The organism is Bacillota bacterium (genome assembly GCA_030019365.1).
GTDB lineage: Bacteria > Bacillota > Sulfobacillia > JACIYH01 > JACIYH01 > JACIYH01.
On sequence record JASEFA010000012.1, the window covers coordinates 1 to 57,365 of the forward strand.

General features: G+C 68.3%; 60 protein-coding genes and 3 pseudogenes (1 of these 63 running past the window's edge). 15 read left to right on the forward strand and 48 right to left on the reverse strand.

All coding sequences use genetic code 11. The features are described 5' to 3' along the window. The 26 genes from QME70_12570 to QME70_12695 all read right to left on the reverse strand — a co-directional run. A partial coding sequence (locus tag QME70_12570; GenBank protein ID MDI6895400.1) for an FAD-binding protein occupies positions 1-533 on the reverse strand: 533 nt, incomplete at its 3' end. Between the two features lie 35 nt (positions 534-568). After that, positions 569-1,276, reverse strand: coding sequence for an ABC transporter ATP-binding protein (locus QME70_12575; GenBank protein MDI6895401.1), 708 nt, complete (start codon positions 1,274-1,276; stop codon positions 569-571). Between the two features lie 14 nt (positions 1,277-1,290). Further along, positions 1,291-2,031 (reverse strand): ABC transporter ATP-binding protein, encoded by a 741-nt coding sequence (locus QME70_12580; protein ID MDI6895402.1) that lies wholly within the window; start codon positions 2,029-2,031, stop codon positions 1,291-1,293. A 55-nt stretch (positions 2,032-2,086) separates the two neighbouring features. After that, positions 2,087-3,040, reverse strand: coding sequence for a branched-chain amino acid ABC transporter permease (locus QME70_12585; protein MDI6895403.1), 954 nt, complete (start codon positions 3,038-3,040; stop codon positions 2,087-2,089). Positions 3,041-3,042: 2 nt separating this feature from the next. Continuing rightward, entirely contained in the window at positions 3,043-3,918 is an 876-nt protein-coding gene (locus QME70_12590; protein MDI6895404.1) for a branched-chain amino acid ABC transporter permease, read from the reverse strand. Between the two features lie 45 nt (positions 3,919-3,963). After that, positions 3,964-5,196, reverse strand: a complete 1,233-nt coding sequence (locus tag QME70_12595; protein ID MDI6895405.1) for an amino acid ABC transporter substrate-binding protein — start codon at positions 5,194-5,196, stop codon at positions 3,964-3,966. A gap of 133 nt (positions 5,197-5,329) precedes the next feature. After that, positions 5,330-6,046: a GntR family transcriptional regulator gene (locus tag QME70_12600; protein MDI6895406.1), complete on the reverse strand. Its 717-nt coding sequence runs from the start codon at positions 6,044-6,046 to the stop codon at positions 5,330-5,332. A gap of 181 nt (positions 6,047-6,227) precedes the next feature. Further along, complete coding sequence (locus tag QME70_12605; protein MDI6895407.1) at positions 6,228-6,650, reverse strand: secondary thiamine-phosphate synthase enzyme YjbQ; 423 nt, start codon at positions 6,648-6,650, stop codon at positions 6,228-6,230. A gap of 9 nt (positions 6,651-6,659) precedes the next feature. After that, on the reverse strand, positions 6,660-7,367 hold the full coding sequence (locus QME70_12610; GenBank protein ID MDI6895408.1) for a 5-formyltetrahydrofolate cyclo-ligase: 708 nt from the start codon (positions 7,365-7,367) through the stop codon (positions 6,660-6,662). After that, entirely contained in the window at positions 7,324-7,671 is a 348-nt protein-coding gene (locus QME70_12615) for an RNA-binding protein (GenBank protein MDI6895409.1), read from the reverse strand. The genes QME70_12610 and QME70_12615 overlap by 44 nt, the downstream gene beginning before the upstream one ends. Before the next feature lie 94 nt (positions 7,672-7,765). Continuing rightward, positions 7,766-8,293 carry a biotin/lipoyl-binding protein gene (locus QME70_12620; protein MDI6895410.1) on the reverse strand — a complete coding sequence of 176 codons (528 nt, stop codon included), beginning with the start codon at positions 8,291-8,293 and terminating at the stop codon, positions 7,766-7,768. A gap of 16 nt (positions 8,294-8,309) precedes the next feature. After that, the gene (locus QME70_12625; protein ID MDI6895411.1) at positions 8,310-8,588 is read right to left on the reverse strand and encodes a hypothetical protein; all 279 of its coding nucleotides are present in this window, start codon (positions 8,586-8,588) and stop codon (positions 8,310-8,312) included. A gap of 15 nt (positions 8,589-8,603) precedes the next feature. Further along, positions 8,604-10,154, reverse strand: coding sequence for a carboxyl transferase domain-containing protein (locus tag QME70_12630; GenBank protein MDI6895412.1), 1,551 nt, complete (start codon positions 10,152-10,154; stop codon positions 8,604-8,606). 54 nt (positions 10,155-10,208) lie between these two features. Beyond that, entirely contained in the window at positions 10,209-10,625 is a 417-nt protein-coding gene (gene mce, locus QME70_12635) for a methylmalonyl-CoA epimerase (GenBank protein ID MDI6895413.1), read from the reverse strand. Continuing rightward, positions 10,622-11,029, reverse strand: coding sequence for a cobalamin B12-binding domain-containing protein (locus QME70_12640; protein ID MDI6895414.1), 408 nt, complete (start codon positions 11,027-11,029; stop codon positions 10,622-10,624). The genes mce and QME70_12640 overlap by 4 nt, the downstream gene beginning before the upstream one ends. 70 nt (positions 11,030-11,099) lie before the next feature. Further along, complete coding sequence (locus QME70_12645; GenBank protein MDI6895415.1) at positions 11,100-12,800, reverse strand: methylmalonyl-CoA mutase family protein; 1,701 nt, start codon at positions 12,798-12,800, stop codon at positions 11,100-11,102. 294 nt (positions 12,801-13,094) lie between these two features. Beyond that, positions 13,095-14,348, reverse strand: a complete 1,254-nt coding sequence (locus QME70_12650; protein ID MDI6895416.1) for a Glu/Leu/Phe/Val dehydrogenase — start codon at positions 14,346-14,348, stop codon at positions 13,095-13,097. Between the two features lie 14 nt (positions 14,349-14,362). Then, entirely contained in the window at positions 14,363-14,926 is a 564-nt protein-coding gene (locus QME70_12655) for a 2-oxoacid:acceptor oxidoreductase family protein (protein ID MDI6895417.1), read from the reverse strand. After that, complete coding sequence (locus QME70_12660) at positions 14,916-15,746, reverse strand: 2-oxoacid:ferredoxin oxidoreductase subunit beta (protein ID MDI6895418.1); 831 nt, start codon at positions 15,744-15,746, stop codon at positions 14,916-14,918. Before QME70_12660 ends, QME70_12655 begins: the two co-directional genes overlap by 11 nt. Before the next feature lie 2 nt (positions 15,747-15,748). Next, positions 15,749-16,846, reverse strand: coding sequence for a 2-oxoacid:acceptor oxidoreductase subunit alpha (locus tag QME70_12665; GenBank protein ID MDI6895419.1), 1,098 nt, complete (start codon positions 16,844-16,846; stop codon positions 15,749-15,751). Further along, positions 16,818-17,099, reverse strand: a complete 282-nt coding sequence (locus QME70_12670; GenBank protein ID MDI6895420.1) for a 4Fe-4S binding protein — start codon at positions 17,097-17,099, stop codon at positions 16,818-16,820. Before QME70_12670 ends, QME70_12665 begins: the two co-directional genes overlap by 29 nt. 102 nt (positions 17,100-17,201) lie before the next feature. After that, positions 17,202-18,200, reverse strand: coding sequence for a GntR family transcriptional regulator (locus QME70_12675; protein MDI6895421.1), 999 nt, complete (start codon positions 18,198-18,200; stop codon positions 17,202-17,204). 149 nt (positions 18,201-18,349) lie between these two features. Further along, on the reverse strand, positions 18,350-18,661 hold the full coding sequence (gene yajC / locus QME70_12680; protein ID MDI6895422.1) for a preprotein translocase subunit YajC: 312 nt from the start codon (positions 18,659-18,661) through the stop codon (positions 18,350-18,352). Between the two features lie 2 nt (positions 18,662-18,663). Next, positions 18,664-19,791, reverse strand: coding sequence for a tRNA guanosine(34) transglycosylase Tgt (gene tgt / locus QME70_12685; protein ID MDI6895423.1), 1,128 nt, complete (start codon positions 19,789-19,791; stop codon positions 18,664-18,666). Between the two features lie 194 nt (positions 19,792-19,985). After that, positions 19,986-21,032, reverse strand: a complete 1,047-nt coding sequence (queA, locus tag QME70_12690) for a tRNA preQ1(34) S-adenosylmethionine ribosyltransferase-isomerase QueA (protein MDI6895424.1) — start codon at positions 21,030-21,032, stop codon at positions 19,986-19,988. 71 nt (positions 21,033-21,103) lie between these two features. Beyond that, positions 21,104-22,783, reverse strand: coding sequence for a SpoIID/LytB domain-containing protein (locus tag QME70_12695; protein ID MDI6895425.1), 1,680 nt, complete (start codon positions 22,781-22,783; stop codon positions 21,104-21,106). Between the two features lie 162 nt (positions 22,784-22,945). On the opposite strand from QME70_12695, the gene QME70_12700 reads away from it, so the two are divergent. Both QME70_12700 and QME70_12705 read left to right on the forward strand, forming a co-directional pair. Then, complete coding sequence (locus QME70_12700; GenBank protein ID MDI6895426.1) at positions 22,946-24,076, forward strand: 2-hydroxyacyl-CoA dehydratase family protein; 1,131 nt, start codon at positions 22,946-22,948, stop codon at positions 24,074-24,076. Next, entirely contained in the window at positions 24,073-25,290 is a 1,218-nt protein-coding gene (locus QME70_12705) for a 2-hydroxyacyl-CoA dehydratase family protein (GenBank protein ID MDI6895427.1), read from the forward strand. The genes QME70_12700 and QME70_12705 overlap by 4 nt, the downstream gene beginning before the upstream one ends. Here QME70_12705 and QME70_12710 read toward each other — a convergent pair. The 15 genes from QME70_12710 to tyrS all read right to left on the reverse strand — a co-directional run bounded on the left by QME70_12710 (position 25,280) and on the right by tyrS (position 36,594). Next, positions 25,280-25,900, reverse strand: coding sequence for a L,D-transpeptidase (locus QME70_12710; GenBank protein MDI6895428.1), 621 nt, complete (start codon positions 25,898-25,900; stop codon positions 25,280-25,282). The genes QME70_12705 and QME70_12710 overlap by 11 nt on opposite strands. Before the next feature lie 29 nt (positions 25,901-25,929). Beyond that, positions 25,930-27,402, reverse strand: coding sequence for an anti-sigma factor domain-containing protein (locus tag QME70_12715; GenBank protein ID MDI6895429.1), 1,473 nt, complete (start codon positions 27,400-27,402; stop codon positions 25,930-25,932). 13 nt (positions 27,403-27,415) lie between these two features. Further along, on the reverse strand, positions 27,416-28,141 hold the full coding sequence (gene sigI / locus QME70_12720) for an RNA polymerase sigma-I factor (protein MDI6895430.1): 726 nt from the start codon (positions 28,139-28,141) through the stop codon (positions 27,416-27,418). A gap of 74 nt (positions 28,142-28,215) precedes the next feature. Continuing rightward, positions 28,216-28,437: a DUF2905 domain-containing protein gene (locus QME70_12725; protein MDI6895431.1), complete on the reverse strand. Its 222-nt coding sequence runs from the start codon at positions 28,435-28,437 to the stop codon at positions 28,216-28,218. After that, positions 28,434-28,988 (reverse strand): epoxyqueuosine reductase QueH, encoded by a 555-nt coding sequence (locus tag QME70_12730; GenBank protein MDI6895432.1) that lies wholly within the window; start codon positions 28,986-28,988, stop codon positions 28,434-28,436. The genes QME70_12725 and QME70_12730 overlap by 4 nt, the downstream gene beginning before the upstream one ends. A 5-nt stretch (positions 28,989-28,993) precedes the next feature. Continuing rightward, on the reverse strand, positions 28,994-30,034 hold the full coding sequence (gene ruvB, locus QME70_12735; GenBank protein ID MDI6895433.1) for a Holliday junction branch migration DNA helicase RuvB: 1,041 nt from the start codon (positions 30,032-30,034) through the stop codon (positions 28,994-28,996). 7 nt (positions 30,035-30,041) lie between these two features. Continuing rightward, on the reverse strand, positions 30,042-30,752 hold the full coding sequence (ruvA, locus tag QME70_12740; protein MDI6895434.1) for a Holliday junction branch migration protein RuvA: 711 nt from the start codon (positions 30,750-30,752) through the stop codon (positions 30,042-30,044). Continuing rightward, positions 30,749-31,306, reverse strand: coding sequence for a crossover junction endodeoxyribonuclease RuvC (ruvC, locus tag QME70_12745; protein MDI6895435.1), 558 nt, complete (start codon positions 31,304-31,306; stop codon positions 30,749-30,751). Before ruvC ends, ruvA begins: the two co-directional genes overlap by 4 nt. Positions 31,307-31,369: 63 nt before the next feature. Beyond that, entirely contained in the window at positions 31,370-31,891 is a 522-nt protein-coding gene (locus QME70_12750) for a BofC C-terminal domain-containing protein (GenBank protein MDI6895436.1), read from the reverse strand. 52 nt (positions 31,892-31,943) lie between these two features. Beyond that, positions 31,944-32,693 (reverse strand): YebC/PmpR family DNA-binding transcriptional regulator, encoded by a 750-nt coding sequence (locus tag QME70_12755; GenBank protein MDI6895437.1) that lies wholly within the window; start codon positions 32,691-32,693, stop codon positions 31,944-31,946. Positions 32,694-32,711: 18 nt separating this feature from the next. Then, positions 32,712-32,867, reverse strand: coding sequence for a hypothetical protein (locus QME70_12760; GenBank protein MDI6895438.1), 156 nt, complete (start codon positions 32,865-32,867; stop codon positions 32,712-32,714). 2 nt (positions 32,868-32,869) lie between these two features. Beyond that, a complete protein-coding gene (locus QME70_12765) occupies positions 32,870-33,598 on the reverse strand; it encodes a ThiF family adenylyltransferase (GenBank protein ID MDI6895439.1) in 729 nt (242 codons plus the stop codon). A gap of 60 nt (positions 33,599-33,658) precedes the next feature. Next, complete coding sequence (locus tag QME70_12770; protein ID MDI6895440.1) at positions 33,659-34,378, reverse strand: HesA/MoeB/ThiF family protein; 720 nt, start codon at positions 34,376-34,378, stop codon at positions 33,659-33,661. A gap of 61 nt (positions 34,379-34,439) precedes the next feature. Continuing rightward, positions 34,440-35,147 carry a sporulation protein YunB gene (gene yunB / locus QME70_12775; GenBank protein ID MDI6895441.1) on the reverse strand — a complete coding sequence of 236 codons (708 nt, stop codon included), beginning with the start codon at positions 35,145-35,147 and terminating at the stop codon, positions 34,440-34,442. A gap of 154 nt (positions 35,148-35,301) precedes the next feature. After that, positions 35,302-36,594, reverse strand: a complete 1,293-nt coding sequence (gene tyrS / locus QME70_12780) for a tyrosine--tRNA ligase (protein ID MDI6895442.1) — start codon at positions 36,592-36,594, stop codon at positions 35,302-35,304. A gap of 304 nt (positions 36,595-36,898) precedes the next feature. On the opposite strand from tyrS, the gene QME70_12785 reads away from it, so the two are divergent. From QME70_12785 to QME70_12815, 7 genes are all read left to right on the forward strand, one after another. After that, a complete protein-coding gene (locus QME70_12785) occupies positions 36,899-39,148 on the forward strand; it encodes a penicillin-binding protein 1A (protein MDI6895443.1) in 2,250 nt (749 codons plus the stop codon). Between the two features lie 39 nt (positions 39,149-39,187). Beyond that, positions 39,188-39,916 carry an ATP-binding protein gene (locus QME70_12790; protein ID MDI6895444.1) on the forward strand — a complete coding sequence of 243 codons (729 nt, stop codon included), beginning with the start codon at positions 39,188-39,190 and terminating at the stop codon, positions 39,914-39,916. A 5-nt stretch (positions 39,917-39,921) separates the two neighbouring features. Continuing rightward, positions 39,922-40,962 (forward strand): glycosyltransferase, encoded by a 1,041-nt coding sequence (locus QME70_12795; GenBank protein MDI6895445.1) that lies wholly within the window; start codon positions 39,922-39,924, stop codon positions 40,960-40,962. Positions 40,963-40,993: 31 nt separating this feature from the next. Further along, positions 40,994-43,141 (forward strand): putative glycoside hydrolase, encoded by a 2,148-nt coding sequence (locus tag QME70_12800; GenBank protein MDI6895446.1) that lies wholly within the window; start codon positions 40,994-40,996, stop codon positions 43,139-43,141. A gap of 18 nt (positions 43,142-43,159) precedes the next feature. Beyond that, positions 43,160-44,200, forward strand: a complete 1,041-nt coding sequence (locus QME70_12805; GenBank protein ID MDI6895447.1) for a hypothetical protein — start codon at positions 43,160-43,162, stop codon at positions 44,198-44,200. A gap of 105 nt (positions 44,201-44,305) precedes the next feature. Beyond that, entirely contained in the window at positions 44,306-45,199 is an 894-nt protein-coding gene (locus QME70_12810; protein MDI6895448.1) for a class A beta-lactamase-related serine hydrolase, read from the forward strand. Between the two features lie 128 nt (positions 45,200-45,327). Then, positions 45,328-45,750: a PaaI family thioesterase gene (locus tag QME70_12815; protein ID MDI6895449.1), complete on the forward strand. Its 423-nt coding sequence runs from the start codon at positions 45,328-45,330 to the stop codon at positions 45,748-45,750. Here the strand turns inward: QME70_12815 and pheA are convergent. Beyond that, positions 45,711-46,628: a prephenate dehydratase gene (gene pheA, locus QME70_12820; GenBank protein MDI6895450.1), complete on the reverse strand. Its 918-nt coding sequence runs from the start codon at positions 46,626-46,628 to the stop codon at positions 45,711-45,713. The genes QME70_12815 and pheA overlap by 40 nt on opposite strands. A 193-nt stretch (positions 46,629-46,821) precedes the next feature. Here pheA and QME70_12825 point away from each other — a divergent pair, with 193 nt between their 5' ends. From QME70_12825 to QME70_12835, 3 genes and pseudogenes are all read left to right on the forward strand, one after another. Beyond that, entirely contained in the window at positions 46,822-48,342 is a 1,521-nt protein-coding gene (locus tag QME70_12825; GenBank protein ID MDI6895451.1) for an aminotransferase class I/II-fold pyridoxal phosphate-dependent enzyme, read from the forward strand. A gap of 483 nt (positions 48,343-48,825) precedes the next feature. Beyond that, positions 48,826-49,335: pseudogene (locus QME70_12830) on the forward strand (N-acetylmuramoyl-L-alanine amidase). A gap of 72 nt (positions 49,336-49,407) precedes the next feature. Further along, positions 49,408-50,034 carry a coenzyme F420-0:L-glutamate ligase gene (locus QME70_12835; GenBank protein MDI6895452.1) on the forward strand — a complete coding sequence of 209 codons (627 nt, stop codon included), beginning with the start codon at positions 49,408-49,410 and terminating at the stop codon, positions 50,032-50,034. A 130-nt stretch (positions 50,035-50,164) separates the two neighbouring features. On the opposite strand, the pseudogene QME70_12840 reads toward QME70_12835, so the two are convergent. Both QME70_12840 and QME70_12845 read right to left on the reverse strand, forming a co-directional pair. Then, positions 50,165-50,266, reverse strand: a pseudogene (locus tag QME70_12840) (hypothetical protein). Positions 50,267-50,280: 14 nt separating this feature from the next. Continuing rightward, positions 50,281-50,409, reverse strand: a pseudogene (locus QME70_12845) (type II toxin-antitoxin system RelE/ParE family toxin). Between the two features lie 242 nt (positions 50,410-50,651). On the opposite strand from QME70_12845, the gene QME70_12850 reads away from it, so the two are divergent. The 3 genes from QME70_12850 (at position 50,652) to QME70_12860 (ending at position 53,147) form a co-directional block, all read left to right on the forward strand. Beyond that, a complete protein-coding gene (locus QME70_12850) occupies positions 50,652-51,092 on the forward strand; it encodes a NapC/NirT family cytochrome c (protein MDI6895453.1) in 441 nt (146 codons plus the stop codon). A gap of 82 nt (positions 51,093-51,174) precedes the next feature. Beyond that, entirely contained in the window at positions 51,175-51,855 is a 681-nt protein-coding gene (locus QME70_12855; protein MDI6895454.1) for an NAD(P)/FAD-dependent oxidoreductase, read from the forward strand. After that, complete coding sequence (locus QME70_12860) at positions 51,852-53,147, forward strand: ammonia-forming cytochrome c nitrite reductase subunit c552 (protein MDI6895455.1); 1,296 nt, start codon at positions 51,852-51,854, stop codon at positions 53,145-53,147. The genes QME70_12855 and QME70_12860 overlap by 4 nt, the downstream gene beginning before the upstream one ends. A gap of 289 nt (positions 53,148-53,436) precedes the next feature. Here the strand turns inward: QME70_12860 and QME70_12865 are convergent, their stop codons facing one another. The 4 genes from QME70_12865 to QME70_12880 all read right to left on the reverse strand — a co-directional run. Beyond that, entirely contained in the window at positions 53,437-54,360 is a 924-nt protein-coding gene (locus QME70_12865) for a UbiA family prenyltransferase (GenBank protein MDI6895456.1), read from the reverse strand. After that, positions 54,350-55,897: a hypothetical protein gene (locus QME70_12870; GenBank protein MDI6895457.1), complete on the reverse strand. Its 1,548-nt coding sequence runs from the start codon at positions 55,895-55,897 to the stop codon at positions 54,350-54,352. The genes QME70_12865 and QME70_12870 overlap by 11 nt, the downstream gene beginning before the upstream one ends. Positions 55,898-56,169: 272 nt before the next feature. Further along, positions 56,170-56,895 (reverse strand): Crp/Fnr family transcriptional regulator, encoded by a 726-nt coding sequence (locus QME70_12875; GenBank protein ID MDI6895458.1) that lies wholly within the window; start codon positions 56,893-56,895, stop codon positions 56,170-56,172. Between the two features lie 92 nt (positions 56,896-56,987). Continuing rightward, positions 56,988-57,365, reverse strand: partial view of a hypothetical protein gene (locus QME70_12880; GenBank protein MDI6895459.1) — the 3' portion only. It continues 252 nt past the right edge of the window; 378 of the gene's 630 nt are visible here — the last part of the coding sequence; its start codon lies off the right edge, out of view; its stop codon occupies positions 56,988-56,990.

A 57,365-nucleotide genomic window follows, 5' to 3' on the forward strand; every position in this document is an offset into this window, starting at 1 on the left:
CGCCCCGACACCATGTCCATGGCCACCACCCCCCGGCAGCGGCCCCCGGACACGATCAGATCGAGCATCAGCCACTCTTCGTACACCCGCACATTGCGCTTCACCGCCTGCTCGTACAGGGTGTGCAGCATGGCGTGGCCGGTACGGTCCGCCGCAAAGCACCCCCTGGGAAACCCGGCCCCGCCGAAGGGACGCTGGGCGATCTTGCCCTCCGGGGTCCGCGAAAAGGGGCAGCCCCAGTTTTCCACCTCGTAGATGCGCAGGGGACCGAGGGTGGTGAGCAACTCAACGGCATCCTGATCGGCCAGATAGTCCGCGCCCTTTATGGTGTCAAAGGCGTGCTTGTCCGGATTGTCGTCCCGGCCCTCGGGATGGTTCCCCAGGGCAGCGTTGATGCCGCCCTGGGCCGCCACCGAGTGCGAGCGCACCGGGTGCACCCGCGTCAGCACCGCCACGTCCTCACCGGCCGCCTCGATGGCCGCCCGCAGCCCGGCCAGTCCCGCTCCCACCACCAGGATGCGATGATATGGCATGTCAGCTACCCCCCGTCAAGGCCGGTGACGATCCGTCACATGCCCAGGTATGCCGAGCGCACGCGGGGATCGTTGAGGAGCTCCCGCGCACCCCCGGACAGCACGATGCGGCCGCTTTCCAGCACGTAGGCCCGGTCGGCGTTTTCCAGGGCGCCGTAAACGTCCTGCTCCACCAGGAGCACCGTTATGCCGGCATCGCGGATGTCTTTGATGGTGCTGAGGAGATGCTCGACCAGGAGGGGAGCCAGACCCAGGGACATCTCGTCGATCAGGAGCAGGCGGGGATGGGCCATGAGACCGCGGGCGAGAGCGCACATCTGCTGTTCCCCACCGCTCAGCGTGCCGGCCAGCTGGTTTTCGCGCTCCTTCAGGCGGGGGAACAGCTCATACACCCGTTCCAGATCTGCCGTCACACCCGCCGGCTCCCGCCGCAGGTAGGACCCCATGAGCAGGTTCTCCCGCACGGTGAGAGCAGCGAACAGGCGCCTCCCCTGGGGGACGAGGGAAATCCCAAGGCCGGCAATCTCCTCGGCCGGCCTTCCCGTGATGTCCTGGCCGGCGAAGGTCACCCGGCCCGACAGGGGGGAAAGCAGACCGGCGACTGTCGAGAGGAGAGTGGTCTTGCCCGCCCCGTTGGAACCTATGAGGGCCACCACCTCTCCCTCCGCCACATCCAGGTCAACGCTCCAGAGCACCTGGCTTGCCCCGTATGCCACGTCCAGGCCCAGGACCGAGAGAAGCACGGCCCGCCACCCCCTCACATTCCCGCCAGCCGGCGCGCGTACCGCTCGCCGAAATACGCCGAGATGACGGCCTCGTTCTGCACGATCTCACCGGGAGATCCCTCGGCGATCAGCTGCCCGTGGTGCAGGACCAGTACCCGCTGGCAGAGGCCCATCACCACCTGCATGATGTGCTCGATCACCAGCAGGGTGATGCCCATCCGGTTGATGTGCCGCACCATCTCCACAGCTTCCAGCAGCTCCTGCGGGTTGAGGCCAGCCATCACCTCGTCCAGCAACAGCATGCGCGGCTCCATGGCCAGAGCCCGCGCCAGCTGCAGCTTTTTCTGGTCGAGCAGGGTAACTTCCCGCGCCCGTCGATTCGCCCTGTCACCCAGGCCCACGAAGTCCAGGACCTCCTGAGCCCGCCTGCGGGCGGCCGGCAGGGGCCGGGAGGACGCCGGCCCGAACAGCCCGCCTATGAGCACGTTGTCCAGCAGGGTCAACTCCCTGAACACCTTCACGATCTGGAAAGTGCGGGCCACCCCCAGGTGGGCGATGGCATGGGGGCTGAGGCCATTCAGCGCCCGACCGTCGAGGAGGACCTGCCCCGACGTGATCTTCTCGGTACCGGTGATCACGTTGATCATCGTCGTCTTGCCGGCACCGTTGGGCCCGATCAGCCCCAGGATCTCGCCTTCGTACAGGCCGAAGCTGACATCATACAGCGCCAGCAGGCCCCCGAACCTCTTGCTCACGCGTTCGGCCTGCAACATAACCCGCCCCTGGTCTGCCGCCACCGGATTCCCCCCTCTGACCGCGCCCGAGCAGCTAGACGCGATGAACGCTGATGTTCTCCATCACCGCTGCCCACGAAAGCCTCCGTTCGCCCGTCAGGTATTGCATGAGCCCGCGCGGCAGGAACAGGACCACGCCGATCATCACCAGGCCGAGCAGAAGCAGGTGTAGCGTCAGGAATTCCCCCCAGAGCACCTGGGTCAGGGACCGCAGGATGAAAGCTCCTAGAACGGGACCCCAGAGGGTACCTGCTCCGCCGATCATGGGCATCACCAGCATGGTGACCGAGAAGGCCACGTCGAAGACCATGGGCGGCTCGATGTAACTCATCCAGTACGCATAGGCGCCGCCCGCCATTCCGCACAAGAAGGCACTCAGCGAGAAGGCCAGCACCTTGTATGCGGCCGTGTTCACCCCCGCGGCCTCGGCTGCCATCTCATCCTCGCGGATGGCGACAAAGGCATACCCCACCCTGCTCCTGAGCACCCCATACGTGAGCGCGACCGACACGGAAAGCAGACCCAGCATCAGGTAGTAGAAGAAGGCCGGGCCTTCGCCACCAAGGGGGAGAGAGATCCCCTGCCCTCCCCCCAGGAACCTGAGGTTGGCCACCACCTCGCGGGTCACCTCGGCCAGACCCAGCGTGGCAATGGCGAAGTAGTGGCCCTTCAGCCGGAGCACGGGGTAGCCGAAAAGGGCCGCGAAGGCGGCTGCCACCGCGCCCGCCACCGGCAGGGTCAGGAGGACCGGCAGCGCGGCCCTGCTCATGAGGACGGCCGTAGTGTAGGCGCCCAGGCCCAGGAAGGCCACGTTCCCGAATGCTCCGTACCCGCACAGGCCGCCGATGAGATTCCATCCGCAGGCCAAACAGGCATACATGTAAAGGTCGGTCGCGAAGCGGAGGGTGAAGCCCCGCATGAAGAGGGGAAGGATCAGGGCCCCCGCCCCGGCGGCCACCAACACGTACGCACCCCGAGTGCGCGTCACCGTTACCACCCCTTGCGGCCGAACAACCCGGTGGTGGGCCGGACCAGCAGTACCGCCACCAGCAGGCCGAAGCTCACCGCGTTGACCCACCCCGCCCCCAGGGCCACCGCGCTGGCCGACTCCACCAGCCCCAACACCAGGCCGCCCAGCAGCGGTCCGTACATGTTGCCCAGGCCGCCGAGCACGGTGACCACGAACGACTTTAGAGTCAGCAATCCGCCCATGTCGGGGGTGAAGGGATAGCTGACGCTGTACAGGGAACCGGCCGTCCCCGCCAGAGCCGCCCCCAACCCCATGGTCACCGCGTACACGACGGCCGGGCGCACGCCCATCAACCGGGCCGCGTCCAGATCCATGGCCGTAGCCCGGATGGCACGGCCCAGGCGGGTACGGGACATGAACAGGGCGAGCCCCACCGACAGCGCCACCACCATGGCCAGAGCACCGAGCCTGACGTAGGGAACGGTGAGGCCCTCCAGCCTTACCCCCATCCCTGCATACTCCGGGCTTATCATGCGGTAGTCGGCATGCCAGATCAGGTGCGCGATGTTGATCAGGCAGTACTCGATTCCGAAGGTCAGGAGAAGAGTCATGAACACCGGCGCCCGGATGACCAGGTTGATGAGACGGCGCTGGAGGACATAACCGATCAAGAAGAACAGCCCCAGATTGAGCGGGACGCTGAGAAAGGGATCGATCCCCAGCCGGCTCCACAGCTCCCAGGCCACATACGATCCCATCAGGATGAGGACGCCATGGGCCAGGTTGATGATGTTCATGACGCCCCAGATCAGGGAGAAGGCCAGCGCGCTCAGGCCGTAAATGCCGCCCAGCAGAACCCCGTTGATCACGACCTGCAGGGCAAACAATGAACTCACCCCCCGGGGAGGGGGGTGGGTGTTACCCACCCCCCTCGGCCCGTGTTACCGCTGGGACCAGGGTGGAAGAGGATACTTGAACGTCTCCGCCGCCACGTCCTTCGGCCACACGGGAACCGGCTGGCCGTTGAGGATCTGGATGGTGGCCACTTCCTTCCCCTCCACCATGCCGTTGGGGGCGTGGCGGAACCTGCCCCAGAGGAGCTCCACTTCACCCAGCTGGCTGAGGGCCTCGCGCACCTTCTCGGGGTCCGTGCTCCCCGCTTTCTCCAGCCCCATCTGCAGCAGCTCTGCCGCGGTAGTGGTCCCGGCGGCGTGATAGGAGGGGTCGTGCCCCCATTTCTCCTTGAACAGCTTCACGTAGGTTTGCGTATCCCCGAACACGGGGTCCTTGTACCGGGCAGTGGGCACCCACATGGCGCATCCCAGCACGTACTCGGCGTCCTTTCCCAGGGTCTTGGCGAAATCGGGCACCGGGGGTCCCACGGTCATGGCGATCATCTGGGGGCAGAAGTCAAGCTCCTTGCAGTTGCGCATCATGATGATGCTCTCGGCCAGGTGGCTCGACCCCAGGAACACGTCCGGGTTCTTCTGCTTGATGGCCGTGATCTGAGGGGTGAGGTCTTTGGTCCCTACGGGAAAAACATCGTAGTAGACGATCTGCAGCCCCTTGTCCTGGCAGAACTTCTTTGCCCCCTCCGCCGCCTCCAGGCTGAAGACGTCGTTCTTGGTGAGTATGGCCACCGTCTTCGGCCTGGGCTCCATGGTCACGAGCAGATCGACGGTGGCCTTGAAGTAGTCGGAGGACGCCGCGTACACGCCAAAGATGTACTTGTATCCCCGGGTGAAGATGTTGGTGGCCCCGCCGGCGCCCATGATCATGGGCACCTTGTACTTCTCGGCCACGGTGCTGGCCGCAAACCCCGCCGGGCTCCCGTAAGGTGCGAACAAAAGCTTGATATTGTCTTCGGTGATCAGCTTCTCGGTCAGGCGGGCACTGGTTTCCGGCTTGGACTCGTCGTCATAGTACTTGATTTCCACCAGGTACTTCTTGCCACCGATGTTGATGCCACCGCGGTCGTTGACGTAATCCTTCCAGAGCTCCACTCCCTCTTTGCACATCTGGCCTTCCTTGGCGGTAGACCCGGTAAACGACAGCGGCATGCCGATGACGACCTTCTGTGGCTGCGCCTCCTGGGCTCCCTTGCTGCATCCTGCCGCCGCTACCAGCACCACGAGCACCGTGGCCAGCACCGCGACAGCCCTGCATGGCCTCATGGCAGACCCTCCTTCAGTTTTGGTCTCCTCGCCTCCACTCCCGCTTCAAACAGCCATCTGTATCCCGGCCTCACCCCCCCCTTTCCCATCTCCTTCCGCCCAGGCGACCCGGCCCTGGCGCATCCCCCCGCCTTCAGTCAGACCCGAGCCTGCTCGCCGCCACCTGCATCAGCGCCGGGAAATCCAGCACCCCGGCTTCCCCGAGCAACCGCCCGACCGCTTCCCCTGAGGAGCGGATGTGCCGGTACATGAGCCGCCCCGTTCTCTTTCCGTCTCCCGCCCGGGCCGCCTGCAGGATATCCTGGTGGCACTTCTGACTGTGGAGAGTCCAGTTGGGGACCACTGCCACCGCCACGGGCGGCATGCCATCCCACAGGATGTCCACCAGGCGCAGCAGGCGACGCCACGGACACCGCGAACGCAAGCAGGCGTGGAACTCCCGGTTGGCGGTGAGAAAGGTGGTAGTGTCCTTGTCCTGCGCCGCTTCCTCCATGGAGCGGTGATACTCGGCCAGGTCCTCCAGATCCTCATCCGATAGCGACGGCACGGACAGAGCCACGGCCTTGGACTCCAGCAGGGCCCGGAGGTAGTACGACTCCACAATGTCCTCCCCCGAGAGGGGCCGCACGACCGCGGTCCCGCGTTCGTCCATCTCCACCAGTCCCTCGGTCTGCAACTGCCTGAGCGCATGCCGCACCGGCATCCTGCTCACGCCCAGCTCGGAACTGAGATCGGCCTGCGAGAGTCGCTCCCCGGGCTTGACGCGGCCCGTCAGGATGGCCTCGCGCACCGCCATGGTGACGCAGTCTTCCAGCCTGGGGCTACGACGAAGCACGAAACGGCCAGCCACAATGACCCCCCTATGGCGACCCAGGATCCTGTATAACGGGATCCCAGGAGATCATAAGGTGGCTTCGACAGCCGCGCGGAAATTCCTGCTTAATCCGGAATTGCGAACCTTCCGCAACCCAGCGACCCCAGCTCCCGCCCGAAGTTCGAGAATGATCGCGTCCACGCCCCTCCGCGGCGCCTCATCGGGTTGCTGCCGGACCGACGAGGGGGAGCATCTCAACCCGCAGGCGACGGCGGCGCGGCCCGTCGAACTCGGCCAGGAAGATGCCCTGCCAGGTGCCCAGGGCGAGGCACCCCCCCGACACGGGCACGGTGACACCGCAACCCACCAGGGCGGCCTTGATGTGGGCGTGAGCGTTGCCTTCCCGGTGCTGGTAGGGGCCCGTCACCGGGACCAGGCGGTCCAGCTGGTTCAGGATGTCGGAGAGGACGGCCGGGTCGGTGTTCTCGGTGACCAGGACGCCCGCTGTGGTGTGGGGGCAGAACACCATACACGCCCCGTCGGCCACGCGGGCGCCGCGCACGATCTCGTCCACCAGGGCGGTGATGTCCACCATCTCCGCCCGGGCGTGGGTCTGCACCTCAAGCTGCACGCCGCTCACCACCGCCTCTCAGTTCTCATTCCCCGGAGCCCGCTCGACTGGCCTGCCCAACTCCAGGGTGCCTTCTTCCGTGACCAGGATATCCACCGGGAGGTCGTGGGACAGAACGGGCAGCTCGTCCACCACCTGCAGGGAGAAGCCCAGTCCCACCCGCACCGCCCGGGGCAGGGACTCGAGCAGCCGGTCGTAGTAGCCTCCCCCGTACCCCAGCCGGAACCCCCGCCGGTCGAACACCACGCCGGGCACCAGCACGAGATCGATGACACGGGGGTCAGCGGGCGGGCAGCGGAGAGGATTGGGCTCGGGGATCCCCTGGTAGCCGGGCCCCAGGTCGACCCGGAGGTCCCTCACCCGCAGCAGGTCCAGGGACCTGCGCCCCCTGTCCACCCGGGGCAGAACCAGCTCCTTGCCTTCGGCCAGGATCACGGCCAGGAGGGGAAAGGTGTCCACCTCGTTACGGAACGATGCGTACCCGAGCACCACCCGGCTCGCCCGCCACACAGGGTGAGAGACCAGGTGAGTCCTAACCCGCTCGCTGAGCCCGGCGATCAGGGCGGCGGGGAGGGCCAGACGCCGCTCCAGCACCGATTGCCGCAGCCAGGCACGGCGCCCGGCCGCGTCACCCTGGGCACCTGCTTCCCGCCGCCGGCCCTCGGGAACCGGGACGCCCGGCTCAGTCGGTGACTTCGGAGAAGTGGATGACGGATACGGTCTCATCCGGGGAGATGTCGCGTCCATAAATGCTCTTCAGGAAGGCCAGGGCGTCCTCCGGGGACTTCATGTCCGGGCTCTCCCCGCGCAGGTCTTCGGCCCTGAGGGCGGAGATGGGTTTCACCGCCACCCGATCGATCACGGCCAGGAACACCTTCTTGCGGGGTTGGAACCGGTTTCCATATGTCACCCAGACCAGATCGCCCTCCTGGTACTTGCCTCTCTTATCTCCCAGCCTGATGGTGCAGCACTTCTCCCGGGTGAGCAGGTTGGCATGGTACACGCTGGAGTAGAAATTCAGGGCCCGCATGATCCTCCCCCCATCACACCGCGGATAACCCCGCGGCCGCCGCCACCGCCCCGGACGCCCGGCCGGCCTGCGTCCGGCCGCGAGCGGTCTCTCCTTAGCCGCGGGCGATCACCACCAGGGGATCGCCTGCGTTCACCGGTGCGCCCCTGTCCACCAGCACCTGCCGGACGGTCCCGGCCACCGGAGCCAGGACCTCGTTCTCCATCTTCATGGCCTCCAGCACCAGCAGCACTTCTCCCGCCGTCACATCCTGCCCGACCGCCACCTTCACGTCCGCGATCACCCCGGGCAGGGGGGCGCGCACCGCCTCCCCTTCGGCCAGGGCCTCGCGCCCCACCCCCGCTGCCGGTCTGGCCGCCGCGCGGGCGGGAGCCGCCGCTGCCGCCCCCGGCCGCGCTGCCGGACCCGGCGTCGCGGAGACCGAAGGTGCCGGCGGAGGCCCGACCACGACACCAGCCTGGGCGCCCGGCCGGGGTGCTCCTGCCGCGCCTGCCGTCCCCACCGTCCCCGGCGCCGCCGCTGCCCCTGCCACCCCCGGCGCGCCTGCCGCCCGGGGCGGCGAGATCTCTTCCACCTCCACCTCGAAAGCCTCTCCGTTCACCACCACCCGGAATTTGCGCACCTCGGGCCCACGCTCCTTACCTGCATCCTGCTCCTCTGCGACCGTACGTGCTCGCGCGACCTGCCATCAGGTCCAGCCGGCCCGCCAGACCCCAGGGCGCCACCGGCGCGAGCGGAGGCACGGCCTCAGAGGCACCATATCGCCTCACGTCCACGATGCGGAAGGCACGGCCGCTCAGGGCCTCCGCCTCCAGGAACCCCGCCAGGGCCGCCGCTATGGCGGCCACGATCTTCCCCGGCACCGGCTCCCGGGCGCTGCGCAGACGAACCTCGGGGGCATCGGCTACCTGTGCCAAAGCATCCACCTTCCGCTACACGGGAATGTTGCCGTGTTTCTTGGCCGGCCGCGACTCCCGTTTCTGGCTCAGGGCCTCCAGGGCCCGGGCCACGTGCTCACGCGTGCGGGCGGGGTCGACCACCACATCCACATAACCCCGGGCGGCCGCCACATAGGGGTTGGCAAACCGCTCCCGGTATTCTGCGATCTTCTCCTGGCGCAGCCGGGCGGGATCCTCCGCCCGCGAGATCTCATCCCGAAAGATAATGTTGGCTGCTCCCTCGGGACCCATTACCGCGATCTCGGCGGTGGGCCAGGCCAGGGCCTGGTCGCACCCCAGGGCGCGGGCGCACATGGCCAGGTAAGCCCCGCCATACGCCTTGCGCAGGATTACCGTGATCTTGGGGACTGTGGCCTCCGAGTAAGCATACAGCAGCTTGGCCCCATGCCTGATGATGCCCCCATACTCCTGGGCGGTCCCGGGCAGATACCCCGGGGTATCCACCAGGGTGAGGAGGGGGATGTTGAAGGCGTCGCAGAAGCGCACGAAGCGGGCGGCCTTGTCGGAGGCGTTGATGTCCAGGCACCCCGCCAGAACGCGGGGCTGGTTGGCCACCACCCCCACCACCCGGCCCCCTATGCGTCCGAAACCCACCGCGATGTTCGCCGCATAGCGGGCGTGCACTTCCAGGAAGTCGCCCCCATCCAGCAGGGACAGGATGACATCGTGGACGTCGTAGGGCCGGTTGGGATCGGTGGGGACCACCCCGCGCAGGCCGGGTTCCTCCCTTTCCACCGGATCTCCCGTCAGCACCACTGGGGGATCTTCCATGTTGTTGGAGGGCAGGAACGAGAGCAGGCGCCGCACCATCTGCAGGCACTGGGGGTCGTCTTCGGCGAAAAAGTGGGCCACCCCGCTCACCGTGCTATGGGTGGCGGCTCCCCCGAGCTCCTCCATGCTCACCTCTTCCCCGGTGACGGCCTTGATGACCTGGGGCCCGGTGATGAACATCTGGCTGGTGCCCTGCACCATGAAGACGAAATCGGTGAGGGCGGGCGAGTAGACGGCACCCCCGGCGCAGGGGCCCATGATCACCGAGATCTGGGGTACCACCCCCGACGAGACGGTATTGCGGAAGAATATCTCCCCGTACCCGTTGAGGGCATCCACCCCTTCCTGGATGCGCGCCCCTCCCGAATCGTTGAGGCCCACGAAGGGGGCGCCCGCCCGCAGGGCCGTGTCCATGACCTTGGTGATCTTGCGGGCGTGCATCTCCCCCAGGCTGCCGCCGATGACGGTGAAGTCCTGGGAGAAGGCGTAGACGATGCGGCCGTCCACCCGGCCGTAACCCGTCACCACCCCCTCGCCGGGGGCCTCCACTTCCGGCATACCGAACTCAGTGCAGCGGTGGCGCACGAAGGGATCTAGCTCCGTGAAAGTCCCGGGGTCAAACAGGAGGTCGAGCCTTTCCCGCGCCGTCAGCTTGCCGGCGCGGTGCTGCTTCTCGATGCGCCCGGGCCCGCCCCCGGCCTGCACCTTCTCCAGGCGAGAGGCCAGTTCCGCCAGCTTGTGTTCCATCGTAATCTCTGACTGTTCGTTCATGCCATCTCCCACTTCTCCCTGCCCCTCCTGGTCGCGCTACCCCGCTCCTCCGGCTCCACCGGCCGGGGCCTGCCACAGCTCCAGGAGGACGCCGTGCAGGCTGCGGGGATGGAGGAAGGCCACCCGGGCACCGTGGGCCCCCTCCCGGGGCTTCTCGTCCACCGGGCGTATCCCCGCCTCCCGCGCCCGCGCCAGCGCCGCCTCGATGTCGTCCACCTCCAGGCAGACGTGGTGGATGCCCTCTCCCCTGCTCTCCAGGAACTTCCCCACGGCCGAATCCTCCCGCAGGGGTTGCAGGAACTCCAGGCGGGCCTCCCCCACGGGCAGGAAGGCCAGTCTGACGCTCTGCCCGGGGACTTCCTCCTGCCCGCCCGCCTCCAGCCCCAGGGCCCGATACGTCGCCAGGGCCTCCTCCAGGTCCCGCACCGCTATCCCGACGTGGTGCAGCTTCACCCGGCCTTCCTCCTCTTTTCCAGCTCGCTGCGGATGTATTCTACCACAACGGAGGTGGACGTCCCGGGGCCGAACACCTCCGCCACCCCGGCCGCCTTCAGGGCGGGCACGTCACCGGCGGGGACTATGCCCCCTCCGACGACCAGTACGTCCTCCAACCCCCTTTCCCGCAGGCACTCCACCACCCGCGGGAACAGGGTGCGGTGAGCGCCGGAAAGGGAGCTCAGGCCCACCACGTCCACATCCTCCTGCAGGGCGGTGGCCGCGATCTGGGCGGGTGTCTGGCGGATGCCGGTGTATATGACCTCCATACCGGCATCCCGCAGGGCCCGGGCCACCACCTTGGCCCCCCGGTCGTGCCCGTCCAGTCCCGGTTTGGCGATCAACACCCGAACGGGTCGCACCGATCATCCCTCCCCAAGCCTCTGTCCGCCCGGCTACAGCCCCGGTGGCGCGGAGACCGGGCCCCGCCCGTCAGATCTCGCCGGGAGCGCGGTACTCCCCAAAAACCCGGCGCAGGGTGTCGCATACCTCGCCCAGGGTGCAGCGCACCCGCACCGCCTCCAGCACCGGCGGCACCAGGTTGGCCGTCCCCCGCGCCGCCCGCTCCAGCTCATCCAGGGCGCGCCGACAGGCGTCATGATCCCGGTGGGCCCGCAGGCGCTCGAGCCTGGCGCGCTGCCTCTCGGCCACGACCGGGTCCACCTCCAGCAGGCCGGCGGGCGGCTCCTCCTCTTCCTGGAAGGCGTTCACTCCCACCACGATGCGTTCCTTGCGTTCGACTTCCATCTGGTAGCGATAGGCGGCCTCGTGAATCTCCTTCTGGACGAAGCCCATCTCGATGGCCCTCACCGCCCCGCCCATCTCATCGATCCTGCGGATGTAGTCCGCGGCTTCCTCCTCGATGCGGCTGGTCAGGCTCTCGATGCAGTAGCTACCCGCCAGGGGATCGACCGTGGAGGCCACCCCGCTTTCATAGGCGATGATCTGCTGCGTGCGCAGGGCGGTACGCACCGCCTTCTCCGAGGGCAGGGCCAGGGCCTCGTCCATGGAGTTGGTGTGCAGGGACTGGGTACCCCCCAGTACGGCGGCCAGGGCCTGCAGGCCCACCCGCACCACATTGTTTTCGGGCTGCTGGGCGGTGAGGGAGCACCCGGCGGTCTGGGTGTGGAAACGGAGCATGAGGGAACGCGGGTCCTTTGCCCCGAAGCGTTCCTTCATGATACGGGCCCACAGGCGGCGGGCGGCGCGGAACTTGGCCACCTCCTCCAGGAAGTCGATGTGGCAGTTGAAGAAGAAGGAGAGCCTGGGCGCGAAGGAGTCCACTGCCAGGCCCCGCTCTCTGGCCGCCTCCACGTAGCAGATGGCGTCGGCCAGGGTGAAGGCCACCTCCTGCACCGCCGTGCAGCCCGCTTCCCGCATGTGGTATCCCGAGATTGAGATGGAGTTCCAGTCGGGCAGGTGCCGGCTGCAATACTCGATCACGTCCGTCACCAGCCGCAGGGAGGGTCCGGGCGGGAATATGTAGGTGCCGCGGGCCACATACTCCTTGAGGATATCGTTCTGCACGGTGCCCTGCAGGCGGGCCGGTTCCACCCCCTGCTCCTCCCCCACCACCTGGTACATAGCCAGCAGCACCGCCGTGGGGGCGTTGATGGTCATGGAGGTGGAAACCCGGCCCAGGGGGATGCCGGCGAACAGGGCATCCATGTCCTCCACCGAATCGATGGCCACCCCCACCCGCCCCACTTCCCCTTCCGCCAGGGGGTGGTCGGAGTCGTATCCGACCTGGGTGGGCAGGTCGAAGGCTACCGACAGCCCCGTCTGCCCCTGCTCCAGCAGGTAGCAGAAGCGCCGGTTGGTCTCCTCCGCCGAGCCGTACCCCGCGTACTGGCGCATGGTCCAGTACCGTCCCCGGTACATGGTAGGCTGCACTCCCCGGGTGAAGGGATACTGCCCGGGGAAGCCCACATCCCCCAGGTAGTCCAGGCCGCCGGTGTGCTCGGGCGTGTACACCCGCTCCAGGGGCAGACCCGATATGGTGGTAAAGGAGGGCTGCCGCTCCGGGAAGCGCTTCAGCACCCTAGCCAGCACCTGCTCTTCCCACCGCTGGCGGGCCGCCGCCAGTTCGGCGCCCGGGGCCGCCGTCTCCGCCTTACCCGTTCCCTCGGCCATATCCCTCACCTTCCCGCCCAAGCCGGCCGGGCCGCCGAGCGCGTCCGGTGCCGGCTTACCCAGTGCATTTCTGCCCTTCCCGTACCATTTCCTGCCCGGCCCCCTCCCCCGGGGGCCGGGGCGGAGCACCACGGCCGGGGCGGCGTACCACGGCCGCCGCGCCACACCGCGCTGGGCAGCGACGCGGCCGCGCCGCGCCACCATGGGAAAAGGGGGGCCTATGCCTCCCAGGCCCCCCGCACAGGCCCTTCGGAGACCCCCCGCACGGGCCTGTCGCACTCACCCCAGCCTCTGCTAGCCCAGCCAGCCCCGCACCCGCATGGCCTGCACCACGCGGTCCACCGCCACCATGAAGGCGGCCTGGCGCATGGGCACCTTCTTATCCCCGTGCATCCGGTACACGGCGCCAAAGGAGCGCTTCATCATCTGCTCCAGGCGGGCGTTGACTTCTTCCTCGGTCCAGTAGAAGTTCTGCAGGTTCTGCACCCACTCGAAGTAAGACACGGTCACCCCGCCCGCGGAGGCCAGGATGTCGGGGATGACCAGGATGCCGCGGCCGGCCAGGATCTCGTCCCCCTCCGGAGTGGTGGGGCCGTTGGCCGCCTCGGACACGATCCTGGCCTTGATCTGACCCGCGTTCTGGCTGGTGATCTGGTTCTCCAGCGCGGCCGGGATCAGGATGTCGCAGTCCAGAGCCAGCAGGTCGGCGTTGGAGATGTCCCGGGTCCTGGGAGCGCCCTTCACCGTGCCCGTGCGGGCCTTATACTCGCTCACCGCCACCGGATCGAGCCCGTCGGGGCTGTAAGCTCCGCCCTTGGAGTCGTTGACCGCGATCACCTTCGCACCGGCCTCGTGCATGAGACGGGCGGCCACGCTGCCGGCGTTACCGAATCCCTGTACCACCACCCGTGCCCCCTGGGCGGGGATGCCCAGCATGCGGGCGGCCTCCAGGGCCACGATCACGCACCCGCGCCCGGTGGCCTCGCTCCGACCCAGCGAACCCCCGATGATGAGGGGTTTGCCGGTCATGAGACCGAAGTTATTGTACCCCCGCAACTGGCTGAACTCGTCCACCATCCAGGCCATGATCTGGGGGTTGGTGTACACGTCGGGGGCGGGGATGTCCTTCTCCGGCCCCACGATCTGGGCGATGGCCCGGATGAATCCCCTGCTGAGGCGCTCCAGCTCGCCCTTCGACATCTCCTTGGGGTTGCACGCGATGGCGCCCTTGCCCCCTCCGTACGGCAGCCCCAGCAGGGAGCACTTGAAGGTCATCCACATGGAAAGAGCCCTGGCCTCGTCGGCGTGAACGCCGGGGTGGTAGCGGATACCCCCCTTGGTGGGACCCAGGGCATCGTTGTGCTGGGACCGGTAACCCGTGAATACCTTCAGGGTGCCGTCGTCCATGCGCACGGGAATGGAAACCTCCAGGAACCGCATGGGTTGCTTGAGGATCTCGTAGGCAGCCGGCTCCACCCCCAGGGCATCCACCGCTTCCCTGATCTGTCTTTGCACTATGTGGTACGGATTGAGCGTCTCCTGTACCATTCGATTCCCCTCCTCTACCCCGTCCCATTGATCGCTGCGGCGCTCCTCCCTGCCGCCAGTCCGGCCTGCAGGGCCCGCCGGTTGAGTTCCTCCGTTCCCCGGGGAACCCGCCCCAGCACTGCCTTCTCCAATATCTCCTCCGGTACCACCCCCGTGAGGGCCACCAGCACCCCCAGGGCCACGATGTTGGCGACTATCTCCCGGCCCAGCTGTTCCCGCGCGACCCGGGTGATGGGCACCCGGACCGCCCGGTAGGGCCCCGGGGAGATGTCGTCGACCAGGTCCCTGTCGGCCACCAGCAGCCCACCTTCCCTCAACGACCCCAGGTACCGCCGGCACGCCTCCTGGGTCATGACCAGGAGGACGTCCGGGTGGGTCACCTTGGGGTAGTCGATCTCACCGTCGCAAATCACCACTTCCGCCCGCGACGCTCCTCCCCGGGACTCGGGGCCGTACGATTGGGTCTGCGCCGCGTTGCGCCCGGCCAGGACCGCCGCTTCGGCCAGGATGATGGCAGCCGTGATGAGCCCCTGCCCGCCCGCGCCGGCCAGGCGAGCCTCCCACCTCTCACCGCTCATGGCGGTCACCTTCCCCGCTCAAGCGAGCGATCAGCTCCCGGTAAGACCGGGTGTACTCGGGCACGTCCTCCGTACGGTGAAGCTCGCCGATCAGTACCCTGCCCGCCAGCTCCTCGGGCTTCATGCGCCCGGCCTGCGTCACCGTCACCGCCCTCTCCCTGAACCACTCCAGCATGCGCACCGGGTCGGCCATACGGTTGCGCCGTCCGAAGTAGGTGGGGCACTGGGAGAGCACCTCCACGAAGGAGAAACCGTCGTGCCCGAGAGCCCGCGTCACGTACTCGATGGTCTGGTGCACGTGGTAGGTCGTGCTGCGGGCCACGTAGGTCGCCCCCGCCGCCTGCACCAGCCGGCAGAGGTCGAAATCCCGCTCCAGGTGCCCGTGCGGCGCCGTGGCGGTCCGGAACCCCGCCGGGGTAAGGGGGGAGTACTGCCCGCTGGTCATCCCGTAGATCCCGTTGTTGAAGCACACGCAGGTGATGCCCATGTTCCTCCGGGCGGCGTGGATGAGGTGGTTCCCACCGATGGCGGCCAGGTCACCGTCCCCGGCCAGCACCACCACCCGCAGGTCGGGCCGGGCCAGCTTGATGCCGGTGGCGAAGGCCAGCGCCCTGCCATGGGTGGTGTGCAGGGTATCCATATTGAGGTACCCCACGGCGCGGGACGAGCACCCGATCCCGGACACCACCACCGTGCGGTCCGGATCCACCCCCGCCCGCAGCATGGCCCGCACCACGGCTCCCAGGACGATGCCGTGGCCGCAGCCGGCACACCAGATGTGAGGCAGGTGCTCGGTGCGCAGCAAGCGCAGCCCCTCCATCCCTACACCCCCTCCAGCACGGCCAGCAGCTCCTCGGGCCGGATGAGCTCCGAATCCACCCGGCTGTAGCCCACGACCCGGCAGCGGCCGCAGGCGGCCCGCTCTACCTCGCCCACCACCTGGCCCAGGTTCATCTCCGGTACCACGATGACGTCCACCCGGTGGGAGATCTCCTCCACCTCGCGCCGCGGGAAGGGCCACAGGCACGCCGGCCGCAACATCCCCACCGGACGCCCCCGCTCCCGGGCCAGGCGCACCGCCCGCAGGGCCGTGCGGGCCGCGCACCCGTAGGCGAGAACCACCACCCGGGCATCGTCCAGATACCAGCGGTCCACCATGGTGAGCTGCTCCCGCCGGCTTTCCACCTTGCCACACAGCCGCCGGATGAGGCGGTCGGCCTCCCCGGGATCCTCGGTCCAGAAGCCGGAGGGATCGTGGTACAGCCCGGTGACCAGGACCTTCCTGCCCTCGCCGAAGTGCCTCATGGGAGGCACATCGGCGGGGGCGGTGCCCGCCCGCGGACGCTCCCCCCGGGGAATGGCGCCGGGCTCGGGCAGCACCACCCGCTCCCGCATGTGACCGATCACCTCGTCCGAGAGCAGGATGACCGGGATGCGCAAGTCGTCGGCGATGGAAAAAGCCTTGATGGTGAGCACATATGTCTCCAAGACCGACGAGGGTGAGAGCACCACCACGGGATGATCGCCGTGGGTGCCCCAGCGGGCCTGCATCACATCCCCCTGGGCGGGCGACGTGGGCATTCCGGTGGATGGCCCCACCCGCTGCACATTCACCACCACGCAGGGAGTCTCCGTAACGGCGGCATAGCCGATGTTCTCCTGCTTCAGGGAAAAGCCAGGACCCGAGGTGGCGGTCATGGCCCGCACCCCGGCCAGAGAGGCACCGATCACCGCCGCCATGCTCCCGATCTCATCCTCCATTTGAATGAAAACGCCCCCCACCCGGGGTAGGCGCTCGGCCAGCATCTCGGCGACCTCGGTGGACGGGGTGATGGGATACCCGGCGAAGAAGCGCAACCCTGCTTCCAGGGCCCCCTCCACGCAAGCCTCGTTACCCTGCATGAGCCGGGGTTGTGGCATGCCGGGCCTCCTCTCCCGCCTTCCCGCCGGCGACTGCCCCCGTCTCCTCCCCGGCTTCCTCCACCTCGATGGCGAAGTCGGGGCAGCGCAACTCACAGAGCGTGCACACCGTGCACGCCTCCAGGTTGGCCACACGGGGGACACCGTGGGCATCGGCCTCCAGTACCCTGGTGGGACAGAAGGCGATGCAAATCCCGCACCGCTTGCACCAGGCATCGTTCACCCTGATCTCGCTCGCCTTTTTCCTGGGCATGCTATTCCTCCCTGCGGTGAGGAGTCGCGGGCGGCGCGGCGCGCCCTCGCCGCCCCGGCCCAGCCACCTTTGGCGGCCGGACGGGGCGCGCCCGCGCGGCCCTCAGGCGGGGCGCCGCGCATCGAGGAGCGCACTTCGCAACAGATTCAGGGAGCCCGCGTCGGGCCGGTAGACGAACTCGATCACCTCGATGCGCCTGGGGAGCAACCTCTCCACTTCCCTCCGGCGGCCGGGGGAAACGATGACTGCGCCCAATCCGGACAGGAATGTGGTGAGTTCGGCGGGGTCGCGGCCGGTGGTGGCGACCAGCTGGATGTGGTCGATACCCGCCGCCTGCAGGGACCGGGCCACCGTGTCGGCAAAGGTCTGGGAAATGCAGACCAGCCCGACTTTCTTCCCCCGTGGGAGCCGGGCCACCCGCACGATACTGGTGAGGTCCGGGTCCAGCCCTATGGCCAGGATCTGCTTCCCCGCGTTGCCCATCATGGCCCGGACCTCCTGGAGGTGAAAGAAGGTGGTCACCACCATCTCCACTCCGGCCAGGTCGCGGGCCATGGCTTCCGGCTGGTTCCGCCACTCGTCGAGCAGGACCGGCATCACCGCCACCCCGGGCCCCAGGTGCATCTCCCGGTGGATCTGGCGGGCGAAGTAGTCCACCTGCTCGCGGTTGCATTCCACGAAGGCGATGCGCACCCGGCGCAGGTGCTCCTTGCGTTCGCGGGCCCGGGCCTGAGCCAGGGACAGGAACTCGTCCAGGTCGAAACCCAGATTGACCGCCTCTTCCAGGCACACGTCGATGAGCCGGGCCAGCCTCTCCCGGCGCCCGCCGCTCTGCCAGGCTTCCTCCCCCCGCGCCACGTAGGTACCGCTCCCCTGCCGGCACCTGACGAGCCCCTCCGCTTCCAGCTGGCGATATGCCAGGCTCACCGTGTTGCGGCTGAGCCCGAGCTGACGGGCCATTTCCCGCTCCGTAGGCAGGCGGTCCCCGGGAGCCAGACCGCCGGTACGCACCAGGTGCTCCAGGTACCGCTTCAACTGCAGGTACAGGGGCACACCTTCGCACCGATCGAGCTGGAAGTCGAGTTTCGCCAACGGCCTCACCCTGCCGGGGGCACCTCCTGGCAATTGGACCCCTCGCCAGGTCTATTCGCCATTGGCTGCCTGATTCCTCCCGGCCGCGGGCGCCTATTGGACCCGCAGCAAGCTCCAATTACCACCGTGCGGTGCGGCCCGGGCAGGGATCGTCCGCGTCACTCCTTGTTTCCTTCCTCTTTGCCCTTCTCTTTCTCCTGGCCGGGGGAGGACATGACATAGCCCACCCCGCTGCGCTGCAACTCCACCTCTACCCGGTCGGCGATGCGCACCAGGAACGAGTTCTCCCGCACGGCCGTTACCATGCCCACGATCCCCCCGGCGGTGACGATGCGGTCGCCCGCCCGGACGGAGGCGATCATCTGCTGGCGGCGCCGCTGCTGCGCCTGCTGGGGCCTGATGAGGAGGAACCACATGAGGCCGAACAACAGGACGATCCACAGGATACCCACCATCTGCTGGCTTGCCACGCTCAGACCTCCTTTTCATCGGCGAAGGATAACCCGGATTCTTCACCCGCCAGAATGCCCCTGCGCAGGTCTTCGGCCAGGCGGGTGAGGAAGCGCACGTTGTGGGCGGAGACCAACCGGCCCCCCAGGGCTTCCCCGGCGGTGAAGAGGTGCCTTATGTACGCCCGGGAGTACCGCGCGCAGGTGGGGCAGTCGCAACCCTCTTCCAGGGGACGATCGTCCCGGGCCAGAGCGGCGTTTCTGACCTGCAGCCTGCCCGCCCCGGTGAAGGCCACCCCGTGACGGCCCATGCGGGTGGGGAACACCGAGTCCATCATGTCCACTCCCAGCTTCACCGCTTCCACCAGGTCCGCAGGGGCCCCCACCCCCATCAGGTAGACGGGACGCCCGGGGGGCAGCACCTCCTTCACAGCCGCCACCATCTCCCAGGTGAGGGAGCGGGGCTCGCCCACCGACAGCCCTCCCACGGCGAACCCGTCCACGGGGAGATCGGCCACCTCCCCGGCGCAGGCGCGGCGCAGGTCCGCCCACATGCCTCCCTGGATTATACCAAAGATTAGCTGGCGGTTGCTGCCCCCCGCCAGACCGGCCGCCGCCCGCCGGGCCAGCGATCGGCGTAACCACTCCGCCGTGAGCCGTGCGGCTTCCTGCGTCTCTTCCCGCGTGGCCGGATAGGGAAGGCATACATCCAGGGGAACTACCACGTCCGCCCCCAGCCTGGCCTGGACGTCCATCACTTTCTCGGGCGTCCAGAAGTGCAGCGATCCGTCCAGGTGGGAGCGGAACTCCACCCCCTCCGGGGTGACGCGCCGGAAAGAGGCCAGGCTGAACACCTGGAAACCTCCGGAGTCGGTCAGCATGGGGCGGGACCAGCCCATGAAGCCGTGCAGGCCCCCCGCTCCCGCCACCACGTCGGCCCCCGGGCGCAGGTAGAGGTGATAGGCGTTGCTCAGGATCATGCGTACGCCCAGGCCCTCCAGGTCGGCAGGCTCAAGGAGCTTGACCGCTCCCAGGGTTCCCACGGGCATGAACACGGGGGTGGGGACTTCTCCGCGGGCAGTCCGCAAGACCCCTGCCCGCGCCGCGCCGTTGGGACTTCGGGCCTCAACCAGGAAGCACGTCTTGGGCACTTACCGCTTCCCCCCGGACCAAGGGTCGTGGCCAGATAGACGCAGCCTTCACATCAAGCTTCCCATTACCCGGGATGAAGGTTGCATCCGCGGTTGGGTACCGATTCCTCGTACTCACACCGTCTCCCTGCACTACCGCACCGGCACGAGGGACAAAGCCCTGCCCGGACCCCTGACGACCCATCCCCACCGGGTTAGACGATGAGCATGGCGTCCCCGAAGCTGTAGAAACGATACCTCTGGTTCACCGCTTCCCGGTACGCAGCCAGGACGCGGTCGGTGCCGGCCAGGGCACACACCAGCATGAGCAGCGATGAACGGGGCAGGTGGAAGTTGGTCACCAGAGCGTCCACCACCCGGAACCGGTACCCGGGGTAGATAAAGAGGTCGGTCCATCCTTCCCCCGGTCGCACCTCGCCCGCGGGAGTGGCTGCCGTCTCCAGGGTGCGCACCACGGTGGTCCCCACCGCCACCACCCGGCTCCCCCGCCGCCGGGCGGCATTGACGGCGGCGGCCGCCCGCCCCTCCACCCGGTAGTACTCGGCGTGAAGCGAGGCTTCCTCCACCGTCTCCGTGCGAATGGGGCGGAAGGTGCCCAGCCCCACGTGCAGGGTCAGGTAGCACATCTCCACTCCCCCCGCCCGCAGGTCCTCCAGCAACCCGGGGGTGAAGTGCAGCCCGGCCGTGGGGGCTGCCGCCGATCCCGGGCGGCGCGCGTAGACGGTCTGATAGCGTTCGCCGTCGGCCAGGGGACGGTGGATGTAAGGGGGCAGGGGGATCTCTCCCGCCTGCTCCAGCACCCGGGCCAGCGACTCCCCGGCATCCCAGACCAGTTCCACCTGGCGCAGTCCCTCGGGGAGTATCGCCGTCACCACTACCTCCAGCCCGCCCTTTTCACACGCCAGGTGGGTACCGGCCCGCAGGCGCCGGGCGGGCCGCCCCAGGGCTTCCCACGTCTGGCGTCTCCCTTCCGCCGGGGACAGGGGACGGAGAAGCAGGACCTCCGCCCTTCCTCCCGTGTCGCAGCGCCTGGCGTGCAGCCGGGCCGGAATCACCCGGGTGTCGTTGAACACCAGCAGGTCCCCCGCCCGCAGGAAGCGGGGCAGATCCCGGAACCGGTAGTGCCCGGGGGCCTCCGCCCTGCGGTCCAGGACCAGCAGGCGGGAAGCATCCCTGGGCTCGATGGGCTCCTGGGCGATAAGTTCCGGCGGCAGGCGGTAGTCGAACTCTTCCGGCCTCATGCTCGAAGGGGGGCCTCTTCCTTCCCAGCCCGCGCCCGGGGCGCGCAGCCCTCTCGGGAGCTCATGCTCGTTCAGGGGACAGGCACGGACTGCGCGGTCACGGTCCCCGTGCCCTGCAAAGTGGTACCCCGGTAGTAGTACTGCAGGATCTGCTGGTAGTTATGCCCACGCTCCGCCAGCGCCTTGGCCCCGTATTGGGACATGCCCACGCCGTGACCCCAGCCCGAACCCGCGAAGTGAATGCGGGCGGGCAGGAGTCGCCTTCCCACCAGAAACGCCACCAGTTCGGGCTCTGCGGGCGGCGCCGGCGGAGCGGGCGGCGCCGGCGGGGTACCCGGAGGCGGGCCAGGCGGATAAAGCCAGGGAGGTGCCCCGGGGGGAAGGCTGCCCGCGGTGGGACCCTCGGGCAGGGCGGGTTTCTCCTCTTCCTTGACCGCCGGGGCAGGGGCGGCCCGGCGCAGGACTTCCTTCAGCGATGCCACGCCCTGCCCCGCGAGCACGGCCGCCTTCCCCAGGTCGAGAGAAGTCAGCCGGCCGGAGGCATCCAGCACCGCCACCACATTCTTGAGGGGAGCCGGCCGCACGTAGTCGGCCATCCCGGGCTCCCGCGGCTCCATGTCGAACTTGGCACTTCGCAACCCGACCCGCAAGTAGAAGGTACTGGCGGGCAGCACCACCTGGCCCCGCGAACCTATCACCGCCAGCCTGGTCCACCGTCCCGATACACCGCGGGGGCCGGCCGGTTCCACCCGGTATACCTCGCCCACGTCGTGACCGGCCGCCGCCATGGCCTGACCGACCTCGGCCAGGCTCACATCCTTCTCCCAGTGCGCCCAAGGAGAATCCTGGTCGAAGTCCGGCACCCCCCGCAAGTAGGGGACGGGAGACACCCAGACATTCTCCACATTCTCGGTATACCCCCCCGAGGCGGCATGATAGAAGGTACGGGCCAGCGCACCCTGGTAGGTCAGCACCAGGCCCCGGGTGGCATCCACCGCAGCGTTAGACTTCGGGTCCTCAACCGCGATGCCGCGATAGGCCTGGTGCACCGGGGTGTCCAGCAGGTCGTACCCGGAACCGGGGCCGCTCGAGCCCAGCCGCCCCACCGCATAGGTGCGGGCCGCCACGGCCTGTGCCTTGAGCGCCTCCGGTGGCCAGGAAGGAGACATCTCGATCCCGACCACCCCGCAAAGGTACTCCTCCAGGGGCAGGACGTTGACGGCGGTCAGGCCCTCCCCGTCCCGGTATATCTCGATCTCCCCCCGGTAGCGGTAACCCTTGCACCACAGGAAACCCGTCTCGGGGATGGCGGGCCCCCTCTCCAGGCCCATGCCGGGGGCAAGGGGAACCGGGACTCCGCCCAGGGCCACCGAGGCCTGGTCTGCCGGAGGAGCACCCACCACCTTCACCCGCAGCGGTCCCGAGAACACGCCCTTGACCTGGGGATCGCCCAATATGTCCTGCTGTCCCGGGGGAGCAGCCACTTTGACCGGGTACAGTACCACCTTGATCCCCTGCGAGACCGGTGTCATCTCCCAGACCGCACCGGTCCCGGCCTGATCCACCCGGGCGCGGACGGCCAGGTTCCACAGCTCGTGCTGGCCCCGCGCGGTAACCCTTACCTGGGGCTGGGCTACCAGCAGTGCCACCCTCACCGTGCGCGACATGCGATCCTGCGCAAGGGCCCGGGGCACCACTGCTACCGGGAGGATGACAAATGCTACCAGCAAAGCTGCCACGATCCGCCTCATTCCGGACCACACACCTCCGGTTTCCGCCCCCGCCTCTACTTCGACAGCATTCGCACGCCTCCTCCCCGATTCGCCCGCCCCGCACAGCCAACCCTCTCGCCCTGCCTGTGCCGGAGCGAGGGCGGGGCAGGGAACGGGGCGCAGGGGGACGAAGGAGACGAAATGCAGCGGCATCTTCCGGGCGCGGGGAGGGGAGAGCAGGTGGACCGGGGCGAGTTCGGGTACCTGTGCATCTATTTCCCCGTCGAAGTGGTGATGGCCGCCGGTTATCGGCCGGTGCGCCTGTTGCCCGCCGCTCCTGCGCCCTCTGGAGGGATGCTCCCTCCCTTCCTGTGTGCACCCGTACGAGCCTACCTGGCGTCCGCCCTGGCCGGGGAATACCGCCACGTGGCGGGGGTGGGCATCACCCACGCCTGCGATGCGATGCAGTGCCTGGCTCAGGCCTGGCGTGTACTGGTGAACGAGCCGCCGCTATTCCTCCTCATGTTTCCCACCCGGCGGGACAACGCTGCTCTGGGTCGCCTGGCGGCAGAGCTGCGGGATCTCGGCGCCCGGCTTCCCGTGCCGGTCAGGGAATCCGCCCTCATCGAGGCCATAGCTGAGGCCCGGGCCCGGAGACGGCGGGTGCAGGAAGTACTGCGGCGGCGGGGCGACCTGCAGCCGGAAGCAGTTTGGCGCGTGCTCTCCCAACCCTGGACCGCTGCGGGGGTGGACGCGGGAGGCGGCGCGGGGGGCGGCGCGCTGGCGGCGGCGGAGACGGGAAGTGGCAGCGTGGCTCGGATCGTGCTGTCGGGGAGCGTCCTCTCTTCGCCCCGCTTGCTGGAGATGGTGAGCGAGGCGGGAGGAACGGTGGTGGGGGACGACCTCTGCTCGGGAGAGCGCGGGCTGGGGGCCCCGCTACCGGCGCCCCCGGACGGAGGAACGGCTCCTCACGACGGCGAATCCGCCGTCCAGGGACACGCGCTGGGGGATCCGTGGGGGGTGCTGGCACGCCAGTATCTGGACATGCCGCCCTGTCCCTGCCGCCATCCTTCCCCGGCTGAGAGGGTGCGACACCTCCTGGAGCTGGTTGCAGCCCGCCGCGCCCGGGGTGTGATCCTGTTGCGGGAGAAGTTCTGCGACCCCCACCGCTGGGAAGATCACGCGATCATGGGCGAGTTGCGCCAACGGGGTATTGCCGTCCTCGAACTGGAAACCGAGGCGGGTGCCGTGGCCGGGGAAAGAGACCTCACACGCCTGCAGGCCTTCCTTGAGACCCTGGAGGCGGGACCCGGCGCCCGGGGGGAGTGGTGAGGACCGTGGACGTGCCCCGCCTGCGCTGCCTTCCCGCCATGAACCGCATCCTCACCCGCCATTACCTGGGGGCGCGGTACCGCATGCTGCTCCATCCCCTGGACCGCCCGCCCGTAGCCTGGGTTACCAGCGGAGCCCCGGTTGAGCTACTGCGCGCCATGGGGGTCGTGTGCCTTTACCCGGAGAACTACGCCGCCGTGGTGGCCGCGCGCAAACAGGGGGCCACCTTCTGCCAGGTGGCGGAGGATGGCGGCTACTCCCGAGACCTGTGCTCCTATGCCCGCATCCACCTGGGGTCGGTGCTGGAGCCTCGCCGGGCTCCCCTGGGGGGCCTCCCACGGCCGGACCTATTGCTGGCGTGCAACAACATCTGCGGTACGGTGGTGAAGTGGTATCAGGAACTGAGTCGCCTGCTGGGCGTGCCTCTCTTCCTGCTGGACGCCCCGTTCCTCTACGGCGATGAAGAGGCGGCAGCGATAGATTGTGTCCGGGTCCAACTGGACGAAATGGTGGGGTGGCTGGAGAGGGTGACTCGCCGCCGCCTCGACCCCGGGCGGTTGCACCACACGGTGGCACTGGCCGCCCGCACTACTGCCCTGTGGGAGGAGATTCGTCAGCTGGGCCGCCACCGCCCCTCGCCCCTTAACGTCCCCGACCTCTTCGTCACCATGGGCCCGGTGGTGACGGTAAGGGGGACCCCTCAGGCAGCAGCATTCTACCGCACGCTGCTTGGCGAGCTGCAGGGCCGCGTGCGGCAGGGGGTAGCCGCGGTGCCCGGGGAGAAGCTGCGTTTGCTGTGGGACAACATCGCCATCTGGTACCGCCTGTACCGCTTCTTCCGCCCTTTTGTGGAGCGGGGGGCCTGTTTCGTGGTGGATACCTATACGGCGGGCTGGAGCATGCGCCCGGAAGGCGATGACCCCCTCGAGGCCCTGGCCCGCGCGTATACCACGGTGTTCCTCAATCAGGGAGTAGGGGCCCGGGCCCGGCAGATCGCACAGATGGTGGAAACCTACCGGGTGGACGGGGTGGTCATGCACCACAACCGGTCGTGCAAACCTTATTCCGGCATCCAGCCGGTACTGGCCCGCATGCTCACGGACCGGGGCATCCCGGTCCTCCTGGTGGAGGCCGACATGGCCGACCCCCGGGTCTACGGTGAAGAAACCACCCGTAACCGCGTGGAGGCTTTCCTGGAGAGGCTCAGTGGATGATCACCGGTGTGCCCGGCGGTATGTTGAGGTAAAACCACTCGGCGTCCTTCAGAGAAAGGCGCACGCAGCCGTGCGAGGCCGGCTGGCCCAGCCGCCCTGCCTCTTCTTCCAGGATGCGTCCCTCCCGGTCCATGGGCACGGAGTGAAACAGATACTCCCCCCAGTTGTGGAAGGAAACCCACCACTTCCCACCCTGCTTGTATTTCTCACTGAAGAACCAGGTGCCCCGGTTCTCGATCCTGAACTCGCCCAGGGGGGTGGGCTTGTCCGGCGTACCGGTGGAACACACCATGGCGCGGGCCGGTTTCCCGTCCCGGTAGACGTACACCTTCTGGGCGGCCACATCCACCACCACCCCCCACCCCTCTTTGGTCACGGCAACGGGTGCGGGGGGCACTTCTTCTCCCGTCTCGCGGCCACCCTCACAGCCGCCCTCGGTACCGGCATCACTCCCGGAACCTGCCCCTGGGGCCGGCCCGTGCCCGTTCACGGCCGGAGGAGCCTCCCGTCCGTTCAGAGGGGAAAAAACCGGACCGCCCGCGACCGCCCAGGCCAGCCAGGCGGCCAGGAGCACGAGCGCCAGCCACGCTGAGATCGATTGTCTTGGCACCTCTCCCACCCTGTCCGGGCCTGTCTACTCTACCTGTCCCCGGACTTCTTCTGCTCCCCGGACTGTTCTTTCTCGTGAACGCCCGGCGCGAGGAACTTCTTCATGAGACCGGGCAGTTCCTTTTCGACCCGGGTCTTCTCCCACACCTTCTCCAGCAACTCGCGGGGGGAGATGGTCTCCTCCTCCCCTTCCTTCAACTCCAGCCCGGGGAACAGGGGCGGGGAGGGAAGGCCGAGCCCCGGACCCTCGCCCGGCTTCCCTCCCAACCCCGGCAGACCTTGACCTTCCCGAGTACCGGTTCCCTGCTTCTCACCCGGGCCTTCCCCCCCCGGCAGAGTAGCCCGGTCGGGGGCGGCACCACCGGGGGCGGGACCGCTGGCTCCGGGCCGGATCTTACCCCCGGGGACGGTCTTGTCACCTCCGGGGGGCGTGGATTTCCCAGACACCCCCGCACCGCCTTCCGGTGCCGCCTTCCCTTCCGTCCCGTTCGTTTCCCGTTCGCCCTGCCCGGCTGCTTCCGGCTCCAGCCCGGCACCACCCGGCTCGCCCTCCCCCTCGGCGGAGGGCCCCTGTGACCTGGCCTTCTTCACCTGGATGTCCCATGCCTGCCGCAGCACCTGAGCCACCGGCCCCTTGCGCAACTGATCCAGGGTGACTTCGATCCCCGCTTCCCGGGCCGCCAGATACAGGGCCAGCCGCCCCGGCGAGATGTCCAGGCGCGCGGCCTCGTCGCGCACCTCCGGTCCGGCCGCCAGGCCCTTGACCAGGGACGGCAGGCCCCGTTCGTGCAGGAGCCGGGCGGTGACCATCACCGCCTCATCCTTCACCCGGGCGGGGTCAAGGGACGGTAGCCCGGACCGCGAGGGCTTCGGCGCAGGCCGGGAGACCCCCGGCGCACCCGCCTGGCCGGGGCCGCCCGCACCGTCCGGAGCACCACCCGCACCCGGAGAAGGAGCCGGACCCGTACCCGGGGAAGGCGCTCCCCCTGCTGTGACGGGAGGCGCCGCAGAGCCGGACGGCGTTGATTGGCCGGCAGGGGTAACCGTGACCAGCACGGCTCCGGGGCGGTCTCCGGACAGGTACCCGTGCTCTACGGCCCGCACAGTGAGATCGGACAGCACTCTATCGAGGGTCCGGCGCCGGTAGGGGAGCCCGGTCAGCAGTTTCTCCCCGTCGGCGTTCAAGGCCCGCGCCATGCACACCCGCTCGCGGGCATCAATGCCCAGCTCCAGGCTGGGGTTGATGTCCACCGACACGTACGCCACCACCGGGCCCAGGGCCCAGTAGTGCTGATATGCCAGCCCGCCCGGCAAAAGGAGCATCAGGAGCACGCAGGCCAGGGCAAGGGCCGGGCGCAGGTACCCTGCTCGCCCGCGCTCCCAGGTCACCTCTTCCCCGGGCCGCCATCCCTCCCGGGGAACGCGCATGCGCAGGAACCGGCCATCGGGCGTGAGCACGGTGGCCATTTTCCCCTCTATCTCGAGCACAATCCCCCGCTTCACTTCCCTATCCCCTCTACGGGAGGCCCCGCGCGCTGTCCCGCAGGTAATCCTGCAGGTAGGGGAAGTCCTCCAGCAACACCAGGGTCATGGCCAGAATATACTTGCGATTGCGCTCCAGCATCTTGCGCCCCAGCCCCAGATTCGCCTCCAGTTCCCGCACCGGTAACTCCCCCCGCTCCAGCACCTGCCTGCCCAGCCCGGGGCGACCGGCCAGGTAACGCGCCGCCCGCAGGGCCCGCTGCCTGGCGTCCCGGTGGCGGGGGGAAATCCGCACCAGTTCCCGCAGGCTCAACCCGATCTCCTTCAACCTGGTGCCGAACCTGGTCACCTCTTCTCGCCTCTCCCAGGTCTCCACATAAGCCTGGTGGGCCGCCCGGGCGGCCTCCACCTCGACCGGTGCGTATACGCTGCCTTCCTCGTCTTCTTCCTGCAGGGTAGATAGCGGGATCTCCCGCGCTCTCCGTACCTCCCGCCGGTAGTGGTCTATGAGCCGGCGTCTGATCACCGTCTCGCAGAAGGTGAGAAACGCCACTCCCCGGTCGGGCCGGTAACTATCGATGGCCTCGTTGAAGGCCACCAGGCCTATCGACGCCTCTTCGCTGGACCCCGTCACATATCCCCCCTGTACTCGCGACACCACCCGCAACACAAAGGGCTGGTAATCCCGCAGGAGGACCTCCCGGGCACCCTCGTCCCCGGCCTGGGCCTGAGCCACCAGGTCGTCAGGGCTGGGATGCACCTCCTACCACATCCTTTCGCAGCATCAGTCCCGGTTGCGTCCAAACGGGGCTCGGGTGCGGCCGCAGGAAACGCTCAGCGACGCGACAGCAGGAATCCCAGCAGGGTGAGCAGGAGGCTGAGCACTATACCGGTCATGAGGGGGAAGTAAAGGGTAAGACCGTCCCGGCGGATCACGATGTCACCCGGCAATCTCCCCAGGGGCAGCACGCGCGCCCCGAAGGTCAGGATCAGTCCGAGGACCACCAGCACCAGCCCGAACAGAAGCAGCATGCGCCCGACCTGCTCCAACGTCATCCCCCCCTGCGAGCGGCGCGGTAGTAACGCTCCCGCTCGCTGAACAGGCACCCGCAGTACCCCTGCCGGTACATGCCCAGCTCCCTGGAGATACGCACGGCCTGCTTCCAGCCCGGGCGAAAGTCACGGTAATAGAAGGAAACCCCCCGCACTTCTCCCGCCTCCCGGCCCGCCCGGGCCACCGCCCCGTGATCCTGATAGGGGCTCACCAGCAGGGTGGTGGTGAAGGCATCGTATCCGCCGGCCGCAGCCCGCCGCGCCACCTCGTCCAGCCGGATGCGGTAGCACACGGGACAGCGCCGGGCGGGGTCGTCGGCACACGGGAGCACCGCTTCCAGGTAAGCCTTCAGGTCGTAACGGTCATCCACTTCCAGGTCGGCGCCCACCCGGCCCAGGTAGTCCCGCAGGGTCAGGAGTCGCCTTTCCCATTCCCGGTAGGGGTGGATGTTGGGGTTGCAGTAACACGCGGTCACCGCGTGGCCCTCCTCGCGCAGGGCATCCAGGGGGAAGATGCTGCAGGGGCCGCAGCAGGTGTGCAGGAGCAAACGCATCCGCTTCATCCTCGAGCGAAGAACTCCAGCTGCCGCGCGGGCGGCTCCAGTCCCAGGTGACGGTAAGCCAGGGCGGTCACCGCCCGCCCCCGGGGAGTGCGCTGCAGAAAGCCCGCCTTGAGGAGATAGGGCTCGCACACTTCTTCGATGGTATCGGGCTCTTCCCCCACGGCGGCCGCCAGCGTGCTCAGGCCCACCGGCCCTCCCCCGTACTTAGAGATTATGGCGCGCAGCATCTCCTGGTCAACCCGGTCGAGCCCGGCCTCGTCCACCTCCAGGAGCCGCAATCCTTCCCGGGCCACCTCCATGGTGATGACCCCATCCGCCCGCACCTGGGCGTAGTCCCGCAACCGGCGCAGCAGGCGGTTGGCCACCCGGGGCGTTCCCCGCGATCGCCTCGCCACTTCGCGGGCTGCTTCATCTTCGATCTCGACCCCCAGGATGGATGCCGCCCGCACCACGATCTGGGTCAGCTCCCGGGCGTGATAGAAGTCCAGGTGCACGATGATGCCGAACCTGTCCCGCAGGGGCGAGGTGAGCAACCCCGCCCGGGTGGTCGCCCCCACCAGGGTGAAAGGGTGGAGCCGGATGCGGTTGGTGCGGGCGGTGGGACCCTTGCCGGAAACCCAATCGAACATGAAGTCCTCCACGGCCGGGTACAGGGTCTCCTCGGCCTTGCGGTTGAGGCGGTGGATCTCATCTATGAACAGGATCTCTTTCTCCTGCAGGTTGGTGAGGATGGCCACCATGTCGCCGGCCCGCTCGATGGCAGGTCCGGAGGTGGCCCTTATACCCACGCCCATCTCGGCCGCCAGAATGTAAGCCAGGGTGGTCTTGCCCAGGCCCGGCGGTCCGTAAAGCAGGACGTGGTCGAGATGCTCATCCCGCCCCCGGCACGCCTCCAGGAAAATGGAAAGGCGCTCCTTCACCATTGGCTGCCCCACGAACTCGGTCAGGGTGCGGGGCCGCAGGCTCTGCTCGAACAGCTTTTCTTCCTCGCGCGCCCGCCCGCTCACCAGCCGCGCGGCAAAGGCCTCCTCAGACAACAACCGCTCACTCCTCCGTCAGGCGTCCCTGGCGACCGAGCCAACGCAGGGCCGCCACGATGACATCGTCGGCGGTAACCTCTGGGCCCGCGGCCTCCAGGGCAGCGGCAACGGCCTCGGCCGCCTCCCGGTGGGAATACCCCAGGGCAGAGAGAGCGTCACGGGCCTGGTCCCTCGCGGCAGCCAGCTCGCTCCCGTCCGCCGTGACCGTCCCCCCGGCCGCTGCAACCGCGCTCGCGGCCGCGGGCCCCGGTACAGTCTCTCCCGCTGCGGCCGGCCCGGCGGCCGCTGCCGCCTGGACGGCCCGCGCGGCCGCTGCCGGCACCCGATCCCGCAGCTCGACCAGCAGGCGGCTCACCGTCTTCCTGCCCACTCCCGAAATCCCCCCCAGGAGGGAGGCATCCTGGCGGAGTACGGCCTGCCAGAAACGCGCGGGAGGGCACCCGCCCACGATGGCCAGGGCCAGCCGGGGGCCCACCCCCGACACCCCCTGCAGGGTGCGGAACAACTCCCGTTCGGCCGCGGTGGCAAATCCATAAAGAGAGATCTCGTCCTCCCGGATGTGGAGGTGAGTGTAGAGGGTGACCGTCTCGCCGGGGGCGGGCAGGGCCTGAGCCGCACCCGCGGGCACCTTCACTTCCAGCCCCACTCCCCCCACTTCCACCACCGCGTGGCCGGGCCCGTTCTCCAGAAGGCGCCCCTTGAGGTGAGAGATCATTCCTCCCCCACCTCCGCCCGGCCCCAAGGGCCGGCCCCCGCCCGGCCCTCCTCTGCCATGCCCGCCTCCTCGACGCGGGACAGGGTCTGCCGGTTGAGCAAGCAGCACACCGCCACCCCCAGGGCGTCGGCGGCATCCTGAGGACGGGGGTGGGACTCCAGGCCCAAACCGCGGGCCACCATGTCCTGCACCTGGGTCTTGGTGGCCCTGCCGTATCCCACCACCGCCATCTTCACCTGCAGGGGGGAATACTCGTAGACGGGCAGCCCGGCTTCGGCCGCCGCCAGCAACGCCACCGCCCGGGCCTGCCCCACCGCGAAGGCGCTGCGCTGGTTGCGGCAGAAGAATATCTCCTCAACAGCAACGGCGGAGGGAACATACTCCCTCACCACCTGCTGCAGGCTCCGGTAGAGACGGAGCAGCCGCTCGGCCAGGGGTATCCCGGCGGGCGTGTGCAGGCAACCGTATCCGGCGCAGGCCAGTGCTCCTTCCCGTTCTTCCACCACGCCGTACCCCAGGGCAGCCGTCCCGGGATCGATTCCCAATACGCGCAAAGGCAATCCCTCGATATGCCCCGTTTCGACGACCGGTCCATCCAATCCTCCCCACCGGGCGGGTCAGTCCCCCAGCCCCTCCAGGAAGCGGGTCACCTCGCCGTCGCCCTCCACCAGCACGCCCTGCTGCAGCAGCTCCCGGTCTTCCGGGAGCAGGGTCCGGGCATCCACCGGCGTCACCTCCTTGAGCAGAAGGTGATCGCGACTGCGCCCGTAGTACACGGCCACCTTGCCGTCCGAGATGGTGAGGAAGCGATAGCTGACCATGTCCGGGCAAATGGCCTCCACCTGGCGCTCCAGTTCGATGCGGGTGGGACTGAAGGAAAGCAGGGTCCACCCCGGGTGGTGCTTCATGAACTCCTCCTGGGTGCAGCCCACCAGCTCCGGCCACACGGCAGCCTCCCGCTCCTCACGGTAGCCGCACAGCAGGTAGGTGGTACGGTACAGCACCGTCGCCCCTTCCCCCACCACGGGGGAGCGGTCCACTGCCCGATCGTGACCCCGGTAAAAGGGGGACAGCACGAGAACCGTGGTGAGCACCGCGGCTGCCACGCCCAGGACGATGAGATACCGTTTCGCCCTCAACAAAGCCAGAACCCCCGGCAAACCTAGTTTGCCCGGGGGCTTATCCTCATATTCAGACGGCCAGGCGGCGCATCTCCTCGGGTGCCATATCGAAGTTGGAGAACACCCGCTGCACGTCATCGTGCTCGGACAGGGCATCCACCAGGCGTAACACCTGCTCGGCTTCCTTGCCCGACACGCGCACCGTCGTCTGGGGCACCATGGTGACCTCGGCGACCTCCGGGCGCATCCCGCTCTGTTCCAGGGCCGCCTTCACCCGGCCCACATCCTCGGGAGCGGTGATCACCTCGTAAGACTCCTCATCGCTCTGGAAGTCCTCCGCCCCCGCTTCCAGGGCCACGGCGAGGATGGCGTCCTCGCCCCCCACGCTGCGGTCCAGAGAGATGTACCCGCGCTTGCGGAACATCCAGCTGACGCACCCGGTCTCACCCAGGCTCCCGCCATGCCGGGAGAACAGATACCGCAACTCGCTGGTGGTGCGGTTGCGATTGTCCGTGACCACCTCCAGCATGATGGCCACGCCGCCTGGTCCGTAACCTTCGTAGGTGAGCTCCTCGTAGGTCACGCCCTCCAGTTCGCCGGTTCCCCTCTTGATGAGCCTGGTTATGTTGTCGGCAGGCATGTTGGCGTCGCGGGCCTTCTCCACGGCGATCCGCAGCCGGGTGTTGGCGTCCAGGTTGCCGCCGCCGTGGCGAGCACCCACGATGATCTCCCGGGCCAGCCTGGAGAACAGGTTTCCGCGCTCGGCATCCTTCCTGGCCTTGGTATGCTTGATGTTGGCCCACTTGCTGTGGCCGGACATGCCCTCACCTCGCTCTCATCAGTAGTCTACTTTCTGCACCACTCCCACTACCCCGTAACGGCTGCGTACCAGCCAGCGGACGATCACCAGCTGTCCCCCTGCTCTGTGCACCACCCGCCACCCGCGCAGGCGGCCGTGCCGGATACGGTTGCGGGAGCGCGATCCCCGTTGCATGCTCATTCCCCCTTTTGGCCGGAACAGTAGGGACATCCGGGATCGGTGTGACATTCCACCTCGCGAAAGCGTCCGGTCATACCGTCAAAGGAGAGGTACCGCCCGGACAGCAGATCTCCCAGATCGAGCAGGATCTTCAGGGCGAGGGCGGCCTGCAATACCCCCATGGCCCCCGCCACCAGGATCCCGAGGCCCCCGGTGATCGGGCCGTCGGAGTCGTCCGGAAAGGCGCAGTTCCAGCACGGCCCCTCTCCGGGTACCACGGTGAGTACCCGTCCTTCCCACCCCCGTACCGTCGCCCCCACCAGGGGCTTGCCGCCGGCCAGGCACAGCCGGTTCAGTTCCTGCCGCCATCTGGCCGAGCCGACGCACCCCACTATAACATCGTACCTGGGCACCAGGCCGGCAATGTCCGTCCCGACGTACTCATCGACGTCCACGGCCGGGTTGAGAGCCCGCAGGCGGCGCGATGCACCCCTTCCGGCCACGTCCCCTCCCCACGCCGGGTAGTGGACGTGAGCGAGGCTCTCCCCCTCCTCCGGGTCCACCAGACCCAGGCGGCCCACACCGGCGGCAGCCAGGTAGAGGGAAGCCGCCAGGCCCTGGCGGCCCAAACCCACCACCACAGCAGCAGACCGCAGCAGGCGGCGCTGCCCCTCCACCCCGAAACCGGGGAGGAGGAGGTGCCGACCATATCTCTCCATGTCCTCCCGAGTGAGTACCGGCGTCATGAACTCCTCCGGCTTCGTCCTCCCCCAGCCCCCCGCTCGCCGCGGAGTGCACCCCGCCCCTCAGCAGGTGCCGTAATCATCCGCCAGGCGGGTGATGCGGGGCCCGTCCCCGCACACGGGGCAGCGGGGGTCACGGCTCAGGGCCACCTCGTCCCAGGTCATGAGGCGGGCATCATAGAGAAGCAGCCTGCCCCGGTAGGTCTCCCCCCGCCCGGTCAGGTAACGCATGACGTCCATGGCCTGCAGGCAACCGATGAGCCCCGGCACCGGACCGAATATCCCGGCTTCCCGGCAGGTGGGTACCGACCCCGCGGGCGGAGGTTCCGGGAAAAGACAACGCAGGCACGGCCCCTCTCCGGGGAAGAACAGGCTGGCCTGACCCTCGAAGCGGAACACCGCACCGTACGATAGGGGCTTCCCCAGCAGGTGGCAGGCATCGTTCAGGAGATACCTGGTGGCGAAGTTGTCGCAGGCGTCCACCACCACGCCGTACGGGGCCAGGACAGATTCGGCGTTATCCCTGGTGAGCCGTACGGGGTAGAGGTCGATCTCGAGATCGGGTCGAACCTCTCTCAGCCTGTCGGCGGCTGACTCCACCTTGGGTCGCCCCAGGTCGGGCGTGGAGTGAATCACCTGGCGCTGCAGATTCGACATCTCCACCGCGTCGCCGTCCACCAAACCCAGCCTGCCGATGCCCGCCAGGGCCAGATACAGGCTGGAAGCAGAGCCCAGGCCGCCGGCCCCCACCACCACTGCTGAAGCCTGCCGGAGGTACTCCATGCCTACCTCCTGACAGCACGTCCCGTGCCGTGCTCTATCGTAGCAATGTGCAGGAGGCCTGTCAACGCGGGGTGTACAGCATTCCCGGAGGTACCTCTCCCACGATGACGGTCTGGGCCACGGGAATGGAGCAGGTGGTTTCCACCCACCGGCTCCAGAAGGGGCTGGCCACGGTCACCCCCAGCACCACGTGCAGGTACAGGGCGTACCGGGTCTGGTTGATCCCCGCCCCCTCGAAGCTGTCCCGGAAATCTATCCGCGCCGTCCCCACCGGGCTCACCCGTACCGGAATGCGGGGGCCCCACCCCGCCCACAGACCGTTGCCCAGGAGCTGGCCCAGCGGAATGTACAACAGCCAGTGATCCTGCCGGCGGATCTCTTCCTGCAGGGCGGCCAGCACCCCGGCTGCCATGCGCTGCATCGTGGCAATGTCGGGCTGCACGTACCGCACCTGACCCCCGTCCCCCGGCTGTACCCGGATCAGGTCCCGGCCCGCATACTCCGCCATTACCTGATCCAGGGCCCGGTAGACGGCCTGGTTGGTCAGCAGGACCGCTTCCCCCTCGGCCCGAGCCCACAGAGAAGCCATCACCTGCCCGGCGCCCGCCCAGCCCACCAGGGCCAGGATGACGAGGCAGCTTGCGACCGCCGCCGTCCACCTCCGCCGCCGGGAAGAGCGCGGCCGCGTTCGTCCCCCCGCACTGCCCCTCCCCCGGCTCCGCCACCTGGGGTAGAGGAGGGAGCGGTACCACCAGCCGCGGAGACTCACGGTATCATCCTCGCCCAGCCAGCTTATGCCCGCACGGCGGTGGCGGTGCGCGCGGAGGGGGCGCGCGCGGCGGTGGTGCGGCCGCGCGCGGACGCTGCAGGCTGCGCGCAGGTCACGCGGGACGCGGCGGCGGGCGCGAAGCGGGCAGAATATGTTATGGGGCCCAGCGCACGCGCACGAAGCGCCGCCAGCCCACCTGCAGGACACTCTCGTTGGGAACCTCGCAGGACGCCTCCGGGTCGGTCACCTGCAGCCCGTTGAGCCGCACCCCACCCTGCTCGATGAGACGGCGCCCTTCGCTGTGGGATGAGGCCAGGCCTGCCAGCACCAGCAACCGGGGCAACCACACCCGCACAGGAGCCTCGCCTGCGGGCGCATCCGCCGCGCCCTTGGCCGCTGCCCGGCCCGGCCCGGTTACGGGCCCCAGAGAGGGGAGGTCCGATACGCCTGCCTCGCGGAGGGAAACGGTCCTTTCAGGTACGTCGGCGGGGATCTCCCGCCGGGAGAATACGCGCACGAAGCGTTCTTCCGCCACCCGCGCTGCCCTGGCCCCGTGGTAGATGGTGACGACCTCGCGGGCCAGCCGCATCTTGGCCTGGCGCGGGTTGAGCTGACCCGCCTCCATGTCCCGCATCATCGCTCTTACCTCTGCCATGGGCACGTCGGTGCACAGCTCGAAGTATGCGCCGAGTAAGCTGTCCGGAACGGACATGGTCTTACCGTACATCTGGTCGGGCGGTTCGGTGATCCCGATGTAATTGCCCAGGGACTTGGACATCTTCTGGACTCCGTCCAGGCCCACCAGGAGGGGCATGGTGAGCACCACCTGGGGGATCAAACCGTACTCCCGCATCACGTCCCGGGTGAGGAGGAAATTGAAGGTCTGGTCGGTTCCCCCGAGCTCCACGTCGGTGCGGGTGGCAATGGAGTCGTAAGCCTGGGCCAGGGGGTAGAGGAGCTCGTGCACGCTGATGGGCCGACCCTCCCGGAAGCGGGCGGCGAACTCATCCCGCTCCAGCATGCGGGCCACCGTGTAACGGGAGCACAGCTCCACCACTTGATAGAAGTCCAAGCGGCCCAGCCAGTGGGAGTTGAAGAGGATCTCGGTGCGCCCGGGATCCAGGATGCGGTACACCTGCTCCTCGTACGTGCGGGCGTTGGCCCGCACCTCCTCCTCGGTGAGCGGCTTGCGCGTCTCCGAACGACCGGAGGGGTCTCCGATCCGCCCCGTGAAGTCGCCCACGATGAACATCACCTGGTGCCCCATATCCTGGAACTGGCGCAGCTTGCGCAGCACCACCGCGTGCCCCAGGTGGATGTCGGGAGCGCTGGGGTCGGCACCCAGCTTCACCCGCAGGGCGCGCCCGTTCTCCGCTGCCTCCTTGAGCTTGCCCTCCAGCTCCTCGGGCAACCACACCGCTGCGGCTCCCCGCAGCAGCGTCTCCATTTGGTCGCGCGTGCCGTTCAACTCTTTCCCACTCCCCGTTTCTACCTCGCGCCATTGTACCACGTGCCCGCGCCCGCCCGCCAGAGGCTCACCTGCGGACTGAGGGCCACCGCCTGCCAGAGAGGCTACTGGTCCCTGCCGGATCACCGCCGGTAGAACATCGGTGCGATTTATCGAAAGCATGTGACTATGGGGTAACATACATAAAATGAGTATCACTATGAGAGTATATTTGTACAGGTCTTGGGGAGGAAGCCGGGTATGCAGTGACGAATCAGGGAATCACGAAGGGAGTTTCGCCTGCGTGCGCGTTGTGGTTCGTGTCGGAGCAGCATCGCTGGTCCTCTTTCTGGCCCTCATCCTGGGTACGGGTGCAGGGTTCCTGGCCGCGGGCATCTACCGGGTGCGCCCGGTGCTGGCCGCCATGGAACCGGACCCCGCCCTGTCCAGCCTGATCTACGATGCCAGCGGCAACCTGGTGACCGCCATCCCCGGGCGGGAGAAACGCATCTACGTGGACCTCAAGGAAATCCCCACCCACGTGCAGGACGCTTTCCTGGCGGCAGAGGACGCCCGCTTCCGTTACCACGCCGGAGTGGACCTGCGCGCCATCGGGAGGGCCCTGTGGGAGGACGTCACCACCGGCCGTATCGCCCAGGGGGGGAGCACCATCACCCAGCAGCTGGCCCGCAACGCCTTCCTCACCCAGGAGCGCACCCTCAGTCGCAAGGTGCAGGAAGCCATCCTGGCCGTCATGCTGGAGCGGGAGTATACCAAGAATCAGATCCTGGAGATGTACCTGAACCAGATATTCCTGGGGCACGGGGTGTACGGGGTGCAGGCGGCGGCCCAGCTGTACTTCGGTAAGGACGCCCGCGATCTCACCGTGGCGGAGGGCGCCATGCTGGCCGGCATCACCAGGGCGCCCAACCTGTACTCGCCGTACGTAAACTTCTCCCTGGCGAAGCAGATGCAGTCGGTGGTCCTCGACCAGATGGTCAAGTATGGCTTTCTGGACCGTGCCGCCGCGGACAAAGCAGCGGCCCAGCCCATCAAGCTGGTGGGCCTGGAAAACGCCCAGGCGTATCCGGCCCCCTGGTTCGTGGATTACGTGCTGGACTACCTGCTGGCCCGCTATCCGGCCGATCAGGTGTTCCACGGCGGGCTCAAGGTCTACACCACCCTGGACACCCGCATCCAGAAGGCAGCGGAGCGGGCCGTCAAGCTGCTGGATCGTCCCTTCCCCCTCAAAGAAGGCCAGCCCTCGGTGCAGGCGTCGGTGGTAGTCATGGATACCCAGACGGGGTACCTGCGGGCCATCGTGGGGGGCCGGGACCACCGCAAGCTGCGGGAGTTCAACCGCATCCTGGCCAAGAGGCAACCGGGGTCTGCCTTCAAGCCGGTGATCGACTACGCTGCCGCCTTCGAGGCCGGGTGGGGGACGGGCACCATCCTGGACGATGCTCCCGCAGCCTGGCCCGATCCCTATTCCGAGACCGGCTTCTTCCGTCCCGAGAACTACGACTACAAGTTCCTGGGACTCATCACGGCGCGACGGGCCCTGGAGCAGTCCCGCAACGTGCCCGCGGTGAAGGTGCTGGACGCCATGGGCGTAAAGACCGGGGTGGAGATGGCCGAGAAGCTGGGGATCACCACCCTGGTCACCTCCGGCAAGCACAACGACATGGGCCTGGCCACCGCCCTGGGCGGCGTGACCGAAGGAGTGCGGCCCCTGGACATGGCGGTGGCCTTCTCCGCCTTCTCCAACGGAGGAGTCAAGGTGCAACCCCTGGCCGTCCTCAAGGTGGTGGACCGGGACGACAACGTGCTGGAGCAGTCCGGGCCCCAGCGCGAGGTGGTGATCTCTCCGGAAACTGCGTACATGATGACAGATTGTCTGAAGGGGGTGATGACCAAACCGTGGGGAACGGGACGGGCCGCGGCCATCGGCCGACCCGCCGCAGGGAAGACGGGAACCACCAGCGACTGGCGGGACGCCTGGTTCGTGGGGTACACGCCCCAGCTGGTGACCGCGGTGTGGATGGGGTACGACCAGGAGAAGACCATGCCCCCCGGGACCACCGGAGGAGGCTACCCCGCCCGCATGTGGAGGGAGCTGATGAGCGAAGCCAGCCGCGACCTGCCCCCTGCCGACTGGGAAAGGCCTGCCGGCCTGGTGTCGCTGCCCATCTGCAACAAGTCGGGCAAGCTCCCCTCGTCCCTGTGCCCGGACGACCAGGTCACCCAGGAGCTATTCCGCCGGGGTACCGAACCCACGACCACCTGCGACGTGCACGTCCTGGTCACCGTCTGCCCCGACAGCGGCCAGCTGGCCACCCCGTTCTGCCCCAACGCGCAGGAGAAAGTGATGATCCGGCGTCCCCAACCATATCCCCCCGATCCCAAGGGGAGAGTGCCGCTCGATGCGGCGGAAGAGGCACCCCGGGAATACTGCCAGGTACACGCTCCGGGCGTACCCCTGCTTCCCGGAGTTCCTCCTGCAGTTCCCCCTCCCAGTTCACCTCCCAGTTCACCTCCCAGTTCACCTCCGTAAGGGCCATGTGAGCATATTCCCGCAGGGAGATGTCACACCATGAGTGTAGATCCCAGGATCTCTGCTCTGGCGACCGTGGGAGAGCTTGCGGCCACTGTGGTGCATGAGATAAAGGGTCCCCTCGCCGTGGCGGACGGGTACATACAGCTCCTGCACAACCGAATTCCGGACGAACGGGACCGGGAAATCTGCCAGAGGGTAAGGAACCAGCTGGAGCACATCGACCATCTGGTGCAGGGGCTCCTCTTTCTGGCCCGGCCCCAGCGCCCGCACCTGAAGAAATGCCGGCCTGACGAAATCATCAAGAACGCCATCAGCCTGATCCAGGCCACGGCTGTGGCCCGCGGCGTGGAGATTCGCATGACCGGGCCGGCCCGGGTGCCCGAGATATGTGCCGACCCGGGCCAGATCACCCACCTCATCCTGAACCTGCTCCTCAACGCCCTGGAAGCCATGCCTTCCGGGGGCATCGTCTGGGTGCGGCTCCGTCATCTGGAATCATCGGGCAGCCTCGTCATCACCGTGGCCGACAAGGGCCCGGGTATTCCCGAAGAGATCAAAGGCAGGCTGTTCCAACCCTTTGTGACCACCAAGGAAAGGGGAAGCGGGCTGGGACTGGCCATATGCCGCAACATAGTCACCCAGCACGGGGGAGACATCCGCATTCGCAGCACCGCCAAGGGCACCACCGTGCGGGTGACTCTGCCCCTGCTGGCCCCCGGGGCAGCCATCCCCGAACGCCCGGTCGCCCCGGTCGCCGGCGCCTGAAGGAAGTGCCCGCGCACCCGGGTGTCTCGGTCATCATACCGGTGGCGGCCCGGGACTCTCCGCCGGCAGGTGCAGATCCGCCCGCCGTCCGCAGCGCGGCGGGACAGCAATACCCGGGATCCCTGGAGACGGTGGTGGTGGCCTCCATCCCCCCGGAGCAGCAGCCCGCGGAAGGGCAGCCGCCGACAGCGCAGGCGGCGGAAGATCTGCCCGGGGCCACCGATAAGGTGCGCAGACTCCATGCCGGGGTGGGAAAGGCCCGCTACCCCGTCCTGGCCTTCTGGGATGCCGACGTCCGGGCTCCGGCGGGACTGCTGGCCCGGCTGGTCCGCGCCCTCGACCGGCCGGGGGTGGGACTGGCCTACGCGCTACCCTGCTGGACGGGTGCGCAGACGCTCCCCGGCCTGCTCCTGCAGGCCTGGGCCAACGCCCAGGTGGGCACGTTCCTGCTCCCCATCGCCAGTTATGGACGGCGACAGCCCGTCACCGGGGCGCTGGTCCTGGTCCACCGCCACGTCCTCCAGGAAGTGGGGGGAATGGCGGCTCTGGCCGGGTACCTGGCAGACGACGCCCGGCTGGGGGAACTGGTGCAGGCATCAGGTTACCGGGCGGTGCCCTGCGGCTGGGTGAGGGTGGGATGCGGCCGGCGGGCGTGGGGGGAGGCCCTCTCCACCTTCCTGCGCTGGCTTCTCACCCTGCGCCATCACACCCCCCGCGCGTATGCCCTGTCGTACCTCACCCACCCCGTAGCGGCGGCCCTGGTCTGGGGCCTGGCGATGCATCTCCAGGGCGCACCGCTCCTGCCGGCCTGGGCCCCCGTCCTGGCCGTCGCGCTCGTCCGGGTGCTGGCTGCCTCCCTGCCACCCCGGCTGGCGGGTGCCTCCGATCCCTGGGTGGCGGTGCTGGCACCCGTGGCCGACCTGGTGGCGGCGGTGCTCTGGCCCGCGCCGCTTCTCGTCCGCCGGGTGACCTGGGCGGGCACCACCTACCGCATCCTGGGGGGTGGCCGGGTCACGAAACGAAACGCCTCCCGAAAACGTCAGTAATGGCGGAACTCACCCGAAGGGAGCCCTCGCTTTGGTCACACCCAGACACCGCGCACCGTACGTCAGCCTGCTCCTCCTCGCAGTCGTCCTCGTCGCCCTCTCCGCCACCCAGGCGTGGCTCCTCCCTCCTCCCGGCGGGCCCTCCCTCCCCGGTCCCGCCGCCACCCCCAACGGGTCCGCTCCTCCGTCTGGCGGGCCCGGCCCCGGCACCCCCGGCCCGGGGGAGCAACCCGGCCCCGGTTCGCCCGGCTATGCTTTCCCGGCGCAGCAAGGCCCGCCCGCACCGGTGCGCGCCCGGGGGATATACCTGACCTCCTACGTGGCGGGGATGCCTCAACGCCTTCAGCAGCTGGTGGACCACGTCCAGGGGACGGGGCTCAACGCCATGGTGATCGACCTCAAGGACAACTCCGGTACCGTTCCCTATCCCCTGCCCCTCCCCCTGCTCGGGGAAATCGGAGCGGTACGACCCCGCATGGCCGATCTGCCCGCCCTGGTGCGGGACCTGAAGTCGCGGGGTATCTACCTCATCGCCCGCATCGTGGTGTTCCAGGACCCGGTACTGGCCAAAGCCCGTCCCGAGTGGGCCATCCGCGACCACCAGGGCAAGCCGTGGCGGGATCACAGCGGCATGTACTGGACGAACCCTTACTCGCGCGAGGTCTGGAGGTACAACGTGGACCTGGCCGAGCAGGCGGTGAAGCTGGGGTTCGACGAAGTCCAGTTCGACTACGTGCGCTTCCCCGACAACCCCCAGCGCGTGGCCAGGACCGCCGTGCTGGACAACCCGGAGGGCCTCAGCCAAATCCAGGCCATCCTGAAGTTCCTGCGGCTGGCGCAGGAGAAGCTGGCCGGCCGCGCCTTCCTTTCCGCCGACGTGTTCGGACTCACCACCACCACCGCCGACGACATGGGCATTGGCCAGGATTTCTCCGCCATCTGCCAGGTGGTGGACTACATCTCCCCCATGGTCTACCCCTCCCACTATTTCAATCCCGGCATATACGGCCTGCCCGTACCCGAGGCCAACCCCTACCAGGTGGTGAAGCGGGCCCTGGAGGACGCCAAGGCCAAGGCGCGCGGCAGCCGGGCCATCATCCGCCCCTGGCTGCAGGACTTCAGCCTGGGCATCCATTACGGGCGCGCGGAAGTGGAGGCGCAGATCCGCGCCGCCCACGAAGAGGGCATCGACCAGTGGCTGCTCTGGAACCCCGCCAACGTTTACACCGCCGGGGTGGACTATCGGGCCGGCCTGCCCGAACCCGCCCCCGCCAACGAGCTGGGCAGGGTGCTCATCCTGGAGTACCACAACATCGGGGCCGAGGAAGGCCGGTGGACCCGCACCCCCGCCAACTTCCGGGCCGACCTGGAACGCCTCTACCGGGAAGGATACCGCCTGATCAGCCTCACCGACTACCTGCGGGGCAGGATCGACATCCCCGCCGGCTTTTCGCCCGCGGTCCTCACCTTCGACGATTCCTCGCGCGGCCAGTTCCGCTTGCTCGATCCCGGCCAGGAACCGCCTCCACCCCCTCACCGCGAGGGGCCCCCTCCCCACCCCCTCAAGGTCGGCGATCGCTACATCGACCCCAGCTGTGCCGTGGGAGTGCTCCTTGACTTCTGCGCCCAACACCCCGACTTCGGCCGGGCCGCCACGTTCTACGTACTCTTCCCCACTCCCTTCGGACAGCCCGACTGCTGGAAGGATAAGCTCGCCTTCCTCCAGGAGATGGGCATGGAGATCGGCAACCATACTCTCAGTCACGCCAGCCTGAAGAAGATGGGTCCGGAGGAGATCCAGCGCGAGCTGGCCCTCCCCCAGGCCCGGGTGCGCCAGGTCCTGCCCGGTTACGAGATGACGTCCCTGGCCCTGCCCTTCGGGGAGGCTCCCGCGGAACGCCACCTTCTCCTGGCCGGCGAGTACGAGGGCACCGCCTACCAGCACCTGGGAGTGATGCTGGTGGGCGCCGAGCCCGCGCCCGCTCCGGCTTCCCGCTCCTTCCGCCCCGAAGCCGTACCCCGGGTGCAGGCATTCGGCGAGGATCTGGACAAATGGTTCTCCTTCCTGGCAAAGCACCACCAGGACAGGTACGTCTCCGACGGCGACCCTGCCACCCTCTCCTTCCCGCCCGCCCTGGCCGACCGCCTCAATCCCGGCTGGGGACAACAGGTAAGATGATGCCAGGAAGGGAATCATATGGTACCGGAGGGGATGACCGGCATGGCCCGTCGCTGGTTGCTCGTCATCCTGGGACTGCTGGGCACGGCCCTGGCCGTAACCTACGTTCTGTGGCCCCAGCCCCCTCTCCACCCCACCGGTTACACCTACCTGGTGCGGGGCGGGTTTGCCGGGTTTGACCTGGCCCTTGACGTGGACGCCGCCGGTAGCTGGACGTACCGGGACGGCAAGGATCCCTCGCGCCAGGCATCGGGCCGGCTTACCCCCGAACAGGCCACCACCCTTACCCGGCTGGCCCAGGAGGTGGACTGGCCCCACCTCCCGGAGCGGTTCGCCAGCCAGCCTCAGCCCGCCGACGAGCTCTTCCGCACCGTGGAGGTGCGCGCCCCCGACCGCCGCTATCGGGTGACCGTGGGCAGCGTGTCCCCCATCCCGGAGCCCCTGACCAACCTGCTCAACTTCCTGGAGGGCGTGCGCCGGGACGCCGAGGCCACCCTGCCCCCGCGGTTCAGCCTGGTGGCGGAAGGGCCAACCCTCTATCTGACCGGGGGTACCGGCCAGAAGATCAAACTGCTGGAACTGGCCCAGTTGCCGGCCACCTTCCGGCCCCAGGGGAGCCAGGCCGATTTCGGGGTGGGGAAGGACGGCTTCGGCCCCTGTGCCCTTTCGCCCGGGGGTAACCGGGTGGCGTGGACGACGGCGGGCCTCCATCCCCTGATCGGCTACCTCAACCTGCGGGATCGCCGCCCCGTTGCTCTCGACCTGTACTTCGAAGGCGGCATCGGAGCGCTCTCATGGGCCCCCGGGGACGGCTACCTGGTGGTGCAGGTGCTCTCACCCGCCGGGGGCACGACCCTGTCGGCGTATGCCATACCCCGGGGCACGCGTATCCCTTTCCCTGCCATGAACCAGTTCCCTCCTTCCGCCTGCCGGATATCCATCACGGGCTGGAAAGACAATCACACCCTCCTGTTCCGGGTGGAGGGCCTTCCCGGCACACCTCCCCTTGAGGCCAGGGAACGGTGGTGGGACCTCAAGGACGGCAAAATTGGTCCTTAGTTGTGTTGCAACTTTGCCTGTGATACAATTGTGTCGACCCATCGGCATATGCGGCCCGGCTTCCCGCCGGGCCATTGTGTGCGTGCCGAACGCGAGAGAATCGAGGTGAGCATCATAATGAAAAGACGCATCCTGTTCAGCCTGATGCTGATCATGCTGCCGGTTGCCCTGGTTATCACCACCGCCGGCGCACCCCTGGCGGCGCCGGGCGGGACGATGCCCAAATGGCAACCCGCATACGAGCCCCTGCGGGAACAGATCCAGGGCTACCTGGCCGGCGATCCCGCCACCTACGCCGTCTACTTCCTGGACCTGCAGTCGGGGCGGGACTTCGGCATCAACGCCGACCTGCCCATCCCCCAGGCCAGCACGGTGAAGGTGCCCATCGTGCTCTACGTCAATCACCTGGTGGCGCAGGGTAGAGCAAGCTGGGCCGACCGGGTGGCCTACCAGCCCGCCACGGACTACCGCACGGGCGCCGGCGCCCTGCAGTTCTTCGCCGGGGACGGCCAGACGTACTCCCTGCGGGTGCTCTCCAACCTGGCCATCACCCTCTCGGATAACGTGGCCAAGGCCATGCTGGTGCGGCACCTGGGAGCAGACAACATCCGGCAGTTCGCGGCCTCCCTGGGGGCTTCGCACCCCAACCTGGACGGCGGTGAACCCACCACCGCCCGGGACATGGCCATCTACCTGCAGGCCGTGCTGCGGCTGGCCCGCGAGAACCCTGAACTGGGCTGGAGGATGATCGACGACCTCTCCCACACCATCTGGCACGTGGGTCTGCCCGGACAGCTACCGCCCGGGCTGCAGGTAGCCCACAAGGAAGGGGACATCACCGGGGTGTCGAACGACGTGGGCATCGTGTTCTCGTCCCACCCCTACATCCTCTGCATCCTCTCGCAGGGTCAGCAGGATATCGAGGCCGGGTTCAGAAAGATATCCGAGATCTCCCGGCTGGTGTATGACTACCAGGAGCAGGTATACCGCGGTCGCTGAGACGTCACCCCGCCGGCATCCAGACCGGCCGCCTGCACCCCTCGGCGCCCGCCCCCGTCCTTCACCGGACGCCCACATCCCTCACCGGCGGCCTGCACCTCGCCGCCCACCCGGAGGTGGACCCGACCGTGCACCCTGACGAACTCCGCGAACGCATCAACGACTCCCCCTTCTATCGCCTGATGGGCATCCGCCTGGTGGAGATTGCCCCCGGCCGTTCCCGCCTGGAGGTGGACGTGGATAACACCCACCTCAACGTATACGGCACCGCCCACGGCGGCCTGTGCGCCGCCCTGGTGGACTGTGCCGTGGGCACGGCCCTCATCGGCGACCTGGCCCAGGTGAGCAGGCCTTCCCCGACGATCGAGATGAAGGTGAACTACCTGGCGCCCGTAAGTGAAGGCAGGCTGGTGGCCGAGGGCCGCCTGGTGCACCGGGGGCGTACCCTGGCGGTAGGGATGGCCGAAGTGAGGAATGGCGAGGGAACCCTGGTGGCCGTGGGCACCGCCACCTACCTGTCGGGGGGAAAGGAACCCAGCACCTTCAGGTAGGTGGTGAGTTGCCCGAGGTCGGCCAGCGTCTCCGCGAGGGCCGGGTCATCGACGTGGCCCTCGCAATCTACATAAAAGATGTATTCCCAGGGACGGGCCCGGGAGGGCCGCGACTCCAGGCGGGTGAGGTTGAGGCCCCGCCGGGCGAACGCCCCCAGGGAGGTATAGAGCGCCCCTGGCCGGTGGGCGGTCCCCATGATGAGGGTAGTCTTGGCCGGCCCGGCAAACCGGAGTGGCTCTCTCCCGATGACGAAGAACCTGGTCTGGTTGTCCGGCCGGTCCTCTATCCCCTCGGCCAGCACCTCCAGCCCGTAGATCTCCGCCGCGTGCCCGCTGGCGATCGCCCCCGCCCCGCGCAGGCCCCCTTCGCGGATGAGGCGGGCGCTTCCCGCCGTGTCGGCGGCCGCCACTGCTTCCAGGGCGTGGCGCCGAATGAAGTCACTGCACTGGGCCAGGGCCTGGGGGTGGGAGTAGACCCGGCGGATCTCCTGCAGGCGCTGGCCGGGCAGGGCCAGCAGGCAGTGGCGGACGGGCAGGATCACTTCCCCCCGTACATACAGCGGAAAGCTACGCAGAAAGTCGCTGGTCTCGTTGATGGACCCGGCATAGGAGTTCTCCACCGGGACCACCCCCAGTTCGGCCCGGCCATCCTGGACGGTCCGGAACACCTCTTCGACCGTGATACAGGGCACCAGCCTGGGCTCGACCCCGGCGCCCCGGTCCTCCGCTCGCTCGCGCCCCGCGCCCCCGTCCTCGGCGGGCGCCTTCACGGCATCGCGGCCCTGGCCGTGCTCCGTCGCTGCACCCCACCTCTGCCAGTACCGCCATATAGCCTCTTCGCTGAACGCCCCCGGCTCGCCCTGGAAAGCAACCCGCACCAGATCTCAGACCTCCTCTTGCTTTTCCCCAGCATAGCGGCCCGCCTCCCGCGGTGTCAACCGTGCCCACAGTTGCTGCGCGTGACCACCACGGGCACGGTCCCACCTCGCGCGGGGGACGCCGCGGGCGCAGGGGACGGATCGCCCCCATATACTGGCCGGAGAGGAGGCCGGGGAGAAGGAGGCTGCAGGGATGGAGACCATGACCCTTACTGCCACCCCGCTGGTGGACGCCCTGACTGAGTATGCCCGCCAGGGGGTGATCAGGTTCCATATGCCCGGGCACCGGGGAGGCCGGGCCTGCCCGGATCTGCTGCGCGACTGGCTGGGAGAGGCCATGCGCGTGGATGCCACCGGGGTGCTGGGCCTGGACGACCTGCACCAGCCGGGCGGGGTGCTGCAGATGGCCCAGGAGCTGGCCGCCCGCTGTTTCGGAGCCGATCACACCTTCTTCCTGGTGAACGGGACCTCCGCGGGGGTCCACGCCATGGTGCTGGCCACCTGCGGCCCCGGGGAGAAGATCGTAGTGGCCCGCAATCTGCACAAGTCCGCCCTGGCGGGGCTGATCCTGTCCGGGGCCCACCCGGTGTACGTGCAGCCGGAGCTCGACGCGGAGTTCGGCATCGGCATGGGGGTGGAGGCGGCCACCATCGCCGCCGCGCTGGAGGCCCACCCCGGGGTGCGGGCCGTGCTGGTGGTGAACCCCACCTACTACGGGGTCACGGCCGACCTGCAGGCCATCGCCGCCGTGACCCACCGCCACGACATCCCCCTGCTGGTCGATGAGGCCCACGGGCCCCACTTCCGCTTTCACCCCGCTCTCCCCACCCCCGCCCTGGAAGCCGGTGCCGATGCCGCCGCCCAGGGTGTCCACAAGATCCTGTCGGGGCTGACCCAGGCCTCCCTCCTTCACCTGCGCGGACCCCGGGTGGACGCCACCCACATGGGAGACGTCCTCCGGGTGCTGCAGAGTACCAGTGCCTCCTACCTGCTCATGGCTTCCCTGGATGCCGCCCGCGCCCAGATGGTCCGGGAGGGGAGGCACCTGTGGGACCGTGCCCTGGAACTGGCCGGGCTCCTGCGGGAGGGGGTGGCGGCCATCCCCGGCCTCAGGACCTTCGGGCGCGAGCGCGCGGGCACCCCGGGCTTTTGCGACCTGGACCCGACCAAGGTCACCGTGCGGGTGACCGGCACGGGGCTAACCGGTCCGGAAGCGGAGCACCTCCTGCGCTACCGTCACGGCATCCAGGCGGAGATGTCCGATCTGTTCAACCTGCTCTTCATCGTGGGATACGGTAACACCAGGGAGGAGGTCCTCCACCTCCTCGACGCCCTGGCCGCCCTGGCCCGCCAGGGGGGCAGACACGGCTCAAGCGGGTTCCCGCCCGAGGGCACGCGCCAGCCGGACGACCGTGTGAGGGGGCAGCTATCGGCCGCACCCCTTGCCGCCGTACCGCCCCTGCCCCCCATACCTCCGCTCCAGGCATTGCCGCGGGAGGCTTTCTTCCGCCCCTCCCGGAGCGTGCCTCTGGAAAGATCGCGCGGCTGCATCTCGGCGGAGACGGTCACCTGCTACCCGCCCGGCATACCGGTGCTGGGCCCGGGCGAGGTGGTGACCCCCGAGGTGCTGGACTACCTGCTCGCCATCCGCAGCGCGGGACTGCGTATCTCGGGCCCGGCCGACGCCGATCTCCGCCACCTGCGGGTGCTCTAGCAGCTGCGGACGCCACCGGCCTCCCCTGCCCGCAGCCGCTGTGGCTCCCTCAGGCCCGGACGTGTGTCATGCCTGCCCGACGCCAGGCAGCATATAGATTAGCCGGGGGAGCAAATGGACGCCCTGTTGACCAACGTCTGGACCACGGTCAGGTCCAGCCCCAGCGGGCAGGCCTTGGTTTCCGCCGTGGTGCTGGAAGCCACCCGGCCTCCCGCCCGCTGGCGGGTGGAAGCACAGCGGCAGGGGCCAGCACCGGGATCACTGGAAGCTGATCTCATCGTGGAAGGGCTGAATCCGAACTTCCCGCCCGTGCGCATCGCCGCCCTGGACGGTCTGGTGCAGGAGGTGGCGGTAGCGCCGAAGGATGGCGCTCTCGCAGCCACCATCCGCCTGGAGCATCCCGTCCCGCCCACTCTGGCGCTGGAAGGCGACGGGCCTTATCGGCTGGTATGCTGGTTCGACCGTTCCCTCTTCCGGCACATCATGGCCGGGGTGACCGTCCTGGTTGACCCCGGCCACGGCGGCAAAGACACGGGCGGCCGGGGCCCCATCAACCTGCTGGAGAAGGACGTCACCCTGAAGCTTGCGCGCCACCTCGTCAGCGAATTACGGGCCTGGGGAGCGGTGCCCCTCGTCACCCGGCACGACGACCGGGATGTCCCGACCGGCGTCCGCTTTCTGGCTGCCCGCCAGGGTCAGGCCAGCATGGTGGTCAGCCTCCACACCGATCACCTGCGGGATCCCGAGGTGCGCGGCATACGCAGCCTGCCCTGGTCCTCGCACCCGGGCAGCCGCGACCTGGCCCTACACATCCACCGCTGCCTGCTGGAACGTACCGGCTTCCCCGACCGCGGCGTGCGTCAGACCGCGCCCCCCGACCGTAGGGTAGTGGTGCCAGCCGTGACCCTCGAAGTGGTCTGCATCAGCAACCTCCTTGACGAAGCCTGGCTGCGCAGTACCACCTTCCTGGCCCGTACGGCCCAGGCCATCACCCGGGGCATCAAGGACTACCTCTCCACGGCCGCCCCCCCGTCCCATGTCCCGCAGCCGGCCGCCCTTGCGGCAATCCCCGTGCGGACTCACCTCCTCACCGAGCACGACGACATGGTGGAGGTGGTGGCCCGGTACACGAAGGGGGTCGCCGAACCCGGCGATGTCATCTGCGTGGCCGAGTCGCCCCTGGCGGTGACGCAGGGTCGGGCCATCCCCTCCTCGCAGGTGAAGGCCGGGCTGGTTGCCCGCGTACTGAGCAAGTTCCCCGACCCGGACGGCAGCCTGGGGACTCCGCAGGCCATGCAGCTGGCCATTTCCGAGGTGGGGCTGGGCCGTATCCTCCTGGGGGGCGTGGCCGCTGCGGTGGGCCGGGCGGCGGGGCGCCGGGGCGACTTCTTCCGGGTGGCGGGGCAACCCCTCGCCCTCATCGATGACATCGCCGGCACCATGCCGCCGTACGACCGCCACGTGGTGCTGGGTCCCCGTCATCCCCAGAAGGTGGCCGAATCCATCAAACGGGCCACCGGCGTGGACGCCCTTGTCGCCGACGTCAACGACATCCGCTGCGTGGACATCCTCGCCTCCACCACAGGTTACTCTGTAGACGCCCTGGTGGAAGCCCTGCGCGACAACCCATTCGGCAATGACGATCAGTGCACGCCCATCGTGGTGCTCAAGCCCCTCCGCCGCGACCGCTGAAACCGTTGGCGCTCAAGGCTTCTCGCAGTCGCCCGCTGGAACGTCCTGGCAGCGGAGGCCGTTTTGCTAACCGTTTGCCAGCGCGGCAGCTTCCGACCGCCTGCGACGACCAGACCAATGACCCGCGCCGTGGCATGGCGCATTGCATGTCCATCACCAGGGCGTCCACCGCCCCGGTGGCCAGCGCCAGCTCGACCCCCAGGATGTTAGTTACGGGCGGGATACCATAGCGGTAGGTATATCCCATCACAGGCCCCGGTACACTTCCTTCCGGCGCCTTACCCGGTACACGATGACCCGAAACGCCGCGTCATCGACCTCATACACCACCCTGTAGTCTCCGACGCGCACACGCCAGGCGTTTCTGATCCGGCTATCTTTCTCGCCCCGGGCACCCTGGGATTATGGGCCAGACTCCGGACGCAGGTCCCATGGCATCACCCCCTCCCGGGATGCCCCGGGGCGTGGTTCCACCCATCCCATTCGGGCCGCCAGGAGCAGGATTCGCCCCCTCCCCGAAGGCCTCTCCCTGATGACCAGCTACGCCCGAGCAGGATTTACCACCACCCTGGGGCGAACCAACTAGATAAGACGTGGTCGCCATGCGGAGGGCTACCATGCGGAGGGCTACCATGTGCGGGTACGTCCCTACCATGGCTGCCGGGCTCGCGGCTCTCGGCATACTGACCTTAGGGCTCCTGAACCTACCCGTGGTGAGCCGCACCCTGGACAGTCCGTCATTTTGTGCTTCCTGCCACGCCATGTCACCCCAGGTGGAATCCCACCTCCGCTCCTCCCACCGGGACGTCCCCTGCGGCCACTGCCACCTTCCCCGCAGCACGCTCAGGTACCCGATCGCCAAGGCCTACTCCGGAAGCAAAGACGTACTGGTCTTCCTGTCGGGTGCCACGCCGCCCGCCATCCGCCTCGCCCCCGGAGGCAGGCGCGTCGTCCAGCAGAACTGCCTGGGCTGCCACGGCGCCATGGTACCCAACGCGGCGGCCAGAGGAGGACCTTACTGCCTGGACTGCCACCGGCGGGTTCCCCACGGTCCCTGACCACCTCCTACCGCTGGCTCAGGGCACTCCGGTCTTTCCGACAGCCTCAACCACAAAAGCGCGCCGAGAGGAGGAAAGAACCGTGGAGGTGCCGCGCGAAGCCATATTGCAGAGGGACGGCAAGACGTACGCCTTCATCGCCAGGCTGCCGACCGCAGGCCTGCTCACTCCCCAGATCCTGCGGCGTCTGGCCGATGTGGCCGAGAAGTACGCCATCCCCGCCATCAAGCTCAGTTCCGCCCAGCGCGTGGTGCTGGCGGGGGTCAAACCCGAGGACATCCCCGCCATCCAGCAGGACCTGGGGACGGGACTGGCACCGGCGCTGGGACCCTGCGTGCACTACGTCAAGGCCTGCCCCGGCACCACTCTCTGCCGCCTCGGACAGCAGGATTCCCTGGCCCTGGCCGCCCGGCTGGACGAGATGTTCATCGGTAAGCTCGACCTTCCCCACAAATTCAAGTTCGGTATCTCGGGTTGCCCCATGAACTGCTCGGAGTCCTACACCCTGGACTTCGGCGCATTCGGCAAAGCCAGGGGCTGGACGGTGGTGGTGGGCGGCAAGGGCGGAGCGCGTCCCCGCCTGGGCCAGGTGCTGACCGAAAACACGAGCAGCGACGAGGTGGTCGACCTGGCCGGGCGGGTAATCGCCGCCTACCGGGCCCTGGGATCCGGCCGCGAGCGCCTGGCGCGTACCATCGAGAGGGTGGGCTTCGAGAGATTCCGTGCCACGGTGCTCGAACCCGGGGAGGCGGGTAGCTCATGACTCCGGCCAGGCTGAGGTCCATCACCCTCCTCCTGCTGGCCGGGCTGGTGCTGGTGGCGGTCGCCCTGGCGGGCTGGTCCCTGTGGACCATGCGCAACCTGGAATCGCGCGCCGTGGCCATCAGTGCCCAGATCGCCCCCGACGAGACGGACCCGACTGCCTTCGGCAGGTACTATCCGCTCGAGTACGACAGTTACCGCGAGAACTCCCAGATGTCGCGTGGCCCCAGTAAGTACGGGGGATCGGAGCCGTACGACCGGCTGGCCGAGTACCCCTACATGAAGACTCTCTGGAAGGGTTACTCCTTCGAAAAGGGATACAACGAGGACCGGGGCCACGTCTACTCACTGGAAGACGTGAATTCCACCCCCCGCAGCCCTACCCAGGCGGTGTGCCTGACCTGTAAGAGTGCGGACGTCCCCGGCCTGATAAGGAAGTACGACGAGAAGTATTACAGCATGCCCTTCGCTCATCTGTCCGCCGAGGCCACCCACCCCATCGGCTGCAGTGACTGCCATGACCCCCGCACCATGGAATTGCGCATCACCCGCCCCGCCTTCCGGGAAGCCATGGCGCGCCGTGGGGTGGACGTGGACCGGGCCACCCGCCGGGAAATGCGCACCTACGTGTGCGCCCAGTGCCACGTGGAGTACTACTTCCAGCCCGGCACCAGCAAACTGACCTTCCCGTGGGACAAGGGCTTCGACCCCGAAGAGGAATACGCCTGCTACCAGGACCTGGGATTCCACGACTGGGTCCACCCCGGTGCGGGCACGCCGCTTCTCAAGGCCCAGCACCCTGACTTCGAAGTCTTCCAGGGCAGCGTCCACCAGGCGGCAGGGCTGGCCTGTGCCGACTGCCACATGCCCTACCGGCGGGAAGGGAACGTGAAGGCCACTTCTCACTGGTGGACCAGTCCCCTGCGCCACCTGGATGGGACCTGCACCGTATGCCACACCGAGGACGCAGAACTCCTCAAGCAGCGGGTGTTTTACACCCAGGACCGCGTCAAGGACCTCCTGGACCGCGCCGGCCGGGCCCTGGTGGCCGCCATCGACGCCATGGAGCGGGCCACCGCGCTGCCTGACGCTGACGCAGAGGCCATCCGGAAGGCGAGAGACCTGCACCGCGAGGCCCAGTGGTACTGGGACTGGTGCTCGGCTGAGAACTCCACCGGGTTCCACAATCCCCAAAAGATCATGGCCACCCTGGGCAAGGCCATCGACCTGGCCCACCAGGCCCGCGCGGCCGCCCTTGCTGCCGTCCACGCCGAGGCTTCCCGGGGCCGCTGAGGGAGTCCTGGGGGCAGCCGGCACGCCCAACAGCACCCCGCACGCGGACGGGCTACGCACCCACTGCATCCGACTTCGGTCCCCGCCGGCACTGCGGCGTCTGTGCCAGGATGATCCCGCGCACCGCGGCGCCTGCGCCCCGATCACCACCCGAATCGAGGCGCCTGCGCCCCGATCACCCCCCGAATCGAGGCGCCTCCGCCCCGGTCACCCCCCGGATCGAGGCACCTACGCCCCGATCTGGGCGGCGGGGTCATTACAGGCAGGGCGCAGGGGGCGACCTGGGGGGTTAGATGACGGGGCGTAGGGAGACAAGGAGGAAGAGGGCGGCCAGATACGGGCTGCTCAGCTTGAACAGGAGCCAGGCCCGCTCAGCGGTGGGCCTGAGCATCACCAGCGCGCTCACCACCAGCACGGGAGCCTGCAACAGGGCCAGGGCCACGGTGGCCCCGGGGCCGAGGTGCACCACGCGGGGCAGGGCTGACGCCAGCGCGCACAGGGCCAGGGCGGACCATCCCACGCACCGCGCCGCCTGCTCCACCCCGATGACCGCGGGGAGCATGGGGACCCCCGCGCGGCGGTAGTCGTCCACGTAGCGGATGGTCAGGCTCCACACGTGGATGGGGGTCCAGGCCACCACCAGCGCGGCCAGCAAAAGTGACGAAGCGCTGACCGCCAGGCCGCTCACCGCCGACGCCACCACCATCACCGGTGCCCCGCCTCCCGGCGATCCCAGGATCACATTCCAGGGAGTCCTGGGCTTGGACCACCCGTTGTAGATGAGGGCCACGTCCACCACCCCGAAGAGCAGCCAGAAGGTGCTCCAGGGATGCCCGGTGAGTAGGGTGAGCCCGACCGCGACTGCAACCAGAGTCATGCCGAGCCCCAGGCTCTCCTCCGGTGCCAGGCGGCCCGACGGCACCGGGCGGTGCCTGGTACGGCTCATGATGGCGTCCATGCGCCGGTCCACGTAGCCGGTGATGGCGTTGATCCCCATGCTGCCGGCCAGCACCGCCAGGGTTCCCAGCAAGAGACGCCAGGAAGCGCCGGCCCGCGCGGCGGCGGGGACTTCACCGAAGAGGACGTAGATCCCTGCTGCCAGCCCTACGAAGGTGAGCAGCACCACCGAGCGCAGCTTGGTGGCCTCCACCATGGCCACCGCCCGGTGCGTCCACCTCACCCGCCCGGCGAGCACGGCAGTCTCACCGTTCATCTGCTTCACCTCCCGCCCGTACGGTCCGGTCTGCTGGTGCGGGGCTGCTCCCGGCTTGTGTGAGGGTACCTGCTGCGGGCGCGGGGGCACTCCCCGCTTGTGCGGGGGCACCTGCTCCCGGTGCCAGGGCAGCGGCCGCTTGCGGGGCACGGCCAGCCTGACTCAAGTGTAGATACCATTCGCCCCGGGGTCGGAACAGGTCCACCAGCCGCCATCCCAGGAAGACGGCCAGCACGATGAGGAAAGTGCCCAGGCCCACGTCGATGAACCACCAGGTCCAGGTCATATCCACGCCCGGAGGTCCGAACATGTAAACCACGGCGAAGGCGAAGGCTAAGTCGGCACCCAGCAGCACACCCCAGCCCAGGGTCCGCCGGATCCACCCCCGCTGCCCCAGATAGTCGGCCACCAGGAAAAGCACGATGGTGGCGCACAGGGTGGCGAGTACGTGCCAGTGACCGCTCAGGAACCGCCGCTCGTACTCGGCGGGGATCACCCGGAAGTACTCATCGAGGTTGAAGGCCACGTACATGCCCGGGAAGGTCACCACGAAGTTGACGTAGATCTGCTGGAACAGCATCCCGAAGCGTAAGGGGTCTCCCACCGCCGCGGCCAACCGTCGCCCCGGCGGCGCTCCCCGCGCGACCTCCGTCCACGCGTATATGACCAGCAGCAACGCCGCCGGCAATACCAGGGACGCGCCCACGTAGATGGCAGTGTGGGCCCCCTCCCACACCGTCACCGACCAGCAGGCCAGGGCCATGATGCTGCTGCCCACGATGGCGATGGGCATGGCCACCGCGTGCAGTACGCCCTTGAAGTCCACGTAGCGCCCCACCACCAGCATGATGGCCACGGCGATGAGCGCCAGCATGATGTGCAGGTGCCCGATGATGGCAAGCTGTGCCACGGTGTGGTGGGGTGCGCGGATGGCGTCCTCGGCCAGGAAAGCCTCGAATCCGTTACCGAAGTACGCTGCGGCCCCGGCGCCCAGCGCGGCCGAACCCAGGGTGAGGACCGCCACGGTGAAGAAGGCCACCCGCTCCAGGGAAATGCGGCCCCAGTGGGCGTAAGCGGGATCGGTGTTGGGATGGCGGGCCGGCCACAGCCCGTGGGCCAGCACCACGCCGGCATAGAACACCAGGGTGAGGCCGGCCACGAAGAGGCCGTGCAGGATCCAGCTCCTGTACAGGTAGGCGAACGCCAGCCCACAGAGGCTGCTCACCATGTACCCGGTCGTGATGGTGGTCCGCACGGTGCGCACGTGCCAGGGGCTGGTGGGCACCAGTTCGAGTATGAAATACGTGATGGCCGCCGCAAAGGGCATGGCCAGGGCGTGATACAGCATGATCTTACGCCCCACCGCCTCCGCCTCCACCAGGCGGAGGGGCAGGGCGGCGGCGATGCCCAGGTCACGGAGCGGCCCGGAGAGAGTCGACAGCACGGCCACCAGCAGCGCATCCCAGGCGGTGGCCATCAGTACCAGTCCCCGCGTGGTCCCGAAGAGGTAGCGAAGCCGCTTGCTCAGTCCCGCCAAGGAGATCGCCCCCGCTACATACGACATCTGATGTTACCCTAAACGACGGGACCGTGCCGACTCATTGACTATGGTCAATTTGCACGCCGGCCAGCCCGGCCGGGTCGACTATGCTGAGTTCCATGTGGTTGTGCCTCCCCCGGCCGATCTCTGCGGGCCAATCCCCGGCGGCTGACCCCTGCAGGCTGACGCCTGCGGGCCGATCCGTGCGGGCTGATCCCTGCGGGCCCATCCGTGCGGGCTGGCCGGTCGGCACCTCCCCTCGCTGCGCCTCAGTTGAGGCCGGCGAGACGCCGCAACGCAGGCAGGTCTCTGATCGTAATGGCCTGACCGCGTGTCTCCACCACCCCGGTGGCCTTGAGGGAAGTGAGGGCGCGCACCGCCGTCTCCTTGGTAACGCCCAGGATATCCGCCATGCGCTGACGGTGCAGCCGTATCACCACCCCTCCCCCGCCCCCGTCACCACCGTCACCGCCCGGTTCCCCCTCGGCGAGGCGCACCAGCAAACGTGCCAGTCGCTGCCGGCAGTTGGTGGTGGCCAGTTCCCGCAGGCGCACGTAAGACTCGTCCAGCAGGTCGGCCATCACGTCCAGCAGAGCCCGCGCCAGGTCCGGACAGCGGGCCAGCAACTCGTCGTGAATCCCCGCGGGAAAATGACATACTTCACAATCACTGACGGCCAGCACGCTGTAGCAACTGGACCGCCGTGCCCCGTTGAACTGGCAGCCCCCGATCACCTCACCGGGATGGGCGTAGCGGACGGTGTGCTCCCGCCCCTCCTCGTCCGACAGGAAAACGCGCGCCGTACCCTCGCGGAGGACGTACAGGCCGTCCACCGGCTCCCCTTCCCGCAGGATGAACTCACCCGCACGGAAGTGGCGCAGCAGCGAGCAACTGGCCAGCGGTTCCACCTGGCCATCCCTGAGCACGAAGTGAAACGGGCGGCCCGGCAGGGCAGCCGGGCAATTGCTGCAGCGGGCCGGTCCCCTGCTGCGCACCAGCGCATCCCCCCTGTGTGCTCCCTTCGACACAAAGGGGGATGTGTCCTGGCGCGCCACTCCCCGACGCGCCCGCGGCCGCCCCTTGTGGGTTACGCTTGCCCTGCCGACCTGCTCCTCGTGAATCCCAGGGCGAAGCTGAGGGTCATGAGGAATAGGACGGGAGCGAGTATGGCGAAGATGAAGCTAGCCGGGAGAATCGGTCTGCCCGCCTTGAGGAAGGCCAGGGCAATCCCCCCGATCCCGATCAGCGTGCCGCCCACGGTGACCAGGGCGAACGGCGGCCTCGCCCGACCCCGCCGGATGGCTGCCAGGGGCAGGAAGAAGATGGTGAGGCCGGCCGCGGAATGCACGATGGCGAGCACGGCGGTCCCCAGGCCAGCAGGTCCCACGAAGCGGGTGGCGGCAATGCCCAGCAGCCCAACCACGGCGAAGGTCAGGTACGTGACCCGGTAGCTGGGGAAGTGCTG

What these genes read in the sequence shown, in the direction of transcription:
- tyrS (MDI6895442.1), bottom strand. Translation starts at nt 36,594, where the DNA reads ATGGAGACGCTGCTGCGGGGAGCCGCAGCGGTGTGGTTGCCCGAGGAG.
- QME70_12645 (MDI6895415.1), bottom strand. Translation starts at nt 12,800, where the DNA reads ATGGCCGAGGGAACGGGTAAGGCGGAGACGGCGGCCCCGGGCGCCGAA.
- queA (MDI6895424.1), bottom strand. Translation starts at nt 21,032, where the DNA reads ATGAGGCCGGAAGAGTTCGACTACCGCCTGCCGCCGGAACTTATCGCC.
- QME70_12650 (MDI6895416.1), bottom strand. Translation starts at nt 14,348, where the DNA reads ATGGTACAGGAGACGCTCAATCCGTACCACATAGTGCAAAGACAGATC.
- QME70_12850 (MDI6895453.1), top strand. Translation starts at nt 50,652, where the DNA reads ATGCGGAGGGCTACCATGTGCGGGTACGTCCCTACCATGGCTGCCGGG.
- QME70_12700 (MDI6895426.1), top strand. Translation starts at nt 22,946, where the DNA reads ATGCAGCGGCATCTTCCGGGCGCGGGGAGGGGAGAGCAGGTGGACCGG.
- QME70_12725 (MDI6895431.1), bottom strand. Translation starts at nt 28,437, where the DNA reads ATGACGTTGGAGCAGGTCGGGCGCATGCTGCTTCTGTTCGGGCTGGTG.
- QME70_12695 (MDI6895425.1), bottom strand. Translation starts at nt 22,783, where the DNA reads ATGAGGCGGATCGTGGCAGCTTTGCTGGTAGCATTTGTCATCCTCCCG.
- QME70_12805 (MDI6895447.1), top strand. Translation starts at nt 43,160, where the DNA reads ATGGTACCGGAGGGGATGACCGGCATGGCCCGTCGCTGGTTGCTCGTC.
- QME70_12730 (MDI6895432.1), bottom strand. Translation starts at nt 28,988, where the DNA reads ATGCGTTTGCTCCTGCACACCTGCTGCGGCCCCTGCAGCATCTTCCCC.
- QME70_12765 (MDI6895439.1), bottom strand. Translation starts at nt 33,598, where the DNA reads ATGACGCCGGTACTCACTCGGGAGGACATGGAGAGATATGGTCGGCAC.
- QME70_12865 (MDI6895456.1), bottom strand. Translation starts at nt 54,360, where the DNA reads ATGAACGGTGAGACTGCCGTGCTCGCCGGGCGGGTGAGGTGGACGCAC.
- QME70_12670 (MDI6895420.1), bottom strand. Translation starts at nt 17,099, where the DNA reads ATGCCCAGGAAAAAGGCGAGCGAGATCAGGGTGAACGATGCCTGGTGC.
- QME70_12610 (MDI6895408.1), bottom strand. Translation starts at nt 7,367, where the DNA reads ATGAGACCGTATCCGTCATCCACTTCTCCGAAGTCACCGACTGAGCCG.
- QME70_12595 (MDI6895405.1), bottom strand. Translation starts at nt 5,196, where the DNA reads ATGAGGCCATGCAGGGCTGTCGCGGTGCTGGCCACGGTGCTCGTGGTG.
- QME70_12655 (MDI6895417.1), bottom strand. Translation starts at nt 14,926, where the DNA reads ATGAGCGGTGAGAGGTGGGAGGCTCGCCTGGCCGGCGCGGGCGGGCAG.
- QME70_12760 (MDI6895438.1), bottom strand. Translation starts at nt 32,867, where the DNA reads ATGCAACGGGGATCGCGCTCCCGCAACCGTATCCGGCACGGCCGCCTG.
- QME70_12790 (MDI6895444.1), top strand. Translation starts at nt 39,188, where the DNA reads ATGAGTGTAGATCCCAGGATCTCTGCTCTGGCGACCGTGGGAGAGCTT.
- QME70_12660 (MDI6895418.1), bottom strand. Translation starts at nt 15,746, where the DNA reads ATGGAGGGGCTGCGCTTGCTGCGCACCGAGCACCTGCCTCACATCTGG.
- QME70_12770 (MDI6895440.1), bottom strand. Translation starts at nt 34,378, where the DNA reads ATGGAGTACCTCCGGCAGGCTTCAGCAGTGGTGGTGGGGGCCGGCGGC.
- QME70_12665 (MDI6895419.1), bottom strand. Translation starts at nt 16,846, where the DNA reads ATGCCACAACCCCGGCTCATGCAGGGTAACGAGGCTTGCGTGGAGGGG.
- QME70_12580 (MDI6895402.1), bottom strand. Translation starts at nt 2,031, where the DNA reads ATGTTGCAGGCCGAACGCGTGAGCAAGAGGTTCGGGGGCCTGCTGGCG.
- QME70_12615 (MDI6895409.1), bottom strand. Translation starts at nt 7,671, where the DNA reads ATGCGGGCCCTGAATTTCTACTCCAGCGTGTACCATGCCAACCTGCTC.
- QME70_12825 (MDI6895451.1), top strand. Translation starts at nt 46,822, where the DNA reads ATGGAGACCATGACCCTTACTGCCACCCCGCTGGTGGACGCCCTGACT.
- ruvA (MDI6895434.1), bottom strand. Translation starts at nt 30,752, where the DNA reads ATGATCTCTCACCTCAAGGGGCGCCTTCTGGAGAACGGGCCCGGCCAC.
- QME70_12755 (MDI6895437.1), bottom strand. Translation starts at nt 32,693, where the DNA reads ATGTCCGGCCACAGCAAGTGGGCCAACATCAAGCATACCAAGGCCAGG.
- QME70_12860 (MDI6895455.1), top strand. Translation starts at nt 51,852, where the DNA reads ATGACTCCGGCCAGGCTGAGGTCCATCACCCTCCTCCTGCTGGCCGGG.